At 42.0% G+C, this 56,864-nt stretch carries 58 protein-coding genes, 3 tRNA genes and 1 pseudogene (2 of these 62 cut by a window edge); 30 read left to right on the forward strand and 32 right to left on the reverse strand.

The annotated features are described in order from the left end of the window. A protein-coding gene (locus AC5EUN_RS14405) for an AraC family transcriptional regulator (RefSeq protein ID WP_005400861.1) crosses the window boundary here: on the reverse strand, positions 1-830 show its 5' portion. Its footprint begins 178 nt before the window's first position; 830 of the gene's 1,008 nt are visible here — the first part of the coding sequence; it begins with the start codon at positions 828-830; its stop codon lies beyond the left edge, outside the window. A gap of 230 nt (positions 831-1,060) precedes the next feature. Between AC5EUN_RS14405 and infA the strand changes: the two genes are divergently transcribed. The 3 genes from infA to AC5EUN_RS14420 all read left to right on the forward strand — a co-directional run bounded on the left by infA (position 1,061) and on the right by AC5EUN_RS14420 (position 2,360). Then, positions 1,061-1,282 (forward strand): translation initiation factor IF-1, encoded by a 222-nt coding sequence (gene infA / locus AC5EUN_RS14410; RefSeq protein ID WP_004692529.1) that lies wholly within the window; start codon positions 1,061-1,063, stop codon positions 1,280-1,282. Positions 1,283-1,424: 142 nt separating this feature from the next. Continuing rightward, a complete protein-coding gene (locus tag AC5EUN_RS14415; RefSeq protein WP_224467541.1) occupies positions 1,425-1,631 on the forward strand; it encodes a hypothetical protein in 207 nt (68 codons plus the stop codon). A gap of 300 nt (positions 1,632-1,931) precedes the next feature. Continuing rightward, entirely contained in the window at positions 1,932-2,360 is a 429-nt protein-coding gene (locus tag AC5EUN_RS14420; RefSeq protein ID WP_058868874.1) for a hypothetical protein, read from the forward strand. A gap of 53 nt (positions 2,361-2,413) precedes the next feature. Here the strand turns inward: AC5EUN_RS14420 and leuB are convergent, their stop codons facing one another. The 4 genes from leuB to leuC form a co-directional block, all read right to left on the reverse strand. Next, positions 2,414-3,493 carry a 3-isopropylmalate dehydrogenase gene (gene leuB / locus AC5EUN_RS14425; protein WP_058868873.1) on the reverse strand — a complete coding sequence of 360 codons (1,080 nt, stop codon included), beginning with the start codon at positions 3,491-3,493 and terminating at the stop codon, positions 2,414-2,416. 37 nt (positions 3,494-3,530) lie between these two features. Beyond that, positions 3,531-4,091 (reverse strand): hypothetical protein, encoded by a 561-nt coding sequence (locus tag AC5EUN_RS14430; protein WP_159153395.1) that lies wholly within the window; start codon positions 4,089-4,091, stop codon positions 3,531-3,533. Positions 4,092-4,190: 99 nt separating this feature from the next. Continuing rightward, on the reverse strand, positions 4,191-4,841 hold the full coding sequence (gene leuD, locus AC5EUN_RS14435) for a 3-isopropylmalate dehydratase small subunit (RefSeq protein WP_159153396.1): 651 nt from the start codon (positions 4,839-4,841) through the stop codon (positions 4,191-4,193). 21 nt (positions 4,842-4,862) lie between these two features. Beyond that, on the reverse strand, positions 4,863-6,296 hold the full coding sequence (leuC, locus tag AC5EUN_RS14440; RefSeq protein WP_159153405.1) for a 3-isopropylmalate dehydratase large subunit: 1,434 nt from the start codon (positions 6,294-6,296) through the stop codon (positions 4,863-4,865). A 501-nt stretch (positions 6,297-6,797) separates the two neighbouring features. Between leuC and AC5EUN_RS14445 the strand changes: the two genes are divergently transcribed. Both AC5EUN_RS14445 and AC5EUN_RS14450 read left to right on the forward strand, forming a co-directional pair. After that, positions 6,798-7,034 (forward strand): DUF2061 domain-containing protein, encoded by a 237-nt coding sequence (locus AC5EUN_RS14445; RefSeq protein WP_004692541.1) that lies wholly within the window; start codon positions 6,798-6,800, stop codon positions 7,032-7,034. A gap of 159 nt (positions 7,035-7,193) precedes the next feature. Beyond that, positions 7,194-8,051 carry a LysR family transcriptional regulator gene (locus AC5EUN_RS14450; protein ID WP_004692542.1) on the forward strand — a complete coding sequence of 286 codons (858 nt, stop codon included), beginning with the start codon at positions 7,194-7,196 and terminating at the stop codon, positions 8,049-8,051. Between the two features lie 58 nt (positions 8,052-8,109). On the opposite strand, the gene AC5EUN_RS14455 is transcribed toward AC5EUN_RS14450, so the two are convergent. The 4 genes from AC5EUN_RS14455 to AC5EUN_RS14470 form a co-directional block, all read right to left on the reverse strand. Then, the gene (locus AC5EUN_RS14455) at positions 8,110-8,385 is read right to left on the reverse strand and encodes a hypothetical protein (protein ID WP_493352401.1); all 276 of its coding nucleotides are present in this window, start codon (positions 8,383-8,385) and stop codon (positions 8,110-8,112) included. Further along, entirely contained in the window at positions 8,370-8,768 is a 399-nt protein-coding gene (locus AC5EUN_RS14460; protein ID WP_493352402.1) for a hypothetical protein, read from the reverse strand. The genes AC5EUN_RS14455 and AC5EUN_RS14460 overlap by 16 nt, the downstream gene beginning before the upstream one ends. Positions 8,769-8,838: 70 nt before the next feature. Further along, the gene (locus tag AC5EUN_RS14465) at positions 8,839-9,084 is read right to left on the reverse strand and encodes a DUF2789 family protein (RefSeq protein WP_159153398.1); all 246 of its coding nucleotides are present in this window, start codon (positions 9,082-9,084) and stop codon (positions 8,839-8,841) included. Positions 9,085-9,296: 212 nt separating this feature from the next. Further along, positions 9,297-9,947 (reverse strand): HAD family hydrolase, encoded by a 651-nt coding sequence (locus tag AC5EUN_RS14470; protein WP_159153399.1) that lies wholly within the window; start codon positions 9,945-9,947, stop codon positions 9,297-9,299. A 182-nt stretch (positions 9,948-10,129) separates the two neighbouring features. On the opposite strand from AC5EUN_RS14470, the gene AC5EUN_RS14475 reads away from it, so the two are divergent. Further along, positions 10,130-10,612, forward strand: a complete 483-nt coding sequence (locus AC5EUN_RS14475; protein WP_004692547.1) for an RNA pyrophosphohydrolase — start codon at positions 10,130-10,132, stop codon at positions 10,610-10,612. An 81-nt stretch (positions 10,613-10,693) separates the two neighbouring features. After that, positions 10,694-12,991 (forward strand): phosphoenolpyruvate--protein phosphotransferase, encoded by a 2,298-nt coding sequence (ptsP, locus tag AC5EUN_RS14480; RefSeq protein ID WP_004978924.1) that lies wholly within the window; start codon positions 10,694-10,696, stop codon positions 12,989-12,991. Between the two features lie 6 nt (positions 12,992-12,997). On the opposite strand, the gene AC5EUN_RS14485 is transcribed toward ptsP, so the two are convergent. After that, a complete protein-coding gene (locus tag AC5EUN_RS14485) occupies positions 12,998-13,186 on the reverse strand; it encodes a DUF7230 family protein (RefSeq protein ID WP_010325835.1) in 189 nt (62 codons plus the stop codon). A gap of 188 nt (positions 13,187-13,374) precedes the next feature. Then, positions 13,375-13,989, reverse strand: a complete 615-nt coding sequence (locus AC5EUN_RS14490; protein WP_159153400.1) for a LysE family translocator — start codon at positions 13,987-13,989, stop codon at positions 13,375-13,377. Between the two features lie 150 nt (positions 13,990-14,139). On the opposite strand from AC5EUN_RS14490, the gene AC5EUN_RS14495 reads away from it, so the two are divergent. Then, positions 14,140-14,592 carry an Lrp/AsnC family transcriptional regulator gene (locus tag AC5EUN_RS14495; protein WP_004978918.1) on the forward strand — a complete coding sequence of 151 codons (453 nt, stop codon included), beginning with the start codon at positions 14,140-14,142 and terminating at the stop codon, positions 14,590-14,592. Between the two features lie 282 nt (positions 14,593-14,874). After that, positions 14,875-16,011: a DUF389 domain-containing protein gene (locus AC5EUN_RS14500; protein ID WP_159153401.1), complete on the forward strand. Its 1,137-nt coding sequence runs from the start codon at positions 14,875-14,877 to the stop codon at positions 16,009-16,011. 6 nt (positions 16,012-16,017) lie between these two features. Here the strand turns inward: AC5EUN_RS14500 and AC5EUN_RS14505 are convergent, their stop codons facing one another. Continuing rightward, positions 16,018-17,670, reverse strand: a complete 1,653-nt coding sequence (locus tag AC5EUN_RS14505; RefSeq protein WP_159153402.1) for an acyl-CoA dehydrogenase family protein — start codon at positions 17,668-17,670, stop codon at positions 16,018-16,020. A 78-nt stretch (positions 17,671-17,748) separates the two neighbouring features. On the opposite strand from AC5EUN_RS14505, the gene AC5EUN_RS14510 reads away from it, so the two are divergent. Continuing rightward, positions 17,749-18,369 carry a TetR/AcrR family transcriptional regulator gene (locus AC5EUN_RS14510; protein ID WP_148826800.1) on the forward strand — a complete coding sequence of 207 codons (621 nt, stop codon included), beginning with the start codon at positions 17,749-17,751 and terminating at the stop codon, positions 18,367-18,369. Between the two features lie 175 nt (positions 18,370-18,544). Here AC5EUN_RS14510 and AC5EUN_RS14515 read toward each other — a convergent pair. Further along, positions 18,545-19,310: pseudogene (locus tag AC5EUN_RS14515) on the reverse strand (IS5-like element ISAba31 family transposase). Here AC5EUN_RS14515 and AC5EUN_RS14520 point away from each other — a divergent pair. From AC5EUN_RS14520 to AC5EUN_RS14530, 3 genes are read left to right on the forward strand one after another with little or no spacing between them, the layout of a single operon-like run. Continuing rightward, the gene (locus AC5EUN_RS14520; RefSeq protein WP_256733017.1) at positions 19,297-19,614 is read left to right on the forward strand and encodes a hypothetical protein; all 318 of its coding nucleotides are present in this window, start codon (positions 19,297-19,299) and stop codon (positions 19,612-19,614) included. The pseudogene AC5EUN_RS14515 and the gene AC5EUN_RS14520 sit on opposite strands and share 14 nt — an antisense overlap. Continuing rightward, a complete protein-coding gene (locus AC5EUN_RS14525; protein WP_159152996.1) occupies positions 19,604-20,302 on the forward strand; it encodes a zinc protease in 699 nt (232 codons plus the stop codon). Before AC5EUN_RS14520 ends, AC5EUN_RS14525 begins: the two co-directional genes overlap by 11 nt. After that, positions 20,299-20,700, forward strand: a complete 402-nt coding sequence (locus AC5EUN_RS14530; protein WP_326942888.1) for an NF045616 family extracytoplasmic (lipo)protein — start codon at positions 20,299-20,301, stop codon at positions 20,698-20,700. The genes AC5EUN_RS14525 and AC5EUN_RS14530 overlap by 4 nt, the downstream gene beginning before the upstream one ends. 128 nt (positions 20,701-20,828) lie before the next feature. Here the strand turns inward: AC5EUN_RS14530 and katG are convergent, their stop codons facing one another. From katG to AC5EUN_RS14545, 3 genes are all read right to left on the reverse strand, one after another. After that, complete coding sequence (katG, locus tag AC5EUN_RS14535) at positions 20,829-23,021, reverse strand: catalase/peroxidase HPI (RefSeq protein WP_159152995.1); 2,193 nt, start codon at positions 23,019-23,021, stop codon at positions 20,829-20,831. Between the two features lie 437 nt (positions 23,022-23,458). After that, positions 23,459-24,514: an MBL fold metallo-hydrolase gene (locus tag AC5EUN_RS14540; RefSeq protein WP_493352403.1), complete on the reverse strand. Its 1,056-nt coding sequence runs from the start codon at positions 24,512-24,514 to the stop codon at positions 23,459-23,461. A gap of 70 nt (positions 24,515-24,584) precedes the next feature. Continuing rightward, a complete protein-coding gene (locus tag AC5EUN_RS14545) occupies positions 24,585-25,523 on the reverse strand; it encodes a cation diffusion facilitator family transporter (protein ID WP_159152993.1) in 939 nt (312 codons plus the stop codon). 318 nt (positions 25,524-25,841) lie between these two features. Here AC5EUN_RS14545 and hcaR point away from each other — a divergent pair, with 318 nt between their 5' ends. Continuing rightward, positions 25,842-26,741, forward strand: coding sequence for a DNA-binding transcriptional regulator HcaR (hcaR, locus tag AC5EUN_RS14550; RefSeq protein ID WP_058868857.1), 900 nt, complete (start codon positions 25,842-25,844; stop codon positions 26,739-26,741). A 301-nt stretch (positions 26,742-27,042) separates the two neighbouring features. Next, on the forward strand, positions 27,043-27,720 hold the full coding sequence (locus tag AC5EUN_RS14555) for a DUF1345 domain-containing protein (RefSeq protein WP_058868856.1): 678 nt from the start codon (positions 27,043-27,045) through the stop codon (positions 27,718-27,720). A 256-nt stretch (positions 27,721-27,976) separates the two neighbouring features. On the opposite strand, the gene AC5EUN_RS14560 is transcribed toward AC5EUN_RS14555, so the two are convergent. Both AC5EUN_RS14560 and AC5EUN_RS14565 read right to left on the reverse strand, forming a co-directional pair. Further along, the gene (locus tag AC5EUN_RS14560) at positions 27,977-28,645 is read right to left on the reverse strand and encodes an HAD-IA family hydrolase (RefSeq protein ID WP_058868855.1); all 669 of its coding nucleotides are present in this window, start codon (positions 28,643-28,645) and stop codon (positions 27,977-27,979) included. A gap of 270 nt (positions 28,646-28,915) precedes the next feature. Beyond that, positions 28,916-29,854 (reverse strand): RluA family pseudouridine synthase, encoded by a 939-nt coding sequence (locus tag AC5EUN_RS14565; RefSeq protein ID WP_004692575.1) that lies wholly within the window; start codon positions 29,852-29,854, stop codon positions 28,916-28,918. Between the two features lie 757 nt (positions 29,855-30,611). Between AC5EUN_RS14565 and AC5EUN_RS14570 the strand changes: the two genes are divergently transcribed. The 5 genes from AC5EUN_RS14570 to AC5EUN_RS14590 all read left to right on the forward strand — a co-directional run bounded on the left by AC5EUN_RS14570 (position 30,612) and on the right by AC5EUN_RS14590 (position 36,585). After that, positions 30,612-34,094 carry an Rne/Rng family ribonuclease gene (locus AC5EUN_RS14570; RefSeq protein WP_178896338.1) on the forward strand — a complete coding sequence of 1,161 codons (3,483 nt, stop codon included), beginning with the start codon at positions 30,612-30,614 and terminating at the stop codon, positions 34,092-34,094. A 170-nt stretch (positions 34,095-34,264) separates the two neighbouring features. Next, positions 34,265-36,106, forward strand: a complete 1,842-nt coding sequence (locus AC5EUN_RS14575; RefSeq protein WP_159152991.1) for a long-chain-acyl-CoA synthetase — start codon at positions 34,265-34,267, stop codon at positions 36,104-36,106. A 130-nt stretch (positions 36,107-36,236) separates the two neighbouring features. Then, positions 36,237-36,312 (forward strand) — tRNA-Lys (locus AC5EUN_RS14580). 19 nt (positions 36,313-36,331) lie between these two features. Continuing rightward, positions 36,332-36,407: transfer RNA gene (locus AC5EUN_RS14585), tRNA-Lys, on the forward strand. Between the two features lie 102 nt (positions 36,408-36,509). Further along, positions 36,510-36,585: transfer RNA gene (locus AC5EUN_RS14590), tRNA-Lys, on the forward strand. Between the two features lie 143 nt (positions 36,586-36,728). On the opposite strand, the gene AC5EUN_RS14595 is transcribed toward AC5EUN_RS14590, so the two are convergent. Further along, positions 36,729-37,373, reverse strand: coding sequence for a hypothetical protein (locus AC5EUN_RS14595; RefSeq protein ID WP_159152990.1), 645 nt, complete (start codon positions 37,371-37,373; stop codon positions 36,729-36,731). A 281-nt stretch (positions 37,374-37,654) separates the two neighbouring features. On the opposite strand from AC5EUN_RS14595, the gene AC5EUN_RS14600 reads away from it, so the two are divergent. Further along, positions 37,655-37,930, forward strand: a complete 276-nt coding sequence (locus AC5EUN_RS14600; RefSeq protein ID WP_004692583.1) for a PspC domain-containing protein — start codon at positions 37,655-37,657, stop codon at positions 37,928-37,930. Between the two features lie 95 nt (positions 37,931-38,025). On the opposite strand, the gene AC5EUN_RS14605 is transcribed toward AC5EUN_RS14600, so the two are convergent. Together AC5EUN_RS14605 and AC5EUN_RS14610 are read right to left on the reverse strand one after the other, a co-directional pair. Then, complete coding sequence (locus AC5EUN_RS14605) at positions 38,026-39,123, reverse strand: HPP family protein (RefSeq protein ID WP_010325819.1); 1,098 nt, start codon at positions 39,121-39,123, stop codon at positions 38,026-38,028. Positions 39,124-39,233: 110 nt separating this feature from the next. Then, positions 39,234-39,647 (reverse strand): lysozyme inhibitor LprI family protein, encoded by a 414-nt coding sequence (locus AC5EUN_RS14610; RefSeq protein ID WP_159152989.1) that lies wholly within the window; start codon positions 39,645-39,647, stop codon positions 39,234-39,236. 259 nt (positions 39,648-39,906) lie between these two features. Here AC5EUN_RS14610 and glyQ point away from each other — a divergent pair, with 259 nt between their 5' ends. Both glyQ and glyS read left to right on the forward strand, forming a co-directional pair. After that, positions 39,907-40,896, forward strand: coding sequence for a glycine--tRNA ligase subunit alpha (gene glyQ / locus AC5EUN_RS14615; RefSeq protein WP_086209633.1), 990 nt, complete (start codon positions 39,907-39,909; stop codon positions 40,894-40,896). Further along, positions 40,896-42,965 (forward strand): glycine--tRNA ligase subunit beta, encoded by a 2,070-nt coding sequence (gene glyS / locus AC5EUN_RS14620; protein ID WP_178896340.1) that lies wholly within the window; start codon positions 40,896-40,898, stop codon positions 42,963-42,965. Before glyQ ends, glyS begins: the two co-directional genes overlap by 1 nt. A 40-nt stretch (positions 42,966-43,005) precedes the next feature. Here glyS and ptuB read toward each other — a convergent pair whose 3' ends face one another. Then, positions 43,006-43,659, reverse strand: coding sequence for a retron Ec78 anti-phage system effector HNH endonuclease PtuB (ptuB, locus tag AC5EUN_RS14625; protein WP_159152987.1), 654 nt, complete (start codon positions 43,657-43,659; stop codon positions 43,006-43,008). Between the two features lie 2 nt (positions 43,660-43,661). Then, complete coding sequence (locus AC5EUN_RS14630) at positions 43,662-43,877, reverse strand: hypothetical protein (RefSeq protein WP_493352404.1); 216 nt, start codon at positions 43,875-43,877, stop codon at positions 43,662-43,664. Between the two features lie 88 nt (positions 43,878-43,965). Here AC5EUN_RS14630 and AC5EUN_RS14635 point away from each other — a divergent pair, with 88 nt between their 5' ends. Continuing rightward, positions 43,966-44,991, forward strand: coding sequence for an IS30-like element ISAba125 family transposase (locus tag AC5EUN_RS14635; protein WP_010326927.1), 1,026 nt, complete (start codon positions 43,966-43,968; stop codon positions 44,989-44,991). On the opposite strand, the gene AC5EUN_RS14640 is transcribed toward AC5EUN_RS14635, so the two are convergent. Further along, the gene (locus tag AC5EUN_RS14640; protein WP_493352405.1) at positions 44,926-46,314 is read right to left on the reverse strand and encodes an AAA family ATPase; all 1,389 of its coding nucleotides are present in this window, start codon (positions 46,312-46,314) and stop codon (positions 44,926-44,928) included. The two genes, AC5EUN_RS14635 and AC5EUN_RS14640, sit on opposite strands and share 66 nt — an antisense overlap. A 1-nt stretch (position 46,315) precedes the next feature. Further along, a complete protein-coding gene (locus tag AC5EUN_RS14645) occupies positions 46,316-47,263 on the reverse strand; it encodes a retron St85 family RNA-directed DNA polymerase (protein WP_159152985.1) in 948 nt (315 codons plus the stop codon). 325 nt (positions 47,264-47,588) lie between these two features. On the opposite strand from AC5EUN_RS14645, the gene AC5EUN_RS14650 reads away from it, so the two are divergent. The 3 genes from AC5EUN_RS14650 (at position 47,589) to AC5EUN_RS14660 (ending at position 49,532) form a co-directional block, all read left to right on the forward strand. After that, complete coding sequence (locus AC5EUN_RS14650) at positions 47,589-47,978, forward strand: hypothetical protein (protein ID WP_004978867.1); 390 nt, start codon at positions 47,589-47,591, stop codon at positions 47,976-47,978. Positions 47,979-48,277: 299 nt separating this feature from the next. Further along, positions 48,278-48,799 carry a hypothetical protein gene (locus AC5EUN_RS14655; RefSeq protein ID WP_159152984.1) on the forward strand — a complete coding sequence of 174 codons (522 nt, stop codon included), beginning with the start codon at positions 48,278-48,280 and terminating at the stop codon, positions 48,797-48,799. 169 nt (positions 48,800-48,968) lie between these two features. Further along, positions 48,969-49,532, forward strand: a complete 564-nt coding sequence (locus tag AC5EUN_RS14660) for a hypothetical protein (RefSeq protein WP_159152983.1) — start codon at positions 48,969-48,971, stop codon at positions 49,530-49,532. 50 nt (positions 49,533-49,582) lie between these two features. Here AC5EUN_RS14660 and AC5EUN_RS14665 read toward each other — a convergent pair whose 3' ends face one another. The 3 genes from AC5EUN_RS14665 to AC5EUN_RS14675 all read right to left on the reverse strand — a co-directional run bounded on the left by AC5EUN_RS14665 (position 49,583) and on the right by AC5EUN_RS14675 (position 52,264). Further along, positions 49,583-50,539: a 2-hydroxyacid dehydrogenase gene (locus AC5EUN_RS14665; protein WP_159152982.1), complete on the reverse strand. Its 957-nt coding sequence runs from the start codon at positions 50,537-50,539 to the stop codon at positions 49,583-49,585. Positions 50,540-50,662: 123 nt separating this feature from the next. After that, positions 50,663-50,857 carry a hypothetical protein gene (locus AC5EUN_RS14670; RefSeq protein WP_159152981.1) on the reverse strand — a complete coding sequence of 65 codons (195 nt, stop codon included), beginning with the start codon at positions 50,855-50,857 and terminating at the stop codon, positions 50,663-50,665. Between the two features lie 120 nt (positions 50,858-50,977). Further along, the gene (locus AC5EUN_RS14675; protein ID WP_171519353.1) at positions 50,978-52,264 is read right to left on the reverse strand and encodes a hypothetical protein; all 1,287 of its coding nucleotides are present in this window, start codon (positions 52,262-52,264) and stop codon (positions 50,978-50,980) included. Between the two features lie 122 nt (positions 52,265-52,386). Here AC5EUN_RS14675 and AC5EUN_RS14680 point away from each other — a divergent pair, with 122 nt between their 5' ends. Both AC5EUN_RS14680 and AC5EUN_RS14685 read left to right on the forward strand, forming a co-directional pair. After that, the gene (locus tag AC5EUN_RS14680; RefSeq protein ID WP_159152979.1) at positions 52,387-53,166 is read left to right on the forward strand and encodes a class I SAM-dependent methyltransferase; all 780 of its coding nucleotides are present in this window, start codon (positions 52,387-52,389) and stop codon (positions 53,164-53,166) included. Positions 53,167-53,178: 12 nt separating this feature from the next. After that, positions 53,179-53,739: a hypothetical protein gene (locus AC5EUN_RS14685; protein ID WP_159152978.1), complete on the forward strand. Its 561-nt coding sequence runs from the start codon at positions 53,179-53,181 to the stop codon at positions 53,737-53,739. 58 nt (positions 53,740-53,797) lie between these two features. Here the strand turns inward: AC5EUN_RS14685 and AC5EUN_RS14690 are convergent, their stop codons facing one another. From AC5EUN_RS14690 to AC5EUN_RS14700, 3 genes are read right to left on the reverse strand one after another with little or no spacing between them, the layout of a single operon-like run. Then, the gene (locus AC5EUN_RS14690; protein WP_159152998.1) at positions 53,798-54,208 is read right to left on the reverse strand and encodes a GFA family protein; all 411 of its coding nucleotides are present in this window, start codon (positions 54,206-54,208) and stop codon (positions 53,798-53,800) included. 58 nt (positions 54,209-54,266) lie between these two features. Next, complete coding sequence (locus AC5EUN_RS14695) at positions 54,267-55,478, reverse strand: TIGR03862 family flavoprotein (protein WP_493352406.1); 1,212 nt, start codon at positions 55,476-55,478, stop codon at positions 54,267-54,269. 3 nt (positions 55,479-55,481) lie between these two features. Next, positions 55,482-56,141: a class I SAM-dependent methyltransferase gene (locus tag AC5EUN_RS14700; protein ID WP_493352492.1), complete on the reverse strand. Its 660-nt coding sequence runs from the start codon at positions 56,139-56,141 to the stop codon at positions 55,482-55,484. A gap of 85 nt (positions 56,142-56,226) precedes the next feature. Between AC5EUN_RS14700 and AC5EUN_RS14705 the strand changes: the two genes are divergently transcribed. After that, complete coding sequence (locus AC5EUN_RS14705; protein WP_004692619.1) at positions 56,227-56,400, forward strand: DNA gyrase inhibitor YacG; 174 nt, start codon at positions 56,227-56,229, stop codon at positions 56,398-56,400. 396 nt (positions 56,401-56,796) lie between these two features. On the opposite strand, the gene AC5EUN_RS14710 is transcribed toward AC5EUN_RS14705, so the two are convergent. Continuing rightward, positions 56,797-56,864, reverse strand: the final stretch of a protein-coding gene (locus AC5EUN_RS14710; RefSeq protein WP_004978841.1) for an MBL fold metallo-hydrolase. It continues 577 nt past the right edge of the window; 68 of the gene's 645 nt are visible here — the last part of the coding sequence; the start codon falls outside the window, past its right edge — the gene reads right to left on this strand; its stop codon occupies positions 56,797-56,799.

The following is a 56,864-nucleotide window of genomic DNA, read 5'->3' on the forward strand; positions in this document are numbered from 1 at the left end:
TGGAAGCTAGTATTCGCCTCACTAAGCTGTGTTCGTAAACGTCTTGGGGTAATACTGAGCTGAGAAGCCACTGTTTCAAGTGTGGTTTCGCCACTTTCTAGGGTTGAACCTATCGCGCGACGCACCTCACCCACCAAATCATAGCGGGCTAATTCTTGAAGTTTTTCAATCGCTAACTGCTCATGCAGTTGCAATAATTCAGGTTCCGCCTGCCACAACGGATAAGCCAAAATACTTGGGTCAAAATATAAGCGAGTTTCTTTTTGTCCTAGGCTGACAGGGCACTCATATACACGGAAATACTCATCATCAAACGCGCCTTTACTGAAGTTAAAATCAATATAGATCGGTTCAAAACGCCCTTCAGTAATAAATTTAAAGAACCGTAAAATACCGGACATCGCACATTCAGAAAAATGTCGATTGACTAAATTCTCAGCCCAAGGTTGTTCCCCATTGGTCAAATAACAACGGTCATCTTCAACCACTAACTTGGCATGAAAGGCATCACTGATCAAGCGCTGATAAGCCAAAGCGCGTTTCAAACCCTCACCAAAGTTTTCCGATGAAATAAACAAATGCTCAATCACTTGGCCACGGTATAAAGGCAGATTTTCACCCAAATGTAGACCGATGTCTGGATCTCGGCTCACTTCTTCTGCGGCCACCCAAAAAGCGTATTGCGCGCTCAAAGGCGTACGCTCATTGGTTTCCATCTGATTTAACGCAACACCCGCCTTTGTTAAAATTTCTTCTGTTGGCAACCCTGAACGACGAATCGCTTGGTAGCCTAATCGCAAGACAATCGATGCATCAGTTAGCTGACCCACGCTAGAACCTTCCTTGTATGTTCTTCATTTATACACAAAACATTAAAATTAGATTAACTGCGATTGACCGAACTGACAACAACTTATACAGTTTTTTTGTTGAAAATATTTATTCCTCTTGTTCGCTTATTTTACTGACAGATGATCAGGCAACCGCCCATTCCGCCTTGTTTTATGCAAAAAAATTGACTATAATTTGCGCCTTTCCAATTTATTCATTCAGGTAGGCTATGGCCAATAAAGAGGAACTCATCGAGTTCGAAGGCGTTGTCACCGAGACGCTTCCTAATACTATGTTTCGTGTACGTTTAGAAAACGGTCATGAAGTGATTGCTCACATCTCTGGTAAAATGCGTAAACACTATATTCGTATTTTGACTGGCGACAGTGTTAAAGTAGAAATGACACCTTATGATTTATCTAAGGGTCGTATCACTTATCGTGCGCGCTAAGTTTTAGCGAAGCGAAAAAGCCACTTTTTAAGTGGCTTTTTTAATGTCTGCGCTCAGACTAAAACGTTATGAATCAACTATATTCCAAGCAAAAATCAAACTATAATTAAATGAGATAACAACCTAATACGCCAAAACAATAATGAAGACGACTTCAACGAAGCTCGCTATTTTACTGTTCCCCATACTCTGTGTTGCTTGTGCCACAACAAGCGAAACTCGGCTCAAGCAAACCTTACAACACTATATCGGACAATCGTCACATCAAGTTCAAAATCAACTTAACGTCAATAGCATGGGTTATAAAGTGCTCGGTGCTCCTGTATATACCCCAGAGAAACTGACCTAAACTCTGTTACGTAATATGCCTATTCCGATGGTAACCCCCAATCTTGGAACCAGTGTCAGTATGGGTGCGCCCATTCCGACACCTTTCAGCGGTAGCCTGAATATTGAAATGAAATGCAACATTGAGTTCAGACTGCATGATGATCTTGTGGAATCTATTCACTACATCGGCAAAGCGTGTTAGCGGCTGCGTTATGTTGAGTCGCCTACATACCGTTTATCTCAAATTACTCGAAACATACTCAAACGAACGTTCAGATATACAATACTAAAAGGGTCTTTCTCTGCTTAGGGGATGATCATGAAGCCCTTTATTGTCAGTTTTTTTAGTTCCATCTGCTTTCTACTGCTTCAAGCTTGCAGCAGCTCTCCAACGCAACACCAGACCGTCGTTTCACCCGCTAAAATTGCGCTCCCCGACTATTTAGAACAATATATCGGCCAAGATGTATCGAGCATTCGGCGCGAACTCAACTTACGTCAACTCGGTTATGAAACTTTAGGTACGCCGATTCAAACACCAAACCAACTGAGTTATACCATTGTCAGACGGATTCAAATTCCAACTCCTATGCCCACTATGCGCAGTGACAGCAGTGTCGGTGCGATTCCCATTCCCACACATACACCTTTTTATGATGTTCAGTTAGAGTGCCAAGTCCATTTTTTATTAAAAAATAATATTGCGCAATCAATTCAATATCGGGGTAAAGCTTGTAAAGGTTATTAAATTTTGGGCATAAAAAAACGCAGCGGATAGCTGCGTTTTCAAATTGTTTTGGCTTAGTTCAGTGCAGCCACAACCGCCTGCCCCATTTCAGCAGTACCCACTTTGCTCATGCCTTCAGACATGATATCAGCGGTACGCAAGCCTTGATCTAGGACATTGCCTACTGCATCTTCAATCGCTTGAGCAGCAGCTTCTTCACGGAAGGTATATCGCAACATCATAGCTACTGAAAGAATAGTGGCTAATGGGTTGGCAATATTTTGTCCTGCGATATCGGGCGCCGAACCATGGCATGGCTCATACATCCCTTTTGAATTTTCATCTAAGGATGCAGATGGCAACATCCCAATTGAGCCTGTCAACATCGCGGCTTCATCAGACAAGATGTCACCAAATAAGTTACCTGTCACAATCACGTCAAACTGTTTAGGCGCGCGCACCAACTGCATTGCAGCATTATCGACATACATATGCGACAAGTTAATGTCTGGATAGTCAGCTTCTTTCATCGCCGTTACGGTTTGCTTCCAAAGCTCCGTCACTTCAAGTACGTTAGCTTTGTCAACAGAACAGACTTTTCCGCCACGTAAACTAGCCATTTCAAAAGCCACTTTCGCAATACGCTTAATTTCAGACTCAGCATAAACGTCAGTGTTAAAGCCTTGTTTTTCACCATTCTCAAGCTCACGAATACCACGTGGCTGACCAAAGTAAATTCCGCCAGTTAATTCACGAACGATAAGAATATCAAGACCTGCAACAATTTCAGGCTTTAAGCTTGATGCATCTGCCAATTGCGGATACAAAATGGCTGGACGTAAGTTCGCGAATAAATTCAATTCACTACGAATTTTTAACAAACCACGCTCTGGACGGATCGAACGCTCAATGTTGTCCCACTTCGGACCACCCACCGCACCGAGTAAAATCGCATCTGCATTTTTGGCTTGTGCTGCGGTCACATCTGGATAAGGTGAACCGTGTGCATCAATGGCAGCCCCACCGAGTAGGCCCTGTTCCCACGTTAAACCTAAATTGAATTGATCATTGACTCGTGTAAGTACCTGCTCTGCGGCTTTTACAATTTCAGGACCAATGCCGTCACCAGCCAAAATCAAAATATGTTTAGACATGAAATATTCCATTGTTGGTGAGTGCTGACTCACACGATTAAAGTTTTTGTTCTACAAACTCGCCCAAGCCATTTAAGACATTGTAAGGTTTGCAAAAACGACGAATTGTTGTTTGATTTTGCTTTAAATCGACACACAAAGGGTCAGGTGCAGACATATTTAACAAGCTTCCCTGATGTCGACTGCGCGCACGGAACATCCTAAAGGTGTAGCGTTCCGCAGGCTTAAAACGATGAATCACATGCAGTGTTTCAGCGCGATCGACCGAAACGGGATAGAAGCGAATCACCAGTTCATGTTGCCCCGCTGGCACTGACAGAAACAAGGCATTCGCTTCATTCAAATCATCTCGTTTTAGACGAACGACCTTCTCTCGAATGGCCTCACGGCTGACACGATGATTGTCTGCATCCACAATTTTGATCTGATTCCATCGCTCAAATTCGCAGCTCACCGTACCAGTACAGTAAAGCTGCGCATTATTTTTACTCGCTGGGGTATCCTGAATCCGCTTAATGCTTGCCGTATTCATACTTTGGCAGGCAGTTAATGTTCCCACCAACGCCAGTAGAGCGATACGACTGTAACTCGTCACCATTGTTCAAGCCCAACCTTTACCAGTAGCAAAACGTTTAAAATTCTTTTGCTCGATATTAACAAGAGATGGACCCAAGCACTAGATGCATCGAATTTTCAATTAAGCATGAATTTCAGCAAATATCCACGGACGTGATGCTTTGGTCTTTTCTTCATAGGCTTTGATGTCATCTGCGACCTGTAAAGTTAAACCGATATCATCCAAACCATTTAACAAACAGTGCTTACGAAATGGATCCACTTCAAATGTGAAGGCTTCACCCGATGGTGTACGCACTTCTTGCGCATCCAAATCAATCGTCAGCTGATAGCCTTCTGTTGCTGCACATTCTTTGAAAAGTTGATCAACAATTTCTTCAGACAAAATCACAGGCAACATGCCATTTTTGAAACTATTATTAAAGAAAATGTCGGCATAGCTAGGCGCAATCACAGTACGGAAACCATATTCTTCTAATGCCCACGGCGCATGTTCACGGCTTGAACCACAACCAAAGTTCGCACGAGAAATTAAGATGCTCGCACCTTGGTAACGTGGCTGATTCAATGCAAAATCAGGGTTTTTAGGACGTTTAGAATTGTCTTGTCCCAAAAAACCTTCATCTAAATAACGCAACTCATCAAATAAATTTTCACCAAAACCCGTGCGTTTAATGGATTTCAAAAATTGTTTTGGAATGATCAAGTCTGTATCGACATTGGCACGGTCTAAAGGTGCAACGATACCTTGTTCAACGGTATATTTTTTCATGTCTATGCTCCCAAGCCCGAATTAAAATGAACGCACATCGACAAAGTGACCAGCAATCGCTGCTGCGGCTGCCATTGCTGGACTCACCAAATGCGTACGACCGCCATTGCCTTGACGACCTTCGAAGTTACGGTTAGAGGTCGATGCACAGTGCTCACCGGGTTGTAATTTGTCTGCATTCATGGCTAAACACATTGAACAACCTGGCTCACGCCATTCAAAGCCAGCTTCAATCAAAACTTTGTCTAAGCCTTCAGCTTCTGCTTGCGCTTTAACTAAACCAGACCCTGGAACCACCATGGCTTGTTTAATGGTACTTGCCACTTTTTTGCCTTTAGCCACTTCAGCCGCGGCACGAATATCTTCAATGCGTGAATTGGTACATGAACCAATAAAGACACGGTCTAATTGAATATCAGCCAATGCCTGACCTGCGGTTAAACCCATGTAGTTATAAGCACGCGTCCAATCATTGCGTTGCACTTCATCTTTGGCTTGTTCTAAAGTTGGTACAGCTTGAGTCACTGGAATCACCATTTCAGGCGATGTGCCCCAAGACACTTGTGGCTCAATCTCTTCACCTTGCAATACAACTACTGTGTCAAAATGCGCATCTGCATCCGAATGTAAGGTATTCCAATACGCAACCGCAGCATCCCACTGTGCGCCCTGTGGTGCATATGGACGGTCTTTGACATAGGCAATGGTTTTGTCATCGACAGCGACCATACCCACACGTGCGCCGCCTTCAATCGCCATATTACACACCGTCATACGACCTTCGATCGACATATCACGGAACACTTGACCACCAAATTCGATCGCGTGACCTGTACCACCTGCAGTACCAATTTTACCAATGATGGCTAAAACCACGTCTTTCGGTGTTACGCCCTGACCCAATTGACCATCAACACGCACCAACATGTTTTTCATCTTCTTTTGAACCAAGCATTGGGTTGCCAATACATGCTCCACTTCAGATGTCCCAATCCCGTGCGCCAAACAGCCGAATGCACCATGTGTTGCCGTATGAGAGTCTCCACACACCACCGTCATCCCCGGTAAAGTCAAACCTTGCTCAGGCCCGACCACGTGTGCAATGCCTTGACGCACATCATTAATGTCAAACTGCACCACATTAAAGGTTTTACAGTTGTCGTCTAAGGTTTGAACTTGGATACGTGAAGTATCATCTTCAATACCTGCAATTCCCTCTGAACGCTCTTTGGTCGAAGTTGGAACGTTATGATCAGGAGTTGCCACATTCGCACTTAAACGCCATGGTTTACGACCCGCAAGTTGTAAACCTTCAAAGGCTTGCGGAGAAGTCACTTCATGTAATAAATGACGGTCGATATAGAGTAAAGCCGAGCCATCATCGCGTTGTTTTACTAGGTGGTCATCCCACAATTTGTCATACAATGTTTTTGCTTGTTGGTTTTCGCCTGCCATGTCGATTGACTCCACTGGACTGGGTAATTCTTTCATTAAAATCGATTATAGCGACGATTTCACATAAATCTAATTTATCATTTTTATTAATTTAAAAACTTTTTGGAATTATTTTAAATTCATACCTCTTTGTTTCAATCCCTTTGATTACAAGCTCTCACTGCTGGTTTTAATTCAAGCCCTATACGCCTATTTATCAACCTATTGTAGGCCTCACAGTATATTTCCCTGCTCAGCCATGCAAGGTTTATCTCCCCCTATTTAGACCAATACTTTTGAAGCTCGCTTCGTTGATGTGAATAGAAAGACAGCGACCTATGCATAGACTAAAAGAGTGAAATCTACAGAAGCTTGTTTTCTCACGTCAAACATTCCAAACAGTCGACTGCATCGCCTTGCATTCAAAAACCCAATCATGAGCAATCAAAATTTCATTTTGACTTTATTAACGTTAATAATTACCATTTACAAATGAAAGGCATTATTGAGAGGGTATTTATCATGGCGAACATTCAGAAATTTGTAGCGAACAATCAGCGCATATTCAAAAAAACCCTAAGCTATTACATCATGCACATTACCGTGGCCATGATTGTGGCTTACTTTGTCACAGGTAACTTATGGATGGCGGTCACACTCAGCTTATTAGAACCAACCGTGCAAGCCTTCGCATTCTTTTTCCATGAACGTATTTGGGAGAAAAAGAACCGTACTACCGAAGAAAATATTCCTGCTTAAGCCCTTATATCAAGCGCCCTCTCAACTCTCAAAAGATCACATCAAGTGATCTTTTTTTATTTTAGTCCAGATCCAATAAGCTCCCATTCATTTTAAAGATCGCAATTCATATAAAATTATTTTATAATTTAATTATACTTTCATAACTAGACTACCCTTATGAATCTTGCAGCCTTCGAAGCTTTTGTAAAAGTCATGGAAACCGGCTCTATTTCTTTAGCCGCAGATCAACTCTTCATTACGCAACCTGCTGTAACCAAACGTATTCATAGTTTAGAAGAATATTTTGGTGTGAAACTGTTTGAGTCTGCGGGTCGTGGTGTACAAGCCACGCATGCCGCACATTCACTGCTGCCTAAAGTTAAAAACTGGCTCAATGAACTGGGTGACATTCACCATACCTTGAGTCATGAACAAGGCATGGTCCAAGGCAAACTCAAAATTGGCACCAGTCACCATATTGGTTTGCATCACTTGCCGAGCCATTTACGCAGCTATGTGCAAAGCTTTCCAAATGTCACCTTAGATGTGCACTTTGTCGATTCTGAGCAAGCACATGAAAAAGTACTGGCGGGTGATTTGGAGCTGGCTTTTTTAACGCTTCCACCCAAACTCGATGAGCGTTTGCAGTACGTCACCATTTGGGAAGATCCTTTAGTTTTTGTAGCAGCGCCGTTTCATCCGCTGGCACAAATGCAAAACTTACAACTCGAAGACCTGATTCAGTACCCAAGTTTATTACCTGCCTCACAAACCTATACCAGCCAAATCACCCTAGCAGAGTTTGAAAAACAAGGGCTGAAACCTAAAATCACTATGAGCAATAATCCACTCGAGTCGATTCGTATGTTGGCATCGATTGGACTGGGTTGGTCAGTGCTTCCAAAAACGATGATTAACCAAGACCTACAGCAGTTGAATGTGAAGTTCGAAATGAACCGTCAACTCGGTATGGTTTGGCATCCAGGCAGAACCCAATCTCGTGCGGTGCAAGAGCTGATTGCAATGATGAACTAAGCTTTGCAAGCATTAAAAAACCATCCACAAGGATGGTTTTTTATTTTGCGCGAGCGAATTAAGAAGCACTAATAGCAAGTGCAACCAGCCCAAGCCACATCACCAGCAAGATCAAACCTACTATGAGATTTATACCACCACGCTTTTCTAATTCAGTATGGACGCTTCCACTTCCCAACTGGCGAATCTTAGTAATCTGCTGATCGACATGATGCTTATACAAGGTATTCCCAAACATTCCAAATGCTACGGCCAAGCCAATATTTGCACCAGAACTTTCAATCCCCAAAAGTATTTCAACCATCCCTATGACCACAATTAAACCAATGGCCATAAAGCCATAAAGCCATAAAGCCATAAAGCCATAAAGCCATAAAGCCATAAAGCCATAAAGCCATAAAGCCATAAAGCCATAAAGCCATAAAGCCATAAAGCCATAAAGCCATAAAGCCATAAAGCCATAAAGCCATAAAGCCATAAAGCCATAAAGCCATAACTGTACATTTTTCGATAAAATAACCAGACCACACCTAAGAAAAAGGCGGCAATATTAAAGCCTGCATATTGTTTCTTTGGCGTGATTTTTTCAAATTGAGCTTGATAGTAAGACTCATATTTCGCACCGATAAAAAGGGCACGATCTTGTTCTAGTTGATTAACTGAAGCGACATGTTCTAAAGACGTAGAGTCAGGAAAAGTTTGATGATCGAGAGACATAAATTTCTATTTTTATCTTATTTTTATAAAGAGAGGCAAAGCTTCGACGCTCAGCCTCTTTGAGTTCTACTTACTTTTGGATGAGTGAATCTTCATGCAGGGATTCATTCAGCTGATCTACAATGATAGCCCACTCACCATCCGATTTAATTTTTTCTGCCAAAAACTGACGTTGCGCTTCAGTCCAATACTCTGCGTCAACAATCGTGGTTTGTGCATTGAGCTGATGCGTTACAATAAACAACGCGATGGCATCTTCACTCGCATCTAAACCGAGTTGCTCAAACAGGTGGGTCATTCTTGGTCGTACACTCATATTTTTCTCCACGCTTATGTTCTAATTTTTCATAGTCAAAATAGCTTTAGCCAAGGTTCAACATAGCATATTTGGTTAATTTTCCAAGATCAGCCCACCTCTAGCCCGATATTTTATTATCACTGTACGCACTTTTCATTTTTGACGTCGATGCCTTTCAAATAAATAAGACTGCCCGAAAACAGCCTTTTTAAACAACGAAGGACAGATACTTAAATCGACCAGTCTTGGATTTCCCATGCCTGCTCTTTAGCCAATGCTTCTAGGCGGTCATCTGGATTGACGGCAATGGCATGGTCAGCATATTCCAGTAAAAAGCGATCATTGATGGAATCCGAATAAGCCCAAGACTCGCTGACATCACGCCCTGCAAGCCATTGATCTAAACGCGTCAATTTGCCTTTTTGGTAGCACGGTGTGTTGATCACTTTGCCCGTGTATTTACCCTCAACCACTTCAGCATTGGTCGCAATAATTTCACTAATCCCAAACTCACGGAAAATCGGTGCGGTAATAAAATCAGAGGTTGCGGTAATGCCAACCAAAGCATGTTCAGCATCGCGGTGTTTTTCAATAGCAGCAAAACCTTCGGGACGCATTTGCGGGCGAATCACTTTGTGCATGAACAGCTCATGCAGTTCAGTAAGGTAGGCATTGTCATGTTGAGTTAAAAATTCAAATACAAATTCATTATAGGCAATCGGGTCGAGCTGCCCTGCTTTGTAGTCTTCATAAAATTTATCGTTCATGGCGCGATGGCGAACTGGGTCGACCAAGCCTTCATTCACCAAAAACTCTCCCCAAGCATGATCTGAATCGGTGTTTAACAAGGTGTGATCGAGATCAAATAGCGCCAATTTCATGAAAATACTCGTAAAAACTGAAATTTAAGAAAAAATTTGTAAATCTATCTCCGCTAGTCGATAGAAATTCGTTAAGATCATAGCAATTTTAACATTTTTAAACTTTGCTTTTTTCGAGTTGGATACAGAAATAAAAATCCCCGATCGCAAAGTCATAAATTACACAATATTTAGGTAGCCAAATGATCGATTCGGAAGGTTTCCGACCCAATGTCGGGATCATTTTGGCAAACGAGTTTGGACAAGTTTTATGGGCAAAACGCATTGGACACAATGCTTGGCAATTTCCACAAGGAGGTATCCAATATGGAGAAACCCCTGAACAGGCACTTTATCGTGAGCTGAGAGAAGAAGTTGGCTTACTGCCCGAACACGTCCAAATTGTAGCGCAAACTAAAGGTTGGCTGCGTTATCGTTTGCCGCACCGATACATTCGTACAGATTCCGATCCCGTATGTATTGGACAAAAACAAAAGTGGTTTTTACTCAAACTCACTGCTCCCGCTCAGAATATTCGTTTGAATTTGTCTGATCCGCCTGAGTTTGACCAATGGCAGTGGGTCAGTTATTGGTACCCGCTGGGGCAAGTTGTGAATTTTAAACGCGATGTATACCGCAAAGCGATGGTGGAGCTGTGCAATCAGCTCCCTCAAAAAAAGCCTTAAAAAATCTAGACGTCCTACAGATTTTTTAAGGATCTCTTGTTATAAATAAGTTGGACGCACATTATTTTTGGAGTAGACGCGATGTCGAATATGCAACTGGATACCCTTCGACGCATTGTACAAGAAATCAATGCGTCCACCAGTTTGCATGAATCACTCGACATTATGGTCAACCATGTGGCGGAAGCCATGCATGTTGATGTTTGCTCCATCTATTTACTCGACGAACGCAATCAACGTTATTTGTTGATGGCATCGAAAGGTTTGAACCCCGATTCGGTCGGCCATGTTTCACTGCATACCAGTGAAGGCTTGGTCGGTCTGGTAGGTCAGCGTGAAGAAATCGTCAACCTTGACAATGCACCGAAACATGAACGTTTTATGTACTTGCCTGAAACAGGTGAGGAAATTTACAACTCGTTCCTCGGTGTACCGGTCATGTATCGCCGTAAAGTGATGGGCGTGCTTGTGGTGCAAAACAAAGAGTCGCAAGACTTTAGTGAAGCTGCGGAATCTTTCCTCGTCACGCTCTGTGCTCAGCTTTCAGGGGTTATTGCACATGCGCATGCGGTGGGCAATATCGATGTATTTCGTAAACCGAGTAATTTACCTGCCTACAAAACCTTCCAAGGGGTACCTGGTTCCGGCGGGATTGCCTTAGGCCGTGCCGTCATTCTCTATCCCCCTGCGGATTTGGCGGCTGTCCCTGACCGTGAAGCCGATGACATCAGTGAAGAATTAGAGCTGCTAGATCGTGCCCTCACCTCAGTGCGTGATGAAATCAAATCGCTTGATGACAAAATGCAAGATGCCCTCATGGCGGAAGAGCGTGCACTGTTTAGCGTGTTCTTGCGCATGTTGGATGAAAATGCGCTGCCAGCGGAAATTAAAGAACAAATTCGTGATGGGAACTGGGCACAAGGTGCAGTGCGTATCGTCATCGATAATCATATTGATCTGTTTGAACAGATGGAAGATGACTATCTCCGTGAACGTGCCGCGGACTTAAAAGATCTCGGTCGACGGATTTTGGCCTATTTGCAAGAAGCCGACTCCAGCCACCGTGAACTTACCGATGAAAGTATTCTGATTGGGGAAGAAATCTCAACCGCAGCATTGGTTGAACTGCCAGTCGATAAAATTGCAGCCATCGTAACCACCGAAGGTGCCATGAACTCACATATGGTGATTGTGGCACGCGCACTCGGTATCCCAACCGTGGTCGGCGTGACTGAACTGCCGATTAATACCCTTGATGATGTGGAGATGATCGTCGATGCGCACCAAGGGCGCGTGTTCATTAATCCACCTCGCCGCTTACGTAGTCGCTATAAAGAAATTCAAAAAGAAGAAGAACTGATTGCCAAAGATTTAAAACAGTATGAAACCAAAGATGCCATCACCCCTGATGGTGTCGCAGTCAAACTGTTCGTCAATACTGGCTTGATGATTGATGTGGTCCGTGGTGTACAACGCGGTGCCAAAGGCGTTGGTCTATATCGCTCTGAAATTCCGTTCATGCTACGTGATCGCTTCCCAGGTGAAGAAGAACAACGTGCGATCTATCGTCAACAGTTGAGTCACTTCGCCAACAAACCTGTAGTGATGCGTACCCTCGATATCGGTGCAGATAAAGACTTGCCTTATTTCTCAATTGAGGAAGAAAACTCAGCTCTCGGCTGGCGCGGTATTCGCTTTACGCTGGATCATCCAGAAATTTTCTCTTCGCAAATTCGTGCCATGCTCAAAGCCAGTATTGGTCTCAACAACCTGCACATTCTACTGCCGATGGTAACCAGTGTCAGTGAAGTAGAAGAAGCGCTGTACTTACTAGAGCGAGACTGGGTCGCGGTGCAAGAAGAAGAACAGGTCAAAATCACCAAACCAAAAATCGGGATCATGGTCGAAGTACCGAGTGTCTTATTACAAATTGAAGAGTTTGCAGAGTTGGTTGACTTTTTCTCGGTAGGTTCAAACGACCTGACACAATACTTACTAGCCGTTGACCGTAATAATCCACGCGTTGCCAATGTCTACTCACATTTCCACCCTGCGGTTTTACGTGCGCTCACCCGCTTAGTCAAAGAGTGTCATAAGTACAACAAACCAGTCAGTATTTGTGGGGAAATGGCGGGCGATCCTTTGTCTGCGATCTTACTGATGGCGATGGGCTTCAATACCCTATCAATGAGCTCAAGTAACATTCTGCGTGTACGCAAAGCCATTTGTCATGTCCCAATGCCAGATGCGGTCGAATTGTTAGAGCGTGCCTTGAAAATGAGTAATCCACTCATTGTGAAAAGTCAGATGGAATATTATTTTAAAACACATGGTTTGGCCGACATGGTCAAATCCGCAACACGTATTGTGACAGCTTAAAGGTCTTTAAACCCAAGGAACGGACATTAAAAAAGGGAGATAATCATCTGAATATCTCCCTTTTTTGTGCTTGTCATAGCCTCGTTTTGCATTTTTCTTTCGGTCTACAAAGACTTGGCTTTGGTTGACTTCATGCATGTGTTTAGCCACGAAGTTGTGAATCACAACTTTTGGCTCAGCTTTCTTCTTTGCCATTTTTTTCACCTTGTTGATGTGATCATCTCACTGATGATGCGGTAGAAATTTTACGCCTTTTTGAAGGTATTACAAGCGATTTTGGCTGAACCTATATCCCCAGCTCATGCACTATTTTTCAATTCAATTACAGGTTAAGGCAATGCTATATTTTGCAATGCCTTTGATCCATATACTTAAAATGTCGCTTAGACATAAAACTGTTCTAACAATAAAATCATCGCAATCAACATCATCAATGCCCCTGACACTCGACTGACCACCCTAGCAGCCTGTGGGCGTGTACCCAAAACTTTTTGCGCACTAAATCCAACCAAGAAATAAACAGCCGCGCAACTCATGAGATGAATTCCCGCCAATAAAACAATTTGAGAGGTGGGCGACAAAGCCGCTTGCGGGTCGATAAAGGGCGGCAATAAAGCCAAAAATAACAACAGGACTTTCGGATTTAAGCCACTTAAATAAACCCCTCGAATGTACCATGACTTTGAAGAAGCAATGGTAACCTGATCGCTGCTAATACTCGCAGGACGCATCGACAGGCTCAGTCCCATCCACAGCAAATAAACAGCCCCAACACCCGTGAGTACTTGAAGCAATACGGGCTGACTGGTCACCAATGTGCCCACACCCGCAGCAACAATCAGTGCCGCCATCAAATGCCCTGTTAATAACCCGGTTACCGCCGGCAAGACTCTTTTGCCCTGTATCCCCGACGAAATGGCATAGGCCCAATCGATACCTGGTGTCATCACAAACAGGATCGAAACACCCCAAAATGCAATTAAAATATTCAGTGACATCCCTTTACTCTCTTATCCATCACCGTTTTGAGGTTTAATCCAATCAAAACATGATCTGTATCAAATAATTTTGAAAGGATATCCTTTAGGCTCTAAAATGTGCTTTCAAATATTTGTGCAATAACGCCTAAAAAGGGGAGCTTCTTCCACATGGATAAAATTGATAAGAAGATTCTTGCTGAACTACAAGCCGATGGTCGTTTATCTGTTACGGAGTTGGCGCATAAGGTAGGGCTTAGCCTCTCTCCCTGTCACCGCAGAGTCAAAGCCTTAGAAGATTCAGGTATTATCAAAGGCTATCGCGCACAGTTGGATATTTCCCAACTCGGCTTGAATTTCTCCACCATTGTTTTCGTGACGCTCAAAAATGGCGATAAAGATTCGGTGCAGAGTCTTGAAGAAGCGATTCTAAAAGTTCCTCAAATTGTGAAAGCGCAGCGACTTTTTGGTGACCCCGACTACTTGCTGCATGTCGTGACCTATGACTTGGAAAGTTATCAAAAACTCTATGATGAGCACTTGTCAGCACTGCCAAATGTGCAACGTCTCATCTCTACCATGGTGATGAAAAATATTATTTCCAATCGTAGCGTCTTGTTCTAACAAGACTATGCTCTAGGGTCAGCTAAACACCTGTAATTGATCTGTCTTTTTCTGAATGACCTCGCGATTTCAAGAAAATCTGTCCTGCTCGGTGTTAAAAAGTCCTTGTTAATGAATGATGTTCAGCAAAATCGAGAAGCCTCGTTTCAATAAAAAGAAAGTGGCTAGAACATATTCTAAATTGAAGCGTGAATCATATTATTTCTCACCATTTTTTTGTTTGCTTCCCTTAATAAAAGCGCTAGATTAAATCTTAATCACATACAAAATAAGAGCATCATCATGCCACTCGAAAAAGACAAAGATGCAACCATTGTGGTCAAAGATACACCTGACCAAGAAAAGTATGAGTTTCTGAAAGAAAAAATTCGTTATAAGCAAGCCTTGCGCGAAAACTCCAAAAAAATTGACCACCAAAAAGTCCGCTTGAATATCCAAGCGGATGCACTTCCAAGCAAAACCTTTTTTATTATGAATGCCTTGGCTGCTGTCATTGCAGGCTATGGACTACTGTCCAACTCGGCTGCGGTAGTGATTGGCGCGATGTTGGTTGCCATGATGCTGGGGCCGATTTCAGGCATTGCCTTGGCTTTAATTGATAACCGATGGCTGCTGTTTAAAACCGCGTTGTCGACCTTGTTACTTGGCGTTGCAATGATTTATAGCATTGGGATCATTTTAGGGCTGGTGAACTATGACCTACCTATGACCAATGAAATTTTATCGCGCACGCAGCCAACCATTTTGGATTTGATGATTGCTTTAGCAGGAGGTGCCGCAGGTGCTTTTGCCTCAGTATCCCCTCGCCTATCTGTGGCCGTAGTGGGCGTCGCCGTTGCGACAGCCTTAGTTCCACCCTTGGTGGCCAGCGGGATTTTATTTGCGCATATGGAATGGAAAAACTCAGCCAATGCGTTTTTACTGGCGGTGACCAACATTTTCGCCATTCAGATTAGCTCATCTTTAGTCCTTTGGATTGCAGGCTTTAGACGGGGTTCCACCGAAGAGGTACAGAGTAATGTCAAAGAGTTTCTCAAACGTAATGCTGTTAGCCTAATGTTCTTAGCGCTTTTAGGGATTTATCTCTCACTCAACTTTTATGCGCTGCTCAATACACGTCTGTACGAAAGCAGTACCGAGGCGACCATTAGCACAGAACTCAACCACGCCAATAATATTATTGATACCACCCAATACGATAAAAGAGATGATTTCACTTTAGTCCGTGTCTCTATCCGTGGAGATATTCCGCCTAGCCCAGCGCAAATTGCAGCACTCAATCAAAAGCTATTGCCAGACTTGAACGATAACCCAAGCATTGTTCAAGTCCGCTTTATTCCGATTGATATTATTCAGGCTGAAGACAGCCCCAACGTCAAACTCGAACAAGATGAAGCGCAAAAGCTTTCCGTACAATAACGTGCTTTAAGCCGCAAATGCTCTATGCAGCAGTCGTTCTACGTCGGGTTGTTTCATCTCAAGCATCCCGACAACCCGACCATGAAATGGACTATAACGGCTTTGAATAAAGCCATCAGCCACATAGTCTGGTGCATGCCGTTTCAGCAGAACTGCTTGTGCCAAAATCACCAAGCGGCTGACCACACTGCGCCCCATAAATTGTAGTTCTTCAGGTGTCTGTTGGAACAACTGAAATAGATTTTGCAGCTCTTGTTTCAACTGTTCATCTTGCATAGCCGTGGCGGCCAAATCTTGAAACAGAGTTTCAATCGACTCTACATCACGGCTGATAGCACGCAGCACATCCAAACACATGACATTTCCTGAGCCTTCCCAAATGGTATTGACTGGCGCTTCTTTAAAAATACGTGCCATGATGCCGTTGTCGACATAGCCATTGCCGCCAAAAACCTCCATCATTTCCCCTGTCAGCTCAACCGCACGTTTACATATCCAAAATTTTGATGCTGGGGTCATAATGCGCCTCCAGGCCACGGACTGTGCATCATCCGTTTCATAGCAGTGTGCCAAGTGGAAACTGAACTGCATTGCTGCTTCAGTTTCTAAGGCTAAATCTGCCAGTACCGCTTGCATCAAAGGCTGCTTCGCTAAATGTTTGCCAAAAGCTTTGCGCTGACGGGTATAGGCAATACATTGCACCAAAGCCTGACGCAGCATGGCAGTACTGCCGACTGAACACGTTAGACGAGTGTAATTCGCCATTTCTATAATGGTGGGAATACCGCGTCCCGCTTCCCCAATCATAATACCCCACGCCTCTTTAAATTCGACTTCTGAGCTGGAGTTACTACGATTGCCCACTTTTTCTTTTAGCCGTTGAATATGGATCGGATTCTTGGTTCCATCCTCTAGCCAGCGCGGCACAAAGAAACAGGCCAAACCATCTTGTTCAGTCTTCGCCACTACCAAATGGGCATCACACATCGGTGCAGAGAAAAACCATTTATGCCCTGTGAGTAAATAGGCTTGACCGCGCCCCGACTCTGCAACTGGCACAGCCATGGTTTCATTGGCACGCACATCCGAACCACCTTGCTTTTCGGTCATGCCCATACCCAGCCAAATCGATTTTTTCTGGCTGATCGGCACATCACATTCATCGTATTCGGTTGAAAGTAACTTATCGCCTATTTTGGCCCACAGTTCAGGTTCGCGTTGAATCAGTGGAATACTGCCCAAAGTCATCGAGTTTGGACACAAATTGCCGCATTCCACCTGCCCTGCCAAATAAAAACGCGCTGCCCACTCGGCCCATTTCGAGGATGAATTGGGCTGATTAAACGGATGTGCATGGGTATCGAACTGACGATTTAACCCCATCCATTTATGCCATGCAGGATGAAACTCGATAAAGTCTTTACGGCGCCCGCGAGCATCGAAGGCATGTAATATGGGCGTATGCCTATTGGCGAGATCGGCATAATCATAATATTCCGCAGAGCCAACGACTTTACCCATTTCTGTGAGTATTGCCTGATCCTGACTGCCATAACGAGTCAGGATTTCTTGTAAAACGTTATCGGTTTCAAACAAGTTGTAATTTTCCAGTTCATCAAACTGATTACTGATTTGATGGGTCATCCATGCCGTATTCATATCATTTTGCTCTTGTTATGCTGTGCTTTTCATTTCAGTATAGAGAAAAATTGAGTCTGCCATGTTCAGCTTTGTGCTATGAAGAATCCCGAGATCCAAGTCCGCCGCAGGCCGCGCCAATCGCGAGCCAAACTCACCCAAGAAGCTTTGCAAGAAAGTTTTGTTCGGCTTTTGCATGAGCGCCATGCACACGAAATTACCATTCGGGAAATTACCGATGTCGCGGGTGTCGGTTTGGGTACCTTTTATGAGTACTTTTCAAAGAAGGAAGATTTGGTTGCATTGACCATTCATCAGCATGTGAAAACTAATGCGGAGCAGCTAAAAAGTTATGCACAAAGGCTGATGGAGTTATCCACAAAATTAACTTTTGAGGACTATTTACAGCAAATTATTCACTTTCAGCTTGAGCAGATTCAGGCTCGACAGTTTCTTTGGGCACAGACTTTTTTGCTGGAACGGCAGATTTCAAATATTGAAAGTTACCGTAAAAGCTATGCCATGATGGTACAAATGTGGCGCAGCATTTTAGAGCCGTCTATACAAGATGATGAACAACTCAAGCATATGGCTTTAAATATGCAACGAGTGTGTTATGGCTTTGTGTCGCAGACTTTGCTGGTTGAGCCTGAGTTTGAGGAGTGGAAGGAACTTGAAAAGGATATTGTTCAAATTTTAGGAAAACTTAAGTTTGAATAAAAATAGGCGTTCTATTCATTTTCGCGCTTACATTTAAGTTTTAAATAATTGATATATATAACAATATTAAAATTAGGATCGTGTAAGCCCTATAATCTAAAATGGAATCAATATTTCAGGGTATTCCTTGGAATTTTGTATCATTTAATTCTTATGGTTTAGGGTCTGTTGACATTTACTGTTCATAATTAACCCTATAAAGGTAGCCATAAAAATATACAGGCTAAAGCAACAGAACTTTGATAATTTCTTTTGAGCTTGTCATATCGAGTAGCTATTCCTCTAAATTGCTTTAATCTACAAAACATATTTTCAACTAAATGCCTGATTTTATATAAATACCAGTCCATATGGTCATTGTTCGATTGGCTATTTGTTTTCTTTGGTATATTCGCTTTAGTCCCTGTTTTCCTGATCTGTTCACGCAGTGGTTCTGAATCATAGCCTTTATCTGCACATACCACTTTTGTCTCTTTTAAATCTAATGTTGATATTAAATCAGGTGCAACTTTAACATCATGTGTGGTTCCATCGGTAATCATGAAATCAATAGGATTGCCATGTGCATCAACAATCAAATGTATTTTTGAGGAGTTTCCTCCTACACTTTTAGAAATAGATTGATTCGCTATGCCGGCAGAATGTTGATGAGCACGTACATGAGAGCCATCAATAAAAATCCACTCCATATCGGGGCATGAGGCTAGTAATTTGAATAATCTAAGTAACTTACCGCTGCTTGACCAACGATTAAAACGTTTGAAAATAGAGTTTGAATGACCAAAACAACAAGGAATATCTCGCCACGGACAGCCTGTTCTAATTCTATAGAGAATAGCTTCAATAAAATTGCGTAAATTTGAGTTGTGGTGAATGGATAAATTACGCAGAATAACTTTCAACTTTTGCCAGTGTTGATCTGTCAGCATGGTACGAGGCATAGCGAATAGTAAAATTGGGTTTGGCGATTTGATTTTACTACTTCGCTATTTTTTTAAGCTAAAAGTGTCAACACCCCCTAATAGTTTTGTAGCTGAACCTAATTTTAAATACGGACAAAAATTTGTACTACAGGATGAGTTAACAGGAGAACCTTTAGCTAATGTATGTTATGAAATATACATGAATGGTGAAACTTTCCACGGTAAAACGGATAAAGAAGGGTTTACTCATTTTATTACTAGTGAAACAGAAGAAGAACTAGAAATAAGAATAATTTTAGAGGATCATGAACATGGCGAATAGAGTAACAGGCAGAGGAAATCCTAAAAATACTGTTTTAAAGAGTATAACTTCTAAATTACAAAAAATAGATGCAGAGATGAAAAATCAAGCTGCTACTATTATTAAAGTCGGAAGTAAAAGACTGTTAACTTCTGGTGAAATAGCTATGTCTCGCCTGATTTTTAAAGATGCAATTGATTACTCTAAGGTCTGGATACATTTAGGTGGCTTAATACATACAAAAACAGGTAATGCCATGACGCCTGCTGGGGAAATCTATTTACCGAAAGATGATTACTTAAAAACACCTGACTATAGCAAAGCTACAGGTGAAAACCGTCATTGGTTTATTCATGAAATGGTACATGTTTGGCAATATCAAATGGGAGCATCAACAGGTTGGCTTGGGATAAAACAATTATGTAAAGGAGGATATACTTCGGAGGTCAATTCTGTTGACTCGGACAATGAGTTAGAAGCCTATGACACGGACTTAGGAGGTCGAGATTTAAATAAAAAATTTCAAGATTTTAACTTTGAACAACAAGGTAGAATTATTGAGTTTTGGTTTGATGCTTGTTATTTACAAAAAGTTAATCCCAAACGGGATCATCATCAAAAAAGTTTACAATTATTAGGCTATGTTGAGAAAATATTAAGAGATTTTTTACTTAACCCCTCAAATAAAAATTTATTACCGAAATCGTGATTATGAAAAAAATAATATATAGTTTTGTAGCAATGGTGCTTATAGGTTGTAATCAGCAGAGTCGAGATCTTAATACAAAAATTATTAATGATAATTTATGTCTTTTCACGAATGAATCTAAAGATTATGGAAAAGATAATTTTCTAGTTCATTTTGCAAAAATTGACTTTTCTAAAGAATATAGAAGTGAATATGAAAAATCTTACTCAAAAACAGACTTACCTATTAGTGAAAAAAATTGTATAGCTATCCCATTAGATAAGTTAGAAAAAAATTTAGCTTATACAATTACTTTAAGCACTATTAATAAGTCATTTAACTCTCAAATTTGTATTTTAGAAAATAACAGCGGTATTAGTATTAAACAGGTAGAGGCTGGAAAAAGCACATGTGAATAACTCCTATCGCATTAATTCACTTTAAAATTAACATAATTCACGCCATACAAAAATAATACAAAATTTAATAATATCAATATATTGAAATAAAAAACCGTCCTTAAGGACGGTTTTTTATTTCAATTAAACTACTTCACGTCAAAACGGTCTGCATTCATTACTTTTACCCAAGCAGCAACAAAGTCTTTTACAAATTTCTCTTTGTTGTCATCTTGCGCATACACTTCTGCATATGAGCGTAAAATCGAGTTCGATCCAAACACTAAGTCTGCACGTGTCGCCGTCCATTGGGTTACCCCTGTCGCACGGTCTACAATTTCATAACGGTTTTTACCCACAGGTTTCCAATTATATTTCATATCCGTTAAGTTGACAAAGAAGTCATTGCTGAGTACACCCACACGAGCCGTCAAGACACCTTCTGGTGCACCTGCATAGTTTGTGCCGAGTACACGCATACCACCAACTAACACCGTCATTTCAGGCGCAGTTAAACCGAGTAATTGTGCACGGTCTAACAACATTTCTTCAGGCTGTACGCTGTAATCTTCTTTGACCCAGTTACGGAAACCATCATGCTTAGGGAGTAAATCTTCAAAAGAATACACATCTGTTTGCTCTTGAGTCGCATCACCTCGTCCTGCAAGGAATGGAACTTTGATATTCACACCCGCAGCATGCGCCGCTTTTTCAACGGCTGCCGTACCGCCCAATACAATCAAGTCCGCAATAGTGACTTTTTTCGCCAGACCCGCCTGAATTTCTTCAAGTTTCGCCAAAACTTTAGCTAAACGCTCAGGCTCATTGCCCACCCAGTCTTTTTGTGGTGCAAGACGAATACGCGCCCCATTGGCGCCACCACGGTAGTCGGAACCACGGAAAGTCCGAGCACTATCCCAAGCAGTATTAATCAATTCAACCGAAGTTAAACCGCTATTCAGCAACTTCGCTTTTAAGTCTTCAATTTCAGCTTCAGACAAAACATAATCGACCGATGGAATTGGGTCTTGCCAAATCAGATCATCATTCGGTACATCTGCACCTAAATAGCGGGATTTTGGTCCCATGTCACGGTGAGTGAGCTTATACCAAGCACGCGCAAACACTTCAGACAAGTAAGCTGGATCTGCATAAAAACGCTCTGAAATTTTGCGGTATTCAGGGTCCATTTTCAGCGCCATATCAGCATCAGTCATCATTGGGTTGCGGCGTACATTCGGGTTATGTGCATCAACAGGTTTATCTTCCTCTTTGATGTTAATCGGTTCCCATTGTTTCGCACCCGCAGGACTGGTGGTTTTTTCCCATTCATAAGTGAACAACAGATAGAAAAACTCGTTATCCCATTTGGTCGGGTGTGTGGTCCAAGCCCCTTCTAAACCACTGACCATGGTGTTCGCGCCATTGCCTGAACCTTCTGAGTTATGCCAACCGAGACCTTGGAATTCTACATCCGCGCTTTCGACATCTGCCCCTAATTTTTCGGCTTTACCATTTCCGTGCGCTTTACCTACGGTGTGACCACCCGCAGTGAGTGCTACGGTTTCTTCATCATCCATTCCCATACGGTCAAAAGTAACACGCATGTCTTGTGCAGTACGAAGTGGATCTTGGACGCCATCAACCCCTTCTGGATTGACGTAGATTAAACCCATTTGTACCGCAGCTAATGGATTTTCAAGCGATTTACGGTCTTGGTCATTGGCATAGCGGTTTGCCGTTGGTGCCAGCCATTGACGCTCTTCACCCCAGTAAATGTCTTTTTCTGGTGCCCAAATATCTAGACGACCACCACCAAAGCCAAAGGTTTTCAGGCCTGCTTCTTCATAAGCTACTGTGCCTGCAAGAACGATTAAATCGCCCCATGAAATTTTGTTGCCATATTTACGTTTGATTGGCCAAAGTAGGCGACGGCCTTTATCGGTGTTGACGTTATCAGGCCAACTGTTGAGGGGTGCAAAACGTTGGTTCCCTGTGTTAGCGCCGCCACGTCCATCTTGTTTACGGTAGGAACCCGCCAAGTGCCATGCGGTACGTACAAACATCCCAATGTAGCTGCCGTAATCAGATGGCCACCATTCTTGGCTGCTGTTGATGAGTTCACGGAGATCTTGTTTCACCGCTTCTAAATCCAATGATTTGAATGCGGCTGCATAGTCAAAATCAGGATCCATCGGGTTGGTTTTTTTATCGTGTTGCGACAGGATGTCGAGATTGAGCGCATTCGGCCACCAATCAGAATTATTGGTGCTGGCTAAACTCGTTTGTCCACCATCTTTCTGGTGAAATGGACAACCTGATGCTTGCATATTTTGTGTCATGTCGAGCTCCAAATTTGATCATCAAATTATGATTATCATGAACCGTTTAAAGTAATTATTACTGTTCTAACATAGCCCCTTTTGATGACAATCTAAAGCGAGTTTTACGAATAAAAACAATCGGATTCTTCTATGTAAACATTTAAGAAATAAAGAATTTTAACTTTTCAACAAGATAAGATCCGATGAAAACACAGCAAAAAGAAAGGCTTTTTATGCGAGGTTGATGGGCATTTTCAATTGAGTTTATCGATTAAAACTTAGACAACCCTTACCAGCAATGAGCGCGGCTCAGATTGAGTAAAAATTAAACAAAAAAGGCATACTTTCGGTTTTTAGATTTTATTTGAAAGATACTTTGGTGATGTCCTTATGGTCTCGGTGATGACTGTTTTGCCAGCCATCACCTGATCTTATACTTAAAGCGTTTGCGTTCATTACACGCTTAAACGTCGACCTTCTCTTAAGCAGACAAATGGATTCATCAGCTTCGAGCTATTTTTCATCGCCACTTTCAAGTCAATTTCAGGTTGTTCACGACTTTCATCGGTCAGCTGAAAGGTACGATAGTGAATGGCCATCGAACATTTGGCATGCAGGTCTTTATGTGCTTGAAAAGCATCTTGCGGATTCATATGCATATAGCGCATGAGCTCACGCGGTTCATACGCCCCGATGGGCAGTAATGCAATTCGCGGTGCGCCAAAACGCTGATGCAGCTCTTTAAAGTGCGGTGAATAACCCGTATCCCCCGCAAAATAAGCATAGTCAGCGCCACAGTGAATACTAAACCCGCCCCATAACGCACGGTTTTGATCACGCAGCCCACGGCCAGAACCATGCTGTGCTGGGGTATAGACCAGTTTTAAATCATGCAGACGCGCCGACTGCCACCAATCCATTTCCAGCACTTGTAAGTGCTTGGGTAAATACCATCCATTGCCCAAACCTGTGTAAATGGGCATGGCGAAACGCTCATACAACCAGTTCAGACTGGCAATATCCATATGGTCATAGTGGTTGTGGCTCAAAAGCACTGCATGGATGGTCGGTAAATCTTCCAAGGCAATGCCAGCAGACATAACACGGCGAGGTCCCCGACCTTGCTTCGGACTGACATGTTCCGCCCACACAGGATCGGTCAATAAGTTATACGGCCCAATTTGAAGTAATACCGTGGCATGACCCACAAACCAAACCTGCCAATCCTTTAAATCGGCATGGGGCCGATCTTGCGGCAGGCTTTTTTTATCAGCATGAAAGTGCGCATACTCTTGCGCCAAATCCACATTCCATGTCGAAGATTTACGCTTAATCAACCATTTCACCAAGTCGCCTCGGCTACGGCCCTCAGGTCGACGAACCGAATTGACAAAGCGAGTCCCGTTATAATGGTCGGAGTGTAGAAACTGAAATTCGGGCTGTCGCCATGTATGGGACATGGTATTTTCAGTCGGAATTTGATAATGGAGTTCAGTTGATTTTGGCTTCATTTAACGTCGTTATCTTTATTGCAATACACCAGTAACAGGACCAGTTTTGAAAACTGACCTCTACCTTAACCTATTCCAAGCGTCCTTGCATTCGCTCTAACCACACTTTTTTTGATTGCGGCTTCACAAAGAGTGCCACAATTTCAGGATGTTTTTGTTTAATTTTTACTTCAATTCGATTAACACACGCTTCTATCTCATCGGTAGTGAGGTGATCTTCAAATTCTACACTCAACGAGGCCAAAACCTGCTTGGCACCCATTTGCTCGGTCAGTAAGCCGTTGGCCGACAGTACGCCTTCATCGTCTTGGGCAATTTTTAAGATATTTTGACGTACATGCAGGTCTGCGGTCTCACCGAGCAGCAAACCTTTGGTTTCTCGTGCCAAAAGAAAAGCGGACACCGCCAAAACCAGCCCAATCAGAATGGACGCCACTCCATCCAGTGCAGGCATATTTAAACGATGTGCCAAATAAATACCGAGAAAGGCAATCAACAGCCCAATTAATGCAGCAGAGTCTTCAAACAGAACGGTAAACGTGGTGGGGTCTTTACTGCGACGAAAGGCCTCAAAATAACCTTGCTGACCTTTCGCCGTACGAAACACTTTCAGAGCAACACACCATGAAATACCTTCACTTACAAATGCAAAGCCAAGTACAACATAATTGATGGTCGGGTTTAGAATAGGTTCAGGGTGCAAAATGTGCATGATCCCATTGTACATAGACACCAATGCCCCTAAGGCAAAGACCATAAGAGATACAATGAAGGCCCAAAAATATAGCTCTCGCCCGTAGCCAAAAGGATGATTAAAATTGGCAGGTTTATTTGACTTCTTCAATCCATATAACAGTAAAATTTCGTTTAAGGTATCCACAACAGAGTGAATCGCTTCACTCAACATGGCAGAGCTATTGGTCAGATAAGCCGCAATAAACTTTACTAGCGCAATGGCTAAATTCCCCAACAGCGCGGCATAGACCACCAGTTTATTTGAATCTGCCATATCGATTTTTAGCCCGTATGTTCAATTAAATTATATTTATGTTTTTATCATATCCAATTTCGGCAAAACGCAACTGTATTTTTATGTAGTTCACCTCCCCTGATTTTCAGGTGATTGGTATGAACTATTTTCAATATTTAATTAATACCTTTTAGCAATTATTAAAAAAGTTATTTCGTATAGAAAAGTCTTAAGACTCAACCCAAGATCATTTATTTTCTAAACAATTGAATCATCTTCACGGCATCATTGTTTATCGATTATACTTTACGGCAGTCATGGTAAGACATTTTTTGGATTAGTCAGTGGGTTATTTATATGGAACTTAGACACCTTCGCTATTTCATTACTGTTGCTGAAGAACTGAACTTTAGTAAAGCAGCACTGAAACTTTATACCGCTCAACCCTCATTAAGTCAGCAAATCAAAGACCTTGAAGAAGATGTCGGCGTACAGTTACTGTATCGAACCAAGCGAAAAGTTGAACTCACAGAAGAAGGTGCTGTTTTCCTTGAACAAGCTCGTCTCACACTAGCTCAGGCAGACAAAGCGGTGGCTATGGCACGTCAAGTGTCACAGGCCAAACAGCAGATGCTCCGCATTGGTTTTGTCCCTGTGGCGGAAATGAAAATCTTTCCTTATGTACTGCCCAATTTACGAGTACAAAACCCAGAGTTAAAAATTGAGTTATTCAGTATGAACAATACTGAACAACTGCGTTTGCTGAAAAAAGGGGAGCTGGACATTAGCTTTACGCGAAATAATGTCCATAGTGATGAAATTGAAAGCCAGTTTGTACTGCGTGAACCACTCATTTTCCTGTTGCCAAAAGACCATCCTTTAGCCCAATACGAGCGAATTCCGGTTAAAGCATTAGATGGCATTGATTTTATTATTCCCGCAGCCGAGCAGTCAGAGACTTTACACCAGACCATTTTAGAATTTGCCAAAGCTCATAATGTCGAATTCAACATTGTGCAAAAAGCGGACAATATTCTATTCAATATCAATGCGATTGGCTTGGGGCTCGGCTGTACAATTTTACCTGGTTATGTTGCGCCACTTAGCATGAACAACACGGTAATTCGTCCACTTGAGGTTGAGCTGCCGTATTTGGATCTGTATGTGAACTATCGTAAAAATAACAGCTCACTGGCAGTGACTAAATTTATAGAATTACTGACTCGGGTATTTTATTTGGATATTAACCGCGAATAACTCCGCAGTGAGTCCTGATTATTCATCTCATTCGGCGCGCCACTATTTTCTGAATAAATAGTTACGCGCCTTTCTCATAGAACTATACGCTGTAAGACAAGCATATTTGCACCCTTATGTTTTTAAGCGATGTCGATGACATCTCGCTTTTTCATTTTGCATTCTTTTTAATCTAGGATAGGCTAAGAAAAACAGGCTTTTGTCAAGTTCCCTACAGCTGAAGTCCGAACACAGACTGGTACTGAAGTAGATCTTGTGACTTTAGCTGCACGAAAAAAATAAAACGAAGAAGGAGAAAATTATGCCAGTGCCCACTTTGCAGCGTTTAAAAACAGCAATGAAATTTCGCCCCTTCTTTTTCATTAGTTTTTTGCTGACTGCTGTTTTTTATACGCTGCTGAATACATTTACCGACTGGTCTTGGTCGACCAATTTATTGATCAGTTGGAATATTGCCGTCTCAAGTTATTTAGTCAAAACCATGACCACCCTGTGGTCTGTTGACCATCGGCACATTCTGCAACATGCACAGCAGCAAGATGCCAGTAAATGGATCATTCTACTGTTGGTCATCCTGACTTTGCTCATGTGCTTAATTGCGATTGTATTAGAATTGACTCATCTTCCGAATGACCCAACCATCAAATACGGGCACTTGGCGCTGTCCTTACTCACCATTATTAGCGCATGGTTCTTTATGCATACCGTATTTGCCATTCATTATGCGCATGATTATTATCTGGCTCTCGCAGACCAACAAGATGCAGGCTTAGACTTTCCCAAAACGGCTCAACCAACCTATCCCGACTTTTTATATTTTAGTTATGTGATTGGTACTTCTGCGCAAACCGCGGATGTTTCCATTACTTCGCGTTCAATGCGTATTCTGAATATTCTGCATATTATTTTAGCTTATGGTTTTAACACCTCAATTCTCGCCATTAGTATCAATGTCGCAGCAGGTTTTATCACGCTTTAAACGTTTTTTTATTTATTGGTCATCCTCTCAAATGACAACCATCCAATATAAAGGCGATGATTGAAGTCCTTTCAACGACAACATCACAAAAAAAAGCCCCATCAAAGAGCTTTTTCAAATCACAAATCCAAAAGTTAAATGAAACGTTCATTCGCCTTAAAACATACTAAAGACAAAAGCTTTAAAGATGATCGACCCAAAACAGGCAGGCTCACTCTGACCATCTTCCACAGGTTATATATTTAGACCACTCAAGTTAAATCACTTGTTTAAGGTCAACATATTGTAATAAATGCTGCTGCAAGCTCGGCACATCATCAGCGATGGCTAAAGGTTGATATTGTCTGAGCGTTTCAGGTGTGTGCACCCCATAGCTCACCCCGATTCTCGGCATGGCAATATTACGCGCCATTTCTAGGTCATAACTGGTATCACCGACCATAATCGCGCGTTCAGCAGACACACCCGTTTCAGCTAAAATTTCTTCCAACATCAAAGGATGCGGTTTGGACTTGGTTTCACTTGCAGCACGTGTTGTCACAAATAGTGCTTGGCTCTGTGTTTGCACCAATACTCGATCTAAGCCTTTACGACTTTTACCTGTCGCCACTGCTAACTGTAAACCCGCTTCACGTAAGCCATTCAACATATCGGCTACGCCGTCGAACCAGACATCACCTTTCGAGTTCGCCACATAATGCTCGGCATAGCATTGCAGAATCTCTGTATGTAGCTCAGGCACTTGAGGAAATAATCGCTGCGCGACTTCTGGCAAACCTAAACCAATAATACTTTTTGCAGCATCAGCAGTTAAAGGCTGTGCAAATTGCTGCGCGGCAAACAATAAACTCGCCACAATCTGCCCCACTGAATCAAATAAAGTTCCATCCCAATCGAAGATAATCAGTTCTACAGGTTTGTTCATGCTGGGGTTCCAATATTTACTTTTATAAAGTCAATTTACACGATGCATTTGCTACACGATGGCGAAAAGGATGTCGCCGTTGAGCTGACTTGCACTTCGCTTTAAAGCAGTGCTTAAAGCGCGTTCAGGACTTCCATCAGCTCAACAAAAGATTTTTGTTACTTTTCATCTTTGAAAAGCAAAGATGACCAATACAGCATCCTTTTAAATTAATCACAACCAACAAAAGTCATGGCTTTATCACTTCTCCCAAAATGAAAGGGAAAAGACTTAGTCCTTCTTTTGTGCTCTTAACTGCGCCACAATACTCTGCATATCTTCAGGTAACGGCGCTTCAATCGGCGCATAACCAGGAATGTCTAAACGCATTGCATGCAGACATAAACGACGCGGTTTCGGTCCTTTATATTCTGTTTCATGACCATATTTATCATCACCGACCAATGGATGACCAATGCTTAAACCATGCACACGAATTTGATGGGTACGCCCTGAAAGTGGCGATGCGTAGACTAAGGTTGCATGCATAAAGCGCTCAGCCACATTCCACTGCGTTTTAGACTCTTTACCTTCACTCGACACACGCACACGACGTTCACCATTGGCCAGTTCATAACGGTGTAAAGGTGCATCAATTAACTGCTTGTCTAAACTCACCACACCTTTGACAACAGCGGCGTAAGTTTTCTTAATTTTGTGTTCACGCAACATGTCTTGCAAACTTTTTAACACACTACGCTTTTTAGAAATCATCACCAAACCTGAGGTATCACGGTCAATACGATGAATCAGTTCTAAATATTTCTTACCTGTTGCCGCACGTAAACCTTCAATCAGACCATAAGCCACGCCACTGCCGCCATGTACGGCAATGCCAGAGGGCTTATTGACGACCATCAAGCCCTCATCTTCATACACCACACGGCTGAGTAAACTCTGTGCTACTTTGTCAGAAACAGGCGCCGCATTTTCATCTTTTTGTTCATAGCGAATTGGTGCCACACGAATCTGGTCACCAATAGACAACTTAGTTTCTGCTTTTATACGCTTTTTATTCACGCGAACCTGACCTTCACGAATCAGGCGATAAATACGACTTTTAGGCACACCTTTTAAACGGCTAAATAAAAAGTTATCAATCCGTTGCCCTGCTTGATGCTCGTCCACTTCAAACCACGTCACGTTTTGCCATTGTTGGGTAGAATTCATACAGTTACTGCGACCTAAAAAATACGGAATTTGAATAAAAAATGACCATTTAGGCTATGCTTTACACAAGAAAGACTAGCTTAGCCCATAGGCAGATGGTACAAGGTTTGATATAGTCAGCGCACGGATACCACCATAAGTGAGTCAAAAGCTTAATCATTTCAATTTTAAATTGAATAGTTAAGAAAATAACTCAACTCAGCTTGGAACGGTCCCAAAAGAATTATGCCGACGCCGAAGGCTTATTATATCGGCAAAACAGCAAACTGTTAGGTTTAATTGTGCATCTGCACATAAATCAGTTTGCCCCAAAAAAATATGTGACCAACGAAGGTTGGTTTTTAAACGTAAACTGATATACATCAGATTAGTCGCTCCCTGATGTCGTATTCAGGCCACAGCGTTGATGCATATGGATCTGTTCAATTGTAAAGGTACGATGATAATTCCGTATCAAGACACCCTATCCAAAAAGAAGGGTTGCTCTTCGAGCAAATGTGACAGTGAAAGTTACTTACATCCAATGCACCGCTTGTCCGCCAGTGAAACGCGCAGGAGACTTTAATCGTTTAAAGATTGAAGCCGTATTGCCATCATCAATATGTGAATCAAAACCGAAGCCGATCAAAAAGGCAGGTAATAAAACTCAGACCACAATCGGTTTATTTGAGATCTGAGCAAAATTGGTCCGTGATGTTTGATGTTCGCTACGTGTTTAGCGATAGTTTGCTGTGTATCACTATTAGGTGTTACACCCATGAAACGTATGTTGATTAATGCAACACATGCAGAAGAGATTCGCGTTGCACTTGTCACTGGGCAGCGTCTTTACGATTTTGACTTAGAGAATCGTACCCGTGAACAAAAAAAATCTAATATCTATAAAGGTCACGTGACTCGCGTTGAGCCTTCTTTAGAAGCCGTCTTTGTTGAGTATGGTGCGGGACGTCAAGGCTTCTTGTCTATGCGTGAAATCGCAAATTCATATTACCAAGCAGACCCACGCCAAACTTCAAACATTCGTGAATTGATCACTGAAGGCACAGAGCTTTTGGTTCAAGTTGAAAAAGAAGAGCGTGGTAACAAAGGCGCTGCTCTTTCTACCTTCATTTCTTTAGCTGGTCGCTACTTGGTACTCATGCCAAACAACCCGAAAGGTGGTGGTATTAGCCGTCAAATTTCAGGTTCAGTACGTGAAGAATTGAAAGAAATGTTGGCGTCGTTAAATGTACCTCGTGGCATGAGCGTGATTGTACGTACTGCGGGTATTGGCCGTTCTCAAGAAGAATTACAACTCGACCTACAGCACTTACTTGATCTTTGGGCGCAAATCCAAAACACAGCAAGTTCTGGTCCATCACCAATGCTGGTTCACCAAGAAGCAGGCGTGGTGACACGTGCGATTCGTGATTATTTACGTGATGATGTTGCTGAAATCTTAATTGATTCAGAGCAAGCCTATAACGAAGCCTATAACTTCGTAAAAGCAGTTATGCCTCGTCAAATCGACAAGTTAAAAACTTATACGCTAAATGAACCATTATTTGCGCATTTTGGTATTGAAAGCCAAATTCAAACAGCTTATGAACGTGAAGTTAAACTTCCTTCAGGCGGTTCAATCGTTATTGACCAAACCGAAGCATTAGTGTCAATTGACATTAACTCTGCAAAATCAACCCGTGGTAGTGACGTTGAAGATACAGCGCTCAATACCAACCTTGAAGCAGCGGAAGAAATTGCACGTCAACTGCGTTTACGTGACATTGGTGGTTTGGTAGTAATCGACTTTATCGACATGACCAAAGACCGCAACCAACGTATGGTTGAGGCGAAACTTCGCGAAGCAACACAAAGCGACCGTGCCCGTATCCAATTCGGTCAATTGTCTCGTTTTGGCTTGATGGAAATGAGCCGTCAACGTCTACGCCCTTCGCTTGAAGAAGCAACAGGTTATGTCTGCCCGCGCTGTCATGGCACAGGTATGGTTCGTGACTTACGTTCATTATCGCTTTCAATCATGCGTAAAGTAGAAGAAATTGCGCTGCGTGAACGTCATGGTGAAGTTCAAGTACAGGTTCCTGTTGAAATTGCAGCATTCTTATTGAATGAAAAGCGTCACACGCTGGTTTACCTTGAACAAACCTCAGGTGTTCGTGTGACTGTGCTTCCGCACCCACACTTAGAAACCCCACATTACGAAATTTCGTATAACCCTGAAGGCTTTGCACCAACCAGCTATGAACGTACAGAAGCAACACGTTCAAGCGAAAAAGAGTTGGGTTACGAGTCATCAGAATGGCATTTAGATGGCGCAGATCATGTGCATCAACATGCCGCTCCTGCGCCTGCACAACAAGAAAAAGGCAACAAAAAACCTCGTAACAACGCGCCACAACAACAAGTTGCGCAACAAACCCCTGCCCAAACGGCTCCTTCAAGCAGCCCATGTGCATGGTTAGAAAACTTGTTTGTACAAAAACAAGCTGTGACTGTCGATCAATCACGTTCTGCAAATAATGCTGCTGCTGCCATTGAGCAAATGGTGAATGGTGGTGCAGTGAGCCGTGGTCAGTTTGGTCAAGTTGGTACGCCTGCTGCGGCACCAGTTGCACCAAGCAATAATGTCTACATGAGCTCTGCACTTGTTCATGCAAAATCTGAACACCGTGAAGATAAGCATGTAGAGAAAGAAGAACGCGGCACACGCCACAACAAAAAGCGCCCTAATAAGCACAAAGAGTCACGTGAGCAAAATGCGCAACATAACAACCAAGTTCATGAAGAAATTGTGCAGGTCTCTCGTCAAGATCAACAGCGCCAAGATCGTTATGAACAACGTCCTGAACGCAATGAACCACAACGCCAAGACCGTCATGAACAACGTTCTGAGCGCATTGAACAACAACGTCAAGACCGTCCAGAGCGCAGTGAACAGCAACGTCAGGAACCACGTGATAACAAGCGTTCATCACGTCGCCAACACGGTGAGCAACAGCAAAACACTGATGTTCAAAACGAACAGCAAAATGCAATGCCACGTCGTGACCGCCGTAACCAACCTCGTCCAGAGCGCCCAAATCGCCATCGCGATCCAAGTGTACTGAATGAGCAAGCGACTGAAACAGCGCCAGCTGTGGTTCAAGAACCTCAAGTTAAAGTTGAGTTGATTGAAGCACCGCGTCAAGAAATGATCACAACAGCCCATGTGGTCAATGTCGATCAAGCGCAAAGTGAAATCGTGGCATTAACTCCACCCGTACACACTGCAACCGAAACCAAGCCTCAGCAAGCGGCTGTTGCGAAAGCAGAAGTTGAAGTAAAAGCTGAGAAAGTGGTACAGGAGAAATCAGCTGAAGTTGTAGCAGCACCTACTGAACAACAAGCAGAGCAAAAACCACGTGAAAGCGTAAAACGTGCCAGCAATGACCCACGTCAACGCCGTCGCCAACAACGCGCTGCACATACACAGCAAACTGAAATACCTAAACTCACACCTTCACAGGTGCCAACTTTAGGTCAGTACACCATCAGCAGCTTGATTCGCCATGTCTATGGTGAAGACTGTTCAGTGCTGATTGAGCAGTTTGGTTTAATTCCAACCTTCAACCGTGCCCTTCAGAAATTTACTGAAGAGTATGCAGCAACGTTGAGCAAAACTGTGACAACGCCTGCTGTTGAAGCAGAGAAAAAACCGGTCACCCGTGATGTTGAAATCACAAAAGCGCAGCCTGAAGCAGAGCCAGTTCCAGTATTGGACCTGACACCGCCTGCACCTGTATCTGAACAACGTGTTGCAAATGACCCGCGTGAGCGTCGTCGTCTAGCTAAACTTGCTGCTGAACAAGCTAAACAAGCACGCGAAACAGCGCCTGTTGCTGAATCGTCAGCGCCTGAAACAGCGATTGTTGCAGAAACGCCTACTGCTGAAGCTGCGCCTGCTGTAACTCCAGAGGAAAACGAGCCTGCTCTTGTAACAGAAAGCGAAGCGCCTGTTGCCGTTGAAAGCAGTGAAGTAAAAAGCTCGGCAGATGTAGCTGCGGTTGAAGAAGTAGAAGCTGTTGTTGCTCCAGTTCAAGCCAAAGCACCTAGAGCATCAAAGCAAACTGAAAAAGTAGAAGCGACTGAAACTGTAACGGAAACAGCTGCGGACGAGTCAGATAAATCAGACTCGGACAAGCCAGTTCGCCCACGTCGTCCACGCGGTCGTCCACCGAAAAAAGCGAGCCCGACTGAATCGTAATTCGCCCTAGAGTTATAAATTTTAAAAACCTAGTCATGTCAGTGGCTAGGTTTTTTTGTTATTTTCGTCAGATTAGGTTGATTGCACTAGACCGAAACGATTAAAAGAACAAGTGTAGAAACTGAGCACTATTCAAACGCATTGGATTGCATAAAATAATTAGGATTCATATGAGCCAACACCCATCACATGACCTCATTGGTATTACTGACGTTGCAGCAAAACTTCCTCAATTCATCAGTAAAGTTCCCAACTTACTCAGTGGATTAAAGCAAGCATATTTACGTACCCCAAACACCCCAGCAGGCCTCGGGATTGCTTTTGAAAAAGCAGTGAAGCGCAACCCTCACGGTATGGCCCTGCTTTTTGAAGATCAAAAATTTAGCTACCAAGCCCTCAATGAATGGGCAAACCAAATCGGGCATTATTTTTTATCCATCGGGGCAAAAAAGGGGGATGTCATCACAGTGATGATTGAAAACCGCCCTGAATTGGTTGCAACCGTGATTGCACTTGCCAAAATTGGCGTTACTGCGGCTTTAGTCAACACCTCTCAAGTCGGTAAAGTGCTGGCGCATAGTATTAATCTGGTCAAACCCATTGCAGTCATCGTGGGTGAAGAATGCCGTGCCGCAGTTGATGAAATCCGTCATGATCTAAATCTCACTGCGGATCGTTTCTATTGGTTTGCCGACCAAGAAACCCAAAAAGATGCAGGCCTTGCACCACAAGGTTTTAGTAATCTTGCTGAAAAAATTGATGCCTTTGCCAAATTCAATACCCCAACCACACACAGTGTGCTGGGTAAAGATGGCTTATTTTATATTTATACCTCAGGCACAACCGGTTTGCCTAAAGCCGTTATTTTCACGCATAGCCGCTGGACGTTGGCTTATGGAACCTACGGGCACGTGCTGAACCTCGGTAAAGACGATGTGATGTATGTCACCTTGCCGCTGTACCATGCAACAGGCATTGTGGTGTGTTGGTGTGGCGTGATTGCGGGTGCGGGCACCTTGGCTTTACGCCGTAAATACTCCACTTCTGCTTTTTGGAAAGATGTGCAAAAGTTCGATGCCTCTGCCATTGGCTATGTCGGTGAGTTATGTCGCTACCTCATGGATGCATCACCTTCAACGTTAGAAAAAGGCCACCGTGTCACCAAAATGATCGGCAATGGCATGCGTCCGAATATTTGGGACAAATTCAAACAGCGGTTTGGTATTGAAGAAATTTTAGAGCTTTATGCATCGAGTGAAGGCAATGTCGGTTTTAGCAATGTATTCAACTTTGACAACACTGTCGGCTTTTCACCTACGCCTTATGCCATTATCCAGTTTGATAAAGACAAAAATGCGCCTGTTTATGATGCCAAAGGTGGCTGTATCAAGGTCAAAAAAGGCGAAGTTGGTTTATTGATTGGTAAAATTACCCGCCGTTCTCCATTTGATGGCTATACTGATCCTGAAAAAAATAAATCAGTGATTCTTAAAGATGTCTTCAAATCCGGCGATGCTTATTTCAACACAGGGGACCTAGTCCGCGACATTGGCTTTCGTCATGCCCAATTCGTCGACCGCTTAGGCGATACCTTCCGCTGGAAAGGCGAAAATGTGTCCACGACTGAAGTTGAAAACATGGTTAGTGAATATGACAAAATCACCGAAGCTGTAGTATATGGTGTTGAAATTCCGAACACCAATGGTCGTGCGGGAATGGCTGCGATTACACTGGCAGATGGCGCTGAACTGAATGAGCAGGATTTAGCTCAAATGCTCGTGAGCTTTAAAAAATGCCTCCCTGCCTATGCTGTACCCGTTTTCTTACGCGTACAAAAGCAAGTTGAAACTACAGGAACATTTAAATACCAAAAGAACAAGCTAAAAGCACAAGCCTTTGACCCGAAAAAAACGGATGAACGTTTGCTGGTCCTGTTACCCAACAGCAGTGCATATGCAGATTTAACGCAACAAGTCTTTGATAACATTCAAGCGTATCAATATCGCTTCTAAACTCGAATTGCTTGTTTTTTAGCTACCTAATCGCAAATTTGTTGTATTTATAATCAAACATCAACAAGTTTGCGATTTTTTACTTGCGCTCGATGCATATCTTGCTACAATACGCTCCATCAAATGATATGGGTCGTTAGCTCAGCTGGTAGAGCAGCGGACTTTTAATCCGTTGGTCCCGCGTTCGAATCGCGGACGACCCACCATTCCTTTGATACCCTTGATGGGTCGTTAGCTCAGCTGGTAGAGCAGCGGACTTTTAATCCGTTGGTCCCGCGTTCGAATCGCGGACGACCCACCATCTTTCTTGTAAAATCTAATTTTACAAACCTGCTCAGGTTCGAATGCTTTAAAAATTTCTTTTTTAAACTTTCAGCGAATACTCTTTCGCACACCTTGCTCAGGGTCGTTAGCTCAGCTGGTAGAGCAGCGGACTTTTAATCCGTTGGTCCCGCGTTCGAATCGCGGACGACCCACCATTTATTTAAATCCTCTTTAATTGCATTGATATGACATTTATTTAGCGACACGCTATTTAAGTCATAAAATTCGCACGCTGTTCATTTCTTCACTATTATTATTCTTCAGTCGTATTTTATTGCTTTACCCAATTCCATTTTAACTATGAATTAGGCTCACGCTTTAACGTATACGCACGCTCTAATTTCGGAAAACCTCGCGCATACCATTTTTGGTTAGTGGTATCTAGATTATTACTTTTATCTAAATCCATTTGCAGCGTTTGCGAATCTACCACGCGATAATAAAAATTAATCCCCTCTTTACGATGCACAATCAGCTCTGTTCGCTCTTTATTCATGGTCCACGTATCACGGCGATAACTTAAGTTTGAAAAGCCAGGGCGTTGTTTTTCCGAAAAGACCTTACCTAAGCGAACAATGCTGCGATGCACCGTACCATCAGGTAAAAAATTGAGAATAAAATCAGCCTTCCCCGTTTCACAAGGGAAAAAATAACCATCACATTGAATTTGTGTGCGATAACGCCCGATGAACTGCTGTTCACCAATATCCAGCTTACGAGGTGCATACTCCGAATCATCTTGCATGGTTGCCCGTCCTGCCACCTCAGTCAGCTTCTTCCCCGACTCAGGCGGAACAACCGCGTCCTCTACCGTGCTATTTTCATGTTGTTGTGACGCTTCCGACAGCCCACCATCACAGCCAGCTAACGATACACCGATTAGCGCCACCGCTCCTTGCAGTAATACGCCAATCAAACCCTGATGCTTTCGTTTCAACTTCATTCCACACTCACTTTCTGCACGTGATTAATCTCCATAACCATCACGAATATTCCATCCTGACCCCTGGTGTTTTCTCGGATTCAAATGACTTGCTGACTTTAAGCAGCTGGCTCAACGCCAAATAGAGCACATTTTAGTCCTGATCAAAACCCCAGCTTTTATCTCTTTACATAACTTTACTTTTTAATTAGCTCCGTCACCTTTAAAAACTTAATTCCATCTCCATTTTTAAATTATGAGTGCATAAAGCCACTCAGATTTTAATTTTTAAGGAGACCTAGATGGCCAATGTTGGTTTATATCGCTCAAACCGCTCAAACATGATTGCTGGTGTGATGGGTGGTATTGCTGAACGTTTTGGTTGGAACGCAAATTTACTTCGTATTGTTTTCATCACCATTTCACTGTTAAGTGCAGCATTCCCTGGAATTTTGGTTTACCTGATTCTTTGGTTGGTGATGCCGAAACAAAAAGACCAAATCGAGCATTCTCCACAGGCTCGATCGGGTTATAGCAATACGATGCGTACTGTTAATCCAGATCATCGCAACCCATAAGCGCACATCTTTCGTCTCAAAAAAGTTTCTTTTTATGCTACGACCACTTCCCCCAAAGTGTCGTAGCTTTTTTTTGCCTACGACACTCACATGACTTAACGATGTTGTAACAGACGATACAACGCTGCAATCATATCGGCACGGCTAATGATGCCGACCAAAGCCTTGTTTTCAACCACAGGAATATAGTTAAAAGAACGTTCAACAAAGTACGGGATCAAATCTTGTAGTTCTTGATCCGGCTGTACCGTGACCACCTGACGTTTCATAATGTGCTTGACTTGATCTTGCCAAGAGGTACGCAAATCCGTTGCCTTTTGGAACCACTCGACCACTTCATATAAAGCTAAGGTGCCGCATACTTGTTCAGCTCGATTTAACACAGGTAAACTCATTAGATTGACCTGTTTAAATTTTTCCACAGCGACTTGAATGTCTTCATCTTCATATAAACACAGGACATCTTTACTCATAATGTCCCGACAACGTAGGTCTATATGAAAGCGAGTATCGGCCTGCGCTTGAGCTTTTAAAATCAGTTTTTGTAAATCATATTCACTGATGTCGAGTAACTGTGTTTCTTGGGCTAAAACTTGATGAATATCTTCAGGTTGAATCGTAACCTTCTGGGTGGGGGTCGGGTCGGTGCTACGCGTATTGACTTGCGCCACAGTTGGGTATTGCTTCCCGAGTAAACGGTTGAACACAATCGCAATCACGAGAAGCAAGATCGAGTTGAGTAAAACAGGATAAAATACAAACTGATAACCCAGCTCGTGTACCGTCTCACCTCCCAGCACCGCTGTAATTGCCACAGCACCACTCGGTGGATGCAAAGAGTCTGTCGTCATCATCAAAATAATCGACAAAGCCACAGCAACACTAAATGCTTCTGTTAAGTTGGAAATATAGAGTGCGCAGGTCACCCCAATTACTGCTGCAATCGTATTCCCAATCACAATATTCCATGGCTGAGCCAAAGGACTGGCTGGTACGGCAAAAAGCAACACCGAGGACGCACCCATCGGGGCGATATACCATGCATTGATCCCACCCAAAAGCCACCAACTTATGAGTGAAGACAGTGCTAATCCCAACAATGCACCTAAACCACAGAGCATTCTTTCCTTTAGCGGTAACACTTTAAAATTCGGTTTTAAGGTATTTAACCATTCAAGTTGCATATGAAACACAGCCACCCTTCTACTTTTTCGCACTTAACCGGTGCAAAATTATACGTGGTCTCACCAATAAGATGCATCTATTTTACATCTTATTTTTATGAGTAATTCTACTGAATTCTTTAGTGAACGTATTGCTGTAACTGTACAACCCGTTCAGCACACTGCTGCATAGGACAAAAAGCATACATAGGCGATCCAACATACTGGCCTGCATTATCACACTCTTGCTCAACATAGGCTTTCCACAAGCGTTGTGATTTCAAAATGGCTTGATAACGTTCAGGCTGCTGCCATTCGGCACTTTGCACCCGTATTTGATCGAGTAATGCCACAATTTGCTTTTCGTAGCCCTGTTTGGCTTGATCCGCACAAATTTGTACCACGCTATTGTTAATCCCTGCCAGTTGCTGCTCTTGAATGGTTTGCTCGACACATTGATTATAAACATCCAGCTCGGCCTCTTGCTGCTGTGCGTGAACCGCTCCACTGAACGTAGCCAACGAAATAAGGATGTGGAGATATAATTTTCGCATGATGTGCTCTTGGTTTTATTGTGCAGCAATTTAATATAGCAAACTCAGGCAATTTGGCTCAAATCAGAGAATAGATGGTCTATGTCATACACGCAGTCCAATCCTTTTCGGTATACGTAAATCGTGCTATCTGACTTCTTTTACGTAACTATCACAGTTGAATTTTTAAATGAATGAATCCCGCTGAAACCTTTGCCACTCCCCTGCAAAATCCTTATACTTAGAACCAATTTTTTCTTATATTTATAATGGATGCTGCATGAGTCGCGCCATATCGCATATTGATACATTCCAAGGCTTAATTCTTGCCTTACAAAACTACTGGGCTGAACAAGGTTGTGTGATTTTACAACCTTACGATATGGAAATGGGTGCAGGGACATTCCACACTGCTACATTCTTACGCGCACTTGGGCCAGAAACTTGGAACGCAGCATACGTTCAACCCTCACGTCGTCCTAAAGACGGTCGTTATGGTGAAAACCCAAACCGTTTGCAACACTATTACCAATTCCAAGTAGTACTGAAACCAAACCCAGACAATATCCAACAACTTTACCTAGACTCATTAAAAGCGATTGGTATTGATACCCTTACTCACGATATTCGTTTCGTAGAAGACAACTGGGAATCGCCAACACTGGGTGCTTGGGGCTTAGGTTGGGAAGTTTGGCTCAACGGTATGGAGGTGACTCAATTTACGTACTTCCAACAAGTCGGTGGTGTTGAGTGTTATCCAGTCACAGGTGAAATCACTTACGGTCTTGAACGTTTGGCAATGTACTTACAAGGTGTCGATTCTGTTTACGATCTTGTTTGGACCAAAGGTCAATTTGGTACTGTGACCTATGGTGATGTATTCCATCAAAATGAAGTTGAGCAATCGACCTATAACTTTGAATATGCCAACGTTGAAAAAATGTTTGAATTGTTCGATTTCTATGAAGCGGAAGCAACGCGCTTAATGGAAGCTGAACTTCCACTTCCTGCCTACGAACAAGTGATTAAAGCATCGCATAGCTTTAACTTACTTGATGCGCGTGGTGCGATTTCTGTGACTGAGCGTCAACGTTATATTTTACGTGTACGTACTTTGGCTCGTTCAATTGCGCAAAGTTATGTGGCGGCTCGTGCCAAACTTGGTTTCCCAATGGCAGAACCACATTTACGTGATGAAGTTTTAGCTCAATTGAAAGCTCAGGTTGAAGCAGAAGCGGCTCAAGCAGAAAAATCAGCGGAGAACAAATAATGTCTAAACATACAGTTTTATTTGAACTTGGCTGTGAAGAACTTCCACCAAAAAGCTTAAAAACTTTACGTGATGCATTGCAAGCTGAAACAGAAAAAGGCTTAAAAGATGCAGGTTTAGCTTTTGATTCTATCGAAGCCTATGCAGCGCCTCGTCGTTTAGCATTGAAAATTATCAATGTCGATGCTGCTCAAGCAGATACTCAAAAACGTTTTGACGGCCCTGCTGTACAAGCTGCTTATGATGCTGAAGGTAAGCCAACCAAAGCACTTGAAGGCTTTATGCGTGGTCAAGGCATTACTGCGGATCAAGTTTCAACTTTCCAAGCAGGTAAAGTTGAAAAAGTTTGCTATCTAAAAGATGTGCAAGGTCAAAGCCTTGATGTTTTACTGCCACAAATTTTACAAACCGCTTTGGATAACCTTCCAATCGCAAAACGTATGCGTTCTGCGGCAAGCCGTACTGAATTCGTGCGTCCTGTAAAATGGGTTGTGTTGCTTAAAGACAATGATGTTGTTGATGCAACCATTCAGGATCATAAAGCAGGTAATGTGACTTATGGTCATCGTTTCCATGCACCTGAAGCGATTACTTTAGCCAATGCAGATGCTTATTTAGATGCGCTTCGCGCTGCAAAAGTTGTAGCGAATTTTGAAGAACGTCAAGCCATCATTGACCAACAAGTGAAAGCTTTGGCTGATGAAGTGAATGCCATTGCGATCGTTCCTGCTGATTTACGTGATGAAGTGACTGCATTGGTTGAATGGCCTGTTGCGCTTCGTGCAAGCTTTGAAGAACGTTTCCTTGCTGTGCCTCAAGAAGCATTAATCACCACCATGCAAGACAATCAGAAGTATTTCTGTTTGGTGAATTCGGACAATAAATTACAGCCTTACTTCATTACTGTTTCAAATATTGAGTCTAAAGATCCAACTCAAATTATTGAAGGGAATGAGAAAGTTGTACGCCCTCGTTTGTCTGATGCAGAATTCTTCTTCTTACAAGACCAGAAGCAACCGCTTGCATCTCGTAAAGAAAAACTCGCCAATATGGTTTTCCAAGCACAGTTAGGTACGCTTTGGAATAAATCTGAACGTATTGCCAAATTGGCTATGGCTTTATCTGCGATCACAGGTGCAAACCCTGCGGATGCTGAAAAAGCAGCATTACTTGCAAAGTGTGATTTAACCTCTGAATTGGTCGGTGAATTCCCTGAGCTTCAAGGGATTGCGGGCACTTACTATGCACGTATTGAAGGCGAGAATGATGAAGTTGCGGAAGCTTTAGGCGAGCAATATTTACCTAAGTTTGCAGGCGATGTTTTACCGCAAACCAAGACAGGTACAACGATTGCCCTTGCAGATCGTTTAGATACGCTGACTGGTATTTTCGGTATTGGTCAAGCACCTACAGGTTCGAAAGACCCGTTTGCTTTACGTCGTTCTGCAATTGGTATCTTACGTTTAGTGACTGAAAATAATCTTGATGTTTCGATTGAAGAATTGATCAAGCTTGCTTTGGCTGCTTATGGCGATGTATTGAAAGACCATGATAAGACTTTAGCGGATGCTGTTGCATTCCTTGAAGGTCGTTACCGTGCAAAATACGAAGACCAAGGCGTTGCTGTTGATGTGATTCAAGCGGTTCAAGCGTTATCTCCAAAATCTCCTTTAGATTTTGATAAGCGTGTAACTGCAGTGAATCATTTCCGTAGTTTGCCTGAAGCTGCTGCTTTGGCTGCTGCGAATAAACGTGTTGCCAATATCTTGGCGAAAGAAGCTGCACCTACGGGTGAGATTGTTGAGTCTAAATTGGTTGAAGATGCTGAAAAAGCACTTTATGCAGAAATTCAAGCTATTCTGCCTGTGGTTCAACCGCTTTTAGCTGCAAAAGACTACACCGAAGTACTTTCTAAGTTAGCTGCACTTCGTACGCCGATTGATGCTTTCTTTGAAGGTGTTATGGTGATGGCTGATGATGCTGAATTGAAAGCAAACCGCTTACGTTTACTGGCTCAGTTGCGTGATTTATTTACTAGCGTTGCAGATATTTCAGTGTTGCAGCACTAAGCTGAATGATTGAAATAAAAACCCGCTTTAAAGCGGGTTTTTATATTAAAGTATTTTGAGAAACAGCTAAATAGTATTCACTCACAACTATATCATGTTGCAAAGACTGAGTTTGCTCACGAATAAACTCTCCATCCTCCTCGCCATTGCTACATTCTATTAGTTCTTGCAACTCATACAATCGCATTTGAAACTCTGAAATTTTTTTTTGTCTTAGATTTACTAAACGAGTAGATTCCAAATTAAGTACTCGAATAGTTTCTCTACCTTTAATAATAGAATTATCATCTAGATTATCTTTTATATTAATATGTCCATTAGGTAAAAAAGCTAAATATCTAGCTGGATCTTCAGTATCAGGTCTTATTAAATTTGTAGCGTCATAATCAGTAACCTGATCATCTTTGTATCTTCCACAATGATCTGGATGGTCACATGAGCCAAATAAATTATCCCATTCATATATACTCCTACCCCTCAAACCTTTTAGGATATGTTGTGGAGTTAAGTGCTCAATATGACAATTTTCCCCTATTAGCTTTCGTTCACAATAAGCACAAAAAAAGTTTTGCATTATATTTAATGCCTGCCATATTTCCGATTTATCAGAATCCTCTAAATCCCATTTGGTAGGACTAGTTTTTTTTAGTTTATGAAGACAAGTTGGAGCAACGGGTCGATTTAATTTTCTCATCCCTAACCTCGTTGCCCTATACGCTTTCTTATTAATAAAAGTTTAATTTGATTATTAATACTTGAAATAACAGGATGATCTTTATCGAAATGATTGACCAACTTTTCAAATAACTTTTGAGCTTCTTCAGATTCATGCTGATTATTTTGAATAAACCGTAAATAATCATTAACCCATATCGCTTCTTTAACAATTATTGGAATCGAATAAGTCCCCATAATTTGCTCAAGAATATCCGAACTAGCTACACCTGGCAGAGTAAAACTTGAAGTGCGACATAAACCACCTAATTAATTTAAAGGGTTTATGGAGTATATAAAATTGTCATACCATCATCTTAACTTTGAAGATCGTACTGCATTAATGCTTGAGTCAAGAAAAGAAGGCTTTTCAGCCAGAAAATTTGCTGAACTTATTAAAAGACATCCTAGTACGATCTATCGTGAGCTTAAAAGAAATAGCATCAATGACGTTTATCAAGCTCGATATGCTTCTGATAACACTTTTGCTAGACGTAGACGTGGTCACAGAAAACTCAAAATCGATTCAATCCTCTGGAAATTTATTGTTGAAGCGATCCGTTGTTTATGGTCTCCTCAGCAAATAGCAAAGCGTTTAAAGACATTTCCTGATTTGGATCAAACAATGAATGTAAGCCATACAACGATTTATTCAACGATACGAGCATTACCCAAGGGTGAGTTGAAAAAAGACTTATTATCCTGTCTACGTCATGAAAATAAAAAGCGAAAAGCTAACGGTGAACCTAAAAAAGATTCTATATTACAGGATATTAAAACTATTCATGAGCGCCCAGCCGAAGTTCAAGAAAGAAAAATACCGGGTCATTGGGAAGCTGATTTAATTAAAGGTAAAGACAATAAAAGTTCGATAGCAACACTTATTGAACGAAATACACGGCTCTGTATCTTGGCAACATTACCTGATGCAAAGGCAGAATCAGTGCGCAAGGCTTTAACTGAAGCTCTGAAATATTTACCTGCAGAACTGCGTAAAACGTTGACCTATGACCGTGGACGCGAGATGGCAGAACATAAAATACTTGAAGAAGATTTAGGCATAGATGTATATTTCTGTGACCCACATTCACCCTGGCAAAAAGGCACATGCGAAAATATGAATGGTTTAATTAGGCAATATTTACCTAAAGGGATTGATTTAAATCAGGCAGATCAGCATTATTTAAATCAAGTTGCCATGTCACTGAATACTCGTCCTAGAAAAGCGTTAGATTGGCTTACACCATTAGAGAAATTTGCTCAGCTTGTTGATTATCATAAGACTTTTCAAACTGTCGCACCTCATGTTTGAATTCGCCCCTTTTGTTTGCAAGTTTGGTTGTTCAACTAAATTATTTTTAAGAATTCTAATCTCTGTTTTATCGACCGTTGATAAAACATGAGGACTATGCGTTGTCATAATAAATTGAATATTTGGAAATGATTCACGTAAGATAAGAATAATTTTTTGTTGCCAACTTGGATGTAGATGTAATTCTATTTCATCAATAAGAACAATACCTTGACCATTAAATGGTAGATCCAAATTATCATTTAGCAACAATAATCGTCGAGCTATATCACCAACCAATCCAAATAAAACTCTTTGTCCATCAGAAAATTGATGTAAAAAGATAATTTCTCGTTCTAAATTTAAAGCTACTTTATCTTCACCATCATCTGCATTAACAAGTTCAATATGATTTAAATCAGGATATATTTTCCTAAATAATTCTTCCAAGAACTTAATTGCTTTTTTTGATTGATTGTTTGTTCGATCGTTAGGATACAACTTCAGAACTGATACCAAATCTTCATATAGTTCATATAAAGGATGATCTTTATTATTAGCACCTGCTTGCAATAAACTATCAACTTGGTTTCTAATTTTTAAACTATCAACATTATCAACAACAGTATTTGCTGTCTTCAATAACCGAATCAACCATTCACTAAAGACATTAAATGACGCTTTTGAACTTAAAGAACCATCATATCCACTAAGTTTATCAAAATCTGATGCTTTTGCTTTTCTAGCATCTTTTGATAGTCTATCAATTCCGTATAAGGCAAAAAGTGGTAAATCAATACTTTTATAATTATTTAAAAGGCGAAATTTCTTACCAATTTCACGATATGAGACTAGATCACTTTTTAAATCGCTAAGGATGCCTTCGGGTAGGCGTGCTACCCTACCTTTGAATTTATAAGCATTTCCTATTTGAAACTCACAATCTATATATGCCCCTTTATCTTTATTAAGATTATTTACATCATCTACATCAATAGTCCCACCATTGGTATTTTCTTTACGAGCCGTAGCAGCAATCCACATCAAATTTTTACGAATTGACTCTAATAAACTCGTTTTACCAACTCCATTTTCACCTATTAACACTGTTAGATTTTTATGGAGATTTAGTTCTAGTTCTAAAATTTTTCTGAAGTTCGAAATAGTTAGTGTAGATAAAAAAAAGTTCGTATTTAGAATTTTTATTATATTTTCAAAAGCTATCTGTGCCTGCTCTTCATTTTTCTCAAAGCCTAATATACCATCTCTATAATTTATAAATACTTGAACTGCAGCCTCAAAATTTCCATTCTGTGCATTATTTAATAAATGACGTGTACTCATATCAATTCCCTACTCGAATTCTTTGAATTACATTCTGAGTATATTTTTTCTCAAGGTTTATTAAAAAAATTGGTTCAACATATTTTATAAAACCAAGATAACCTCTTAAATAGTTTAAATCTTCAAGAGAAATTTTTTCTTCAATAAACTTGTGAACTAAATGCTTTATATAACGCTTTTTAGCTCTCCCTATTGAAAGCTCATCATCGTTAGTAATAGTAATACCTGTAACATGACGATTATGCTTTTTAGATGAAAAAACTGTTTTCAGATGATTAATTTTTATAGTGTTACCATAAAATTTAATCAATACATTTCTTACTGTGTCAGGCATACAAAATAATGAATTAGGTGTATTTGTTGAGAACGTCATATCGTCTGCATAACGTGTATAAGTAATACCTTGTTCCTCGCAATATTGAGCAATTTCACAATCAAACGAAAACATGATAAAATTAGAAATAAAAGGTGAACTTGGTGCTCCTATACTTAGAATAAGCTTATTTGAATATTTATTAGGTTTCCAAAAAACTGCTTTTTCTATTATCTCTTTTTCTAGCCAATCAAATTCTATTCCTGCTCTATCACAAGCATTCCAAAAAATCTTAGGAGTAATAGAATTAAAAAATTCTGTAAAATCCATTTTTAAAAAATAAATATTTTTAGCATGTATTTCAGCATTTTTTTTTATATCTTTTCCTTTCACATATGCTACACATGAGTTATGTATAGGAAAGTATTGTTGAAAAAGTTTAATTAAGGCTCTTTGATAATCTTTTAATTCACGGATAGGCTGAGCAATAGTACGCGTACCTGACGTTCGTTTAGGAATTTCATATCTTTTATATTTCTTAGGTGCTTCGCCAAAAAACAGGAAAAATTCCTTTTTAGATTCAAAATTATGAATTTTTTTAGATATTAAGTATTCAATAACATCAACTTTTGACATACTTTTTCCTAATTAAAAAGCTCAGGAAGTGTCCTTCACTGAGCTTAACACTCTTTACTTTAGAGCAAAAGTTTCAATTGTTTGCGAACAGAGTGAGCGAACAATTTAAACTTTTGTTCTCCAATGTGATTCATCAATAAGTTAGAGTCTGGCTAAACACCCGACTAGACTGTTAAGTCCTAAAGCTAAAGAGCCCCTCTATATTAATCTAGAGCTTCATTTACTACAATTTTTTATCCATTTTTTTCTAATAATGATCAACTATAGCCAATCCAAATCCAATTCCCTATACTCAACCTAACAACTCGCAACAAGAACGAACCTTATGAAATTAAAAACTGTACTTTTCGCTACTTTTGCTGCCCTTTCTATTACAGCATGTACATCTCAACCAACAATTCCACAGTTGACAGCTGGTGTATTACAAGAAGTCCAAGACATTGAAGTCTATCCAGACACAACCAATAACAAAGCAAAACTGACCAAATTTGAAGACAAATGCGTCATCGAATTTACTGGTAACCTCAAAGCAGGCAAAGTCGTAGAACAGTGGGCGTTCCGTGACTACACCCTCATCACAGGCGGCTCAGCAACCTTTGCACTCGATGGCACAAGCACAGCAACCAAATTTGAATTACACGATGCAGAAGTTCAGAAAAACTTCCTCGCTCTACGTAATCACTTTGCAAAAGAAGCCTTAGCGCAATGTAACTAAGCAAATCGTCATCACTGGTGCAACATCAGTGATGACTTTCTATCAAATGCCTTTCGCTTCATATCTTTTATTTCAACACCAATCTTCATACTCGTTACATTTAAAACAACGACTACGCATAAACTTACATAATTTTAATGAATTAACTGAATGACACAATTTTCAGCCCATTGTTCATGCGCTGTTGCCGCATTGTGCGACTTTCATATCAAACGCTATTTTTGAGCTCATTTCTGTCTATGATGACTGCTGTTCTGAACTCCTCATCGGGTTCTGTCATAAGAGGTAGAAAATCAAAGATGAAAGTTTTAACAAAGACACTCACCGCTTCGGCTTTAACCACTGCACTTTTAGCTTCCACTTCCCTATTCGCAAATACCACAGCCAATACATCGGCCAATGTTCAAGTTCAAACCTCGCAGCCAAGCGTATTGCAAAACTTAAAACATGATGTCAAACATGCCGCGCATGCGACAGGTGAAACGGTTGAGCATGGTGTCGACAAAACCAAAGCATTCAGCAAAGAAAAATGGCAAGACACCAAAGAATTTTCAGCTGAAAAATCTGCTGTCGTAAAAGATAAGGCTGGTGACGTTAAACACTCTGTTGAGCATAACACCAAAAAAAGTGGTCACTATATAGCGGATAAAGCGAAACAAGGCCAACAAGCGACCAAACAAAAATGGCAGGAAACTAAGCAGGCTGTCAGTGGTCAACCTAAACGTGCTGACGTAAATGGGCAAGCCCAAGTGGAACTAGATACACCTGTTGCTAAAGCCAAAGTCGGTTCATCGACCGATGCTGCTGTTGGCGCGAAGTAGAAAGTTAAACTCCTCCAGAGTTGAGAGAGCCCACATGCTGGGCTCTTTTTTTTAGCTATATACGTTTGCAAACTAAGCTTGTTTACAACCAAGCACATGAAATTCACACAAAGAGGCTTTATGCTAAAACGCTGATTTATGCACGATAGCCCAAGAGGTACACTGCTCTATGAACATGATGAAAACAACACTCTTCTGCGCTCTTTTAATGACAACAGCAGGTGTATGGGCACAAACAGAAACCACCACTCAGCAAGCACAAAAGCCAATTACACCTTATGGTAAAAACCCCAATATCTTTCATGTCTGGGCTTATAAAACTCAAGAAGGTGTGATTAACACGGCGGAAAAAGTCGGGACAGCAACAGAAAAAGGCATCCAAAAAATTCGCCCTTCTGCACACCAAGCCTTAGACAGTGCAAAAACCATCACCAACAACACCGCAGAACAAGCCAAAGAAACAGGACAGCAAGTTACCCAAAATGTGAATAAAAAGCTGCATGAAACCAAGCAAGTGATTACTGGTCAAACAGATCAACCCGCCCCCATTTACCAAGGTAGTTTAAGTCAACCGTCATCAGCACCCGTAGATGCTCCTGCGGTTCAAACACCGTCAGCCTCATCTCCACAGCCTGTCACCCCCCAAACAGTGAATGAACCCACGATTACCCAAGCACCATCTTCCTTTACACCAGCCCAAGCAGAAGAAGAAATTAAAGTGACTAAGCTTTAATATCAAAAAAGCCCATCATCTGACGGGCTTTTTCGTTGTCATTATTTGCTTTAATTCACCCGACGGATTGGCTGCCCTGCTTGAAAAGCTTGAGCATTTTCCACTAACTGCTGCACCATGCGTTGACGTGCATCGACACTGCCCCACGCACTGTGTGGTGTAATGATTAAATTCGGCAGACCAACCTCCAATAAAACATTACCCTCTTTGGGTGGTTCAACGGTTAGTACATCAGTTGCTGCGCCTGCAATTTCACCCTGTTTTAATGCGTCTGCCAAGGCAGCTTCATTCACAATTCCACCCCGTGCACAATTAATTAAAAAGGCACTTTTTTTCATTTTTGCGAAAGCTTGAGCATCGATCAGGTCACGTGTGTCATCGGTTAATGGACAATGCAGACTGACAAAATCCGATTGCGCCAGCAAGTCATCAAAGCCCACTCGTGTTGAGTCAGCATGTGGACGGTTTGGCAAATTGCCCACTAAAACCCGCATGCCAAATGCTTCAGCGAGTTTAGCCACCGCCTGCCCTAACTCCCCATAGCCTAAAATGCCCAAGGTCTTACCTGAAAGTTCAATAATTGGGTAGTCCAATAGACAAAACTGCGAAGCTTTATTCCATTCGCCCTGCTGCACCGCGCGGTCGTATTGCAAGCATGAGGTTGCAAGGTTAAGCATCAACATTAAAGTGTGCTGTGCCACCGCTGCCGTGCCATAACCCTGACAATTACACACCACAACACCTTGTACTTTGGCTTGCTGCAAATCGATATTATTGGTGCCTGTGGCAGAGATTAAAATCAACTTTAACTGAGGGCATTGTTTTAGGGTATCGGCATCCAGCATTACTTTGTTGCTAATAATCACATCTGCGTCTTGTACACGAGCGACAAGCGTCTCAGTGTCGGTACTTGGGTAAAGGATCAGCTCATCAAAAACAGCATGCAGTGCTTGAAAGTCCAAATCATTTTGATCTAAGGATGCACAATCTAAAAATACGGCTTTCATTGCTCACGTCCAGTTGTTCTGCATAATGATAGAGCGCTTATTTAAACTAACTCAGCCCCATTTTTCAACGTAAACACTGTCTTGACCACTTAAAAATAGCTGCTACACACAGAAAAAAGCCCGCTATTTAACGGGCTTATTACGATGAATACGAATAGAAATACTGATCTGTTTAATCACATAAAACGTCAGGATCAGTAAGAGAATGAGACCACCACCGAATGTCAGATAGGCTGGGTCTAAACTTTGTGCCTGTACGCTTTGTGATGTTGAAATAAACAGTAATGTTATAAATACAGCCGACCAATGTCTTTGCATTGCTTCCACCCTATTTGATCTTTATCCGTATTGTTTAAAAGATAAACAATACTTTCATATTAAAGCAAATAGGACGGAAAACAAGCGCTTGGCCTTAGACCAAAGCCCTATATGAATAAATCACATGAACACATCTGATTCAGCATCGCTTGACACCAAAAACTGCGCTGTTTCTGGAATATCCTCGACCAAATCAAAGCCACCATATTCATCACAGCTAAAGTTAAACTGCTTATAACTAATCAGATAATAATCACTATATTTTTTCATTAACAATGGATGCATTCCAGCGCTCAACTCGGCTTGTTCATGCACCAACTTCATGATCTGTCTGTCATTCATGACGATGGTATAGCGCATGTCATTATAGTAAATATGTACCAGTCCATTACCCTTGGCAAAGATCGGCAACAGAAACTTATGATTCAGCGCAATGGCATCTGGTGCATAGCTTTCAATCTTTTGACTAATCATATTGAACACCAAACCATGTCCAAAACTATCCATCAACTGACAGCTATTTTCTTGCGGCAAGTTGACCTGAATGCCCAGTTTCAGTAGATCCGTCTGGCTCACTTGTCGATTGCTGAGTAACTCGCGAATAATGCTTTGTTTTAGCTTGGCATCAAAAAATTGACCATCTAACTCAAGCTCATTATTTTTCAGAATTCGTCCCAAAGAAAAGCGATGACGCGGCAACAAGTTTTCGATCACTTTACGGTAGTAAAACTTGCTATTCTTTTTCACTTCACGAATTTTTTTATAAAAATACGGCGCATCAAACTCATGACGTAAAAAATCGTGCAACAAATCTGAACTGGCCAAAACCGCAATCGCATCATGCCCTGTAAAAGGTAAGTTCAGGGTATTCAGATTCGGCACGACCGTTTGTAATTTTTCATAATGCGCACGGTCTTCAGGGCAGTAAGGGTCATAAATAACAATGTATTCACACTCTGCCGAGACATCCTTCGGCTGTACCTGCATGTCATGGTTCAGCTCAGGCTGATAGAACATGTTATAGCGGTTATCCGTCACCTGTTCAGGGTCAATCGAATACTGCGGCACCAAGGCCACTACGCGCTTAAACTGGAGCAGCTTAGAGTATTTAATCGCGGCATAACCACCCATTGACCCTGCATAGGCAATACGGGTTTGAAAGGGGGCAATCCAAGCGCGTATCGCCTCTAACATCGCCAACATTGAAGACTCTGGAAACCATGACTTTTGTTTTGGCATAATGCCAACCACATTGAAGCCAAACTTCGCTAGCGACTTTTCTGCATTGATCGACGTTCCCTTGGCACGGGTAATCAGGTCGCCAAAAGAGAAAATAAGTTCGTCCGATGAACCCTGTAAAAAAATGACACGAATCTGTTCGTCTTCAAAAATAATTTGTTTCGCCATGTCCATGCTGAGAGATTTCATTCCTATAAAGTGAGGTCATGTTCGTTCCATACAGCATAAGCGATTTCATCGAACCAAATGTGTTATTTTATAGATGCAGAGCAGATAAAAAAGCGCAAAATATGACACAATTACTCCATCCTGCAGCACAACACGGGTTTAGCGCAGCTGCTGAACTTTATCAACAAGTGCGTCCAAGTTATCCACAAGAGATCCATGCGTGGCTCACCGAGCAACTGCATTTAAACGCAGATTCACGTGTGATTGATCTTGCCTCGGGTACAGGAAAGTTTCTGCCTTATCTGATTCCACATAGTGGACAGCTCACTGCCATCGAACCTGTTACCGAAATGTTAGCTCAACTCAAACTAGCCTATCCACAGGTCGAAACATTACAAGCCTTTAGTGACCATCTTCCCCTACCATCGCAAAGTATCGATGCAGTTTTATCTGCGCAGGCCTTCCACTGGTTTGCCAATCTGGACAGTTTAAAGGAAATTCACCGTGTCCTAAAACCGCAAGGGCATTTGGGCTTGGTCTGGAACCAACGCGATACTCAAGTCGACTGGGTCAATGCACTCGCAGAACGACTCGCTCCTTTAGAAGGAGGGACTCCACGTTATCATAGTGGATTGTGGCAAAAAGTCTTTGAACATCAACCCTTATTTCAACTCAAAAGCCTGCACCAGTTTGCACAGCAGCAAACCGGTACAGTAGAACAAGTCGTCTCAAACCGTCTCCTTTCGACCAGCTTTATTGCCGCAATGCCACTCGAACAACAGCAGGATTTAAAACATCAGTTTGAAAAAATTGTGAAGCAGTACACGGGTAAACAACCACAAGACGAAATCAGTTTTCCTTACATCACCTATGCCTATCACTTTCAAAAAATAGCAGAATAATAGGACACCGATATGAACCCACATACTCTTTCATTGAAACAGGTTCTACTGCCGCTTCTTTTAGGTGGCAGCTTAATCCTGACAGGCTGTAACAAAGCCAATCAATCTGCTGAGCAAGACACGCTTTCAAGCGATGATAAAATTCTGCAAGAACTCAGCTCCGAACCTGTCAAAAATTTTGCTAAAACAGCCAATGATCCACACGATATTGCGCTCTTGGTCGACTATGACCAGCGCTTTAGTAGCATGAGTGATGAAATGGAAGATGAACTCATGAAAATGCGTGAGGCAGGAACACTGACAGATGAATTTGCAAAAACACGCAAACAAGACAACATTCAGTCTGCACTGAATATGCTGAAAGAGCTGGATTTAAAAACAGAACAAGGGCGCTACATTCAAACTTTGATGTACCAATATTGGGATAACCAAGCCAAAATCATCCAAGATAAAGCCGCAGCACCACATGATAACGTGAAAGGCCTCGGTGAGCTCATTCATGCTCAAGAGCAGCTTGAACACTGGCAGTCGCAGTATCCTAAAGCTCAAGATACGATGTCGACAGGCTACTAACTCAATCGCAGACAAAGAAAAGGGATCCGATGATCCCTTTTACTTATATCTATTCTAATTATGGGCGTTCAGCATATTGTGGTAATGCATCACAAATGTTGTCCCACTCGGCTTGAGATGCCACAAAAATATGCTGCGTCGGCTTTTGCTGTAACGGGGTATCTAAAGTGCCGATCCGCAAACGGTAAAACTCAGGGGTGTCAGCTTTAATACTGACAAGAGGTGAACCACAGTTGCCACAGAAACAACGCTCTGTGCCTGCACTCGATGCATATTTTTTTACAACGTCCTGACCAGAGGTCAGTTTAAAATCCGCCTTAGCAATCGGTGCATTGGTTGCATATGCCGTTCCATTGGCCTTGCGACATTTTTGACAATGGCATTGAATAATATCGCCAATCGGCCCATCAATTTGATAAGTCACTGCACCGCATAGGCAGCTGCCCACATACTGCTGAAGATCCGACATCATGATGCTCCTTGAATTTTTTATTCAAATTAGCACAGCTGATTTTCAGTTGCATCGCTTACGGCGTTTTTTTTGCCACATTCAAATACTGCATCACGCCCTCACCTGCGGCACGTCCGGTTGCAAAACATGCAGTGAGTAAGTAGCCCCCTGTGGGTGCATCCCAGTCCAACATTTCCCCACATAAAAAAACGGCAGGATTGGATTTTAATTGTAGCTGCGAGCTTAGGCCTTCACGGCGCACACCGCCAGCACAACTAATGGCTTCTTCAATCGGACGAAAACCAGTTAAAGGAACCTGTAATTGCTTCACCTGCTGAGCCAATTGTTCAGGGTGATTCCAGTGTTCTTTTGCAACCAACTCTCGCACTAAACTGGCCTTAGCTGCATCTAAACCTGCTTTACGCCAAACATTACTTAAAGACTGCTTTTTTGTGGGTCTCAGACGTACAGCCAATTCTTGAACAGTGACATCTGGCAGTAAATCAAGCGTTAACACTAAAGGTTGGAACTGTTTTTGCTGCGCACGCAGCGCTCGACCTTGCTTATAGACCAAACCACTTTCTAGGCCATAATGGGTGATGACGATATCACCCATACTTTTCTCCGCATCGCCCACCCATGCTGCGATACGTTTCAGTGGCTGACCAAAGATGGGTTGCATATAGGTAGACCATTCATGTTCTACTCCAGCATTGCTGGCTTGAAAAGGCTCAATTTCATCGGCCTCCAACCAATTTTGCCATGCGCCATCGCTACCGAGCTGAGACCATGACACCGCTCCGCAAGCCAAGACGATCGCATCATAGCTCTGGCTGCGCACTTGATCACTAAGCAAAGACTTGATTTCAAGCATATGCTCTTTGAGACTGAGGCATTGATGACGATAGTAAAACTTGACACCTGACTCAACCAAGCGTTTCAACCATGCGCGCAGTAAAGGCGCGGCTTTCATTTCAATCGGAAAAATACGACCAGACGTTCCAACATAGGAGTCAATGCCTAAACTTTTCATCCATGCTTGAATCCATGTGGCATCCCACTCACGAATCCAAGGTGCCAACCATTCTGCTTGATCATAACGACCGATAAACTGCTCTACAGGTTCAGCATGAGAGATATTTAGTCCTGTTTTACCCGCCATCAGGAACTTACGTGCAGCAGAGGGTTTTTGCTCAAATACATCGACCTGAACATCATATTGGCTCAATACTTCTGCTGCCATCAAACCGGCTGGGCCCGCCCCAATAATTGCAATACGCTTTGGCATGATTTATTCAGCTTGATCCGAAGATTGCGCCTGCGGGTTCTGACCTTGCAAGGCCTGAAACGCATCAAAACGCGTGCAATAACCTTCAGGTTTCGTGATGATTAACTGTTGGCAGAGCTCGCCTCGTTCTAAATATTTAATTTCAAAATGCGTGCGTGCTGAGCTATCCGTAATACGCTCTTTCACAAACGGTAACTTCCACACCTCAATCAACTGTTGCTGTGCTTCTTCGATATATTCAGGAATATTGCTGGCTAACGTAATTTGTCCGCCCACTTGTAAACGTGAAATCAGAAACTCAAAAAATGGCATATTCAACCAGCGCTGCGCAGGATTATGCGGTTCAGGGTTGGGATAAAGAATAAAGAACTGTTCAACCTGCTGCGGTTGCAAGGCATGTACCACCCACGGTAAAGCATCGGCATGTACCAGCTGTAAATTCTGCTGACCTTCTAAGCTATGTTGTTTCTGCATCGCCACAAACTTTTCACGGGTTCGCTCAACCGCAATCAGCTTTTTCTCAGGATGATTGGCCGTAAACAATAAAGCATGTTTACCCTTGCCCGCCCCAATTTCCACACATAGTGGATCAGGACTGATCATTTGAAAATCACGAGGCGCATGCATACGCGGGGCTTGAAATTGACGAATCGGCATAATCAGATCAAACTAAGAAAAAACCGCATCAGTCTAACAACTGCCAACGTTTTTGCCTATTTCAATCCGAAAATTTTATCTGGAGTCGATCATGCCACACACTTTCCCTTGTCCCCGTTGTGGAGAAATGAGTCAATGGGAAGACAACGCCTTTCGTCCTTTTTGTTCTGAACGCTGCAAACTGATCGACTTAGGTGCATGGGCCAATGATGAATATCGCCTCCCAACGCAAGATGCACCGCAGGCAGAAAATTCAGAAGAATAATATGTTTAATTTCATGATATTTTTCATATTTTAAGAGAAATTGTTCATTATTTAATATCTTAATATTCGCTTAAAAGGATAATTCGTCGACTATACTCCCCCAAAAATTGGTACATGCTCACAGCATGATCAAGTCACAAAAATAACATCCTAAAGGGGGATAAGATGAACATCCTGAGTAAGACTATTGTTTTAATTGGCATTTTACTTGCGATCTGTCTATTCAGTTTTGGCATCTATATGCAAGATCTGTTGATCCTCTCGGTTGGATTATTAGTAGCCTTATTCTCCATCGTGTTGGCTCTAGAAACCCAACACATTTTGCATAATCCATTTCGCAAATAAAAAAGTCAGCAGCTGCTGACTTTTTTATTTTTCAATGAGACCACAAAGCGCTTAGCCTGCTTTCCCTGCCACAAAGGGATTATGTTGTTTTTCAAAACCAATGGTACTGATTGGCCCAT

The sequence above is a fragment of the Acinetobacter sp. CAU_H_S170_2 genome, assembly GCF_058890445.1.

Bases quoted from the DNA above. Each gene is read 5' to 3' on its own strand.
- infA (WP_004692529.1), top strand. From the start codon at position 1,061: ATGGCCAATAAAGAGGAACTCATCGAGTTCGAAGGCGTTGTCACCGAG.
- AC5EUN_RS14415 (WP_224467541.1), top strand. From the start codon at position 1,425: ATGAAGACGACTTCAACGAAGCTCGCTATTTTACTGTTCCCCATACTC.
- AC5EUN_RS14420 (WP_058868874.1), top strand. From the start codon at position 1,932: ATGAAGCCCTTTATTGTCAGTTTTTTTAGTTCCATCTGCTTTCTACTG.
- leuB (WP_058868873.1), bottom strand. From the start codon at position 3,493: ATGTCTAAACATATTTTGATTTTGGCTGGTGACGGCATTGGTCCTGAA.
- AC5EUN_RS14430 (WP_159153395.1), bottom strand. From the start codon at position 4,091: ATGGTGACGAGTTACAGTCGTATCGCTCTACTGGCGTTGGTGGGAACA.
- leuD (WP_159153396.1), bottom strand. From the start codon at position 4,841: ATGAAAAAATATACCGTTGAACAAGGTATCGTTGCACCTTTAGACCGT.
- leuC (WP_159153405.1), bottom strand. From the start codon at position 6,296: ATGGCAGGCGAAAACCAACAAGCAAAAACATTGTATGACAAATTGTGG.
- AC5EUN_RS14445 (WP_004692541.1), top strand. From the start codon at position 6,798: ATGGCGAACATTCAGAAATTTGTAGCGAACAATCAGCGCATATTCAAA.
- AC5EUN_RS14450 (WP_004692542.1), top strand. From the start codon at position 7,194: ATGAATCTTGCAGCCTTCGAAGCTTTTGTAAAAGTCATGGAAACCGGC.
- AC5EUN_RS14455 (WP_493352401.1), bottom strand. From the start codon at position 8,385: ATGGCCATTGGTTTAATTGTGGTCATAGGGATGGTTGAAATACTTTTG.
- AC5EUN_RS14460 (WP_493352402.1), bottom strand. From the start codon at position 8,768: ATGTCTCTCGATCATCAAACTTTTCCTGACTCTACGTCTTTAGAACAT.
- AC5EUN_RS14465 (WP_159153398.1), bottom strand. From the start codon at position 9,084: ATGAGTGTACGACCAAGAATGACCCACCTGTTTGAGCAACTCGGTTTA.
- AC5EUN_RS14470 (WP_159153399.1), bottom strand. From the start codon at position 9,947: ATGAAATTGGCGCTATTTGATCTCGATCACACCTTGTTAAACACCGAT.
- AC5EUN_RS14475 (WP_004692547.1), top strand. From the start codon at position 10,130: ATGATCGATTCGGAAGGTTTCCGACCCAATGTCGGGATCATTTTGGCA.
- ptsP (WP_004978924.1), top strand. From the start codon at position 10,694: ATGTCGAATATGCAACTGGATACCCTTCGACGCATTGTACAAGAAATC.
- AC5EUN_RS14485 (WP_010325835.1), bottom strand. From the start codon at position 13,186: ATGGCAAAGAAGAAAGCTGAGCCAAAAGTTGTGATTCACAACTTCGTG.
- AC5EUN_RS14490 (WP_159153400.1), bottom strand. From the start codon at position 13,989: ATGTCACTGAATATTTTAATTGCATTTTGGGGTGTTTCGATCCTGTTT.
- AC5EUN_RS14495 (WP_004978918.1), top strand. From the start codon at position 14,140: ATGGATAAAATTGATAAGAAGATTCTTGCTGAACTACAAGCCGATGGT.
- AC5EUN_RS14500 (WP_159153401.1), top strand. From the start codon at position 14,875: ATGCCACTCGAAAAAGACAAAGATGCAACCATTGTGGTCAAAGATACA.
- AC5EUN_RS14505 (WP_159153402.1), bottom strand. From the start codon at position 17,670: ATGAATACGGCATGGATGACCCATCAAATCAGTAATCAGTTTGATGAA.
- AC5EUN_RS14510 (WP_148826800.1), top strand. From the start codon at position 17,749: ATGAAGAATCCCGAGATCCAAGTCCGCCGCAGGCCGCGCCAATCGCGA.
- AC5EUN_RS14520 (WP_256733017.1), top strand. From the start codon at position 19,297: ATGGTACGAGGCATAGCGAATAGTAAAATTGGGTTTGGCGATTTGATT.
- AC5EUN_RS14525 (WP_159152996.1), top strand. From the start codon at position 19,604: ATGGCGAATAGAGTAACAGGCAGAGGAAATCCTAAAAATACTGTTTTA.
- katG (WP_159152995.1), bottom strand. From the start codon at position 23,021: ATGACACAAAATATGCAAGCATCAGGTTGTCCATTTCACCAGAAAGAT.
- AC5EUN_RS14540 (WP_493352403.1), bottom strand. From the start codon at position 24,514: ATGAAGCCAAAATCAACTGAACTCCATTATCAAATTCCGACTGAAAAT.
- AC5EUN_RS14545 (WP_159152993.1), bottom strand. From the start codon at position 25,523: ATGGCAGATTCAAATAAACTGGTGGTCTATGCCGCGCTGTTGGGGAAT.
- hcaR (WP_058868857.1), top strand. From the start codon at position 25,842: ATGGAACTTAGACACCTTCGCTATTTCATTACTGTTGCTGAAGAACTG.
- AC5EUN_RS14555 (WP_058868856.1), top strand. From the start codon at position 27,043: ATGCCAGTGCCCACTTTGCAGCGTTTAAAAACAGCAATGAAATTTCGC.
- AC5EUN_RS14560 (WP_058868855.1), bottom strand. From the start codon at position 28,645: ATGAACAAACCTGTAGAACTGATTATCTTCGATTGGGATGGAACTTTA.
- AC5EUN_RS14565 (WP_004692575.1), bottom strand. From the start codon at position 29,854: ATGAATTCTACCCAACAATGGCAAAACGTGACGTGGTTTGAAGTGGAC.
- AC5EUN_RS14570 (WP_178896338.1), top strand. From the start codon at position 30,612: ATGAAACGTATGTTGATTAATGCAACACATGCAGAAGAGATTCGCGTT.
- AC5EUN_RS14575 (WP_159152991.1), top strand. From the start codon at position 34,265: ATGAGCCAACACCCATCACATGACCTCATTGGTATTACTGACGTTGCA.
- AC5EUN_RS14595 (WP_159152990.1), bottom strand. From the start codon at position 37,373: ATGAAGTTGAAACGAAAGCATCAGGGTTTGATTGGCGTATTACTGCAA.
- AC5EUN_RS14600 (WP_004692583.1), top strand. From the start codon at position 37,655: ATGGCCAATGTTGGTTTATATCGCTCAAACCGCTCAAACATGATTGCT.
- AC5EUN_RS14610 (WP_159152989.1), bottom strand. From the start codon at position 39,647: ATGCGAAAATTATATCTCCACATCCTTATTTCGTTGGCTACGTTCAGT.
- glyQ (WP_086209633.1), top strand. From the start codon at position 39,907: ATGAGTCGCGCCATATCGCATATTGATACATTCCAAGGCTTAATTCTT.
- glyS (WP_178896340.1), top strand. From the start codon at position 40,896: ATGTCTAAACATACAGTTTTATTTGAACTTGGCTGTGAAGAACTTCCA.
- ptuB (WP_159152987.1), bottom strand. From the start codon at position 43,659: ATGAGAAAATTAAATCGACCCGTTGCTCCAACTTGTCTTCATAAACTA.
- AC5EUN_RS14630 (WP_493352404.1), bottom strand. From the start codon at position 43,877: ATGGGGACTTATTCGATTCCAATAATTGTTAAAGAAGCGATATGGGTT.
- AC5EUN_RS14635 (WP_010326927.1), top strand. From the start codon at position 43,966: ATGGAGTATATAAAATTGTCATACCATCATCTTAACTTTGAAGATCGT.
- AC5EUN_RS14640 (WP_493352405.1), bottom strand. From the start codon at position 46,314: ATGAGTACACGTCATTTATTAAATAATGCACAGAATGGAAATTTTGAG.
- AC5EUN_RS14645 (WP_159152985.1), bottom strand. From the start codon at position 47,263: ATGTCAAAAGTTGATGTTATTGAATACTTAATATCTAAAAAAATTCAT.
- AC5EUN_RS14650 (WP_004978867.1), top strand. From the start codon at position 47,589: ATGAAATTAAAAACTGTACTTTTCGCTACTTTTGCTGCCCTTTCTATT.
- AC5EUN_RS14655 (WP_159152984.1), top strand. From the start codon at position 48,278: ATGAAAGTTTTAACAAAGACACTCACCGCTTCGGCTTTAACCACTGCA.
- AC5EUN_RS14660 (WP_159152983.1), top strand. From the start codon at position 48,969: ATGAACATGATGAAAACAACACTCTTCTGCGCTCTTTTAATGACAACA.
- AC5EUN_RS14665 (WP_159152982.1), bottom strand. From the start codon at position 50,539: ATGAAAGCCGTATTTTTAGATTGTGCATCCTTAGATCAAAATGATTTG.
- AC5EUN_RS14670 (WP_159152981.1), bottom strand. From the start codon at position 50,857: ATGCAAAGACATTGGTCGGCTGTATTTATAACATTACTGTTTATTTCA.
- AC5EUN_RS14675 (WP_171519353.1), bottom strand. From the start codon at position 52,264: ATGGCGAAACAAATTATTTTTGAAGACGAACAGATTCGTGTCATTTTT.
- AC5EUN_RS14680 (WP_159152979.1), top strand. From the start codon at position 52,387: ATGACACAATTACTCCATCCTGCAGCACAACACGGGTTTAGCGCAGCT.
- AC5EUN_RS14685 (WP_159152978.1), top strand. From the start codon at position 53,179: ATGAACCCACATACTCTTTCATTGAAACAGGTTCTACTGCCGCTTCTT.
- AC5EUN_RS14690 (WP_159152998.1), bottom strand. From the start codon at position 54,208: ATGTCGGATCTTCAGCAGTATGTGGGCAGCTGCCTATGCGGTGCAGTG.
- AC5EUN_RS14695 (WP_493352406.1), bottom strand. From the start codon at position 55,478: ATGCCAAAGCGTATTGCAATTATTGGGGCGGGCCCAGCCGGTTTGATG.
- AC5EUN_RS14705 (WP_004692619.1), top strand. From the start codon at position 56,227: ATGCCACACACTTTCCCTTGTCCCCGTTGTGGAGAAATGAGTCAATGG.